General features: G+C 72.3%; 56 protein-coding genes and 1 pseudogene. 37 read left to right on the top strand and 20 right to left on the bottom strand.

Annotated features, from left to right (window positions below):
* Nucleotides 1-284 precede the first annotated feature (284 nt).
* Nucleotides 285-725, top strand: coding sequence for a pyridoxamine 5'-phosphate oxidase family protein (locus tag ABZ919_RS13770; protein ID WP_361246819.1), 441 nt, complete (start codon nucleotides 285-287; stop codon nucleotides 723-725).
* A gap of 255 nt (nucleotides 726-980) precedes the next feature.
* Here ABZ919_RS13770 and ABZ919_RS13765 read toward each other — a convergent pair whose 3' ends face one another.
* A complete protein-coding gene (locus ABZ919_RS13765; protein ID WP_361246816.1) occupies nucleotides 981-1,655 on the bottom strand; it encodes a pyridoxamine 5'-phosphate oxidase family protein in 675 nt (224 codons plus the stop codon).
* Nucleotides 1,656-1,676: 21 nt separating this feature from the next.
* A complete protein-coding gene (locus ABZ919_RS13760) occupies nucleotides 1,677-2,747 on the bottom strand; it encodes a zinc-dependent alcohol dehydrogenase family protein (protein WP_361246814.1) in 1,071 nt (356 codons plus the stop codon).
* Nucleotides 2,748-3,080: 333 nt separating this feature from the next.
* On the opposite strand from ABZ919_RS13760, the gene ABZ919_RS13755 reads away from it, so the two are divergent.
* Nucleotides 3,081-3,497, top strand: coding sequence for an STAS domain-containing protein (locus ABZ919_RS13755; protein ID WP_361246811.1), 417 nt, complete (start codon nucleotides 3,081-3,083; stop codon nucleotides 3,495-3,497).
* Nucleotides 3,494-4,066 (top strand): hypothetical protein, encoded by a 573-nt coding sequence (locus ABZ919_RS13750; RefSeq protein WP_361246810.1) that lies wholly within the window; start codon nucleotides 3,494-3,496, stop codon nucleotides 4,064-4,066. The genes ABZ919_RS13755 and ABZ919_RS13750 overlap by 4 nt, the downstream gene beginning before the upstream one ends.
* A gap of 20 nt (nucleotides 4,067-4,086) precedes the next feature.
* Here ABZ919_RS13750 and ABZ919_RS13745 read toward each other — a convergent pair whose 3' ends face one another.
* Together ABZ919_RS13745 and ABZ919_RS13740 are read right to left on the bottom strand one after the other, a co-directional pair.
* On the bottom strand, nucleotides 4,087-4,986 hold the full coding sequence (locus tag ABZ919_RS13745) for a universal stress protein (RefSeq protein ID WP_361246807.1): 900 nt from the start codon (nucleotides 4,984-4,986) through the stop codon (nucleotides 4,087-4,089).
* A gap of 44 nt (nucleotides 4,987-5,030) precedes the next feature.
* Nucleotides 5,031-5,936, bottom strand: coding sequence for a universal stress protein (locus tag ABZ919_RS13740; protein ID WP_361246804.1), 906 nt, complete (start codon nucleotides 5,934-5,936; stop codon nucleotides 5,031-5,033).
* A gap of 184 nt (nucleotides 5,937-6,120) precedes the next feature.
* Here ABZ919_RS13740 and ABZ919_RS13735 point away from each other — a divergent pair, with 184 nt between their 5' ends.
* The 4 genes from ABZ919_RS13735 to ABZ919_RS13720 all read left to right on the top strand — a co-directional run bounded on the left by ABZ919_RS13735 (nucleotide 6,121) and on the right by ABZ919_RS13720 (nucleotide 8,688).
* Nucleotides 6,121-6,795, top strand: a complete 675-nt coding sequence (locus tag ABZ919_RS13735; RefSeq protein WP_361246802.1) for a CBS domain-containing protein — start codon at nucleotides 6,121-6,123, stop codon at nucleotides 6,793-6,795.
* Nucleotides 6,796-6,875: 80 nt separating this feature from the next.
* Nucleotides 6,876-7,586 carry a response regulator transcription factor gene (locus tag ABZ919_RS13730; protein ID WP_361246799.1) on the top strand — a complete coding sequence of 237 codons (711 nt, stop codon included), beginning with the start codon at nucleotides 6,876-6,878 and terminating at the stop codon, nucleotides 7,584-7,586.
* A gap of 162 nt (nucleotides 7,587-7,748) precedes the next feature.
* The gene (locus ABZ919_RS13725; RefSeq protein ID WP_361246796.1) at nucleotides 7,749-8,108 is read left to right on the top strand and encodes a DUF1918 domain-containing protein; all 360 of its coding nucleotides are present in this window, start codon (nucleotides 7,749-7,751) and stop codon (nucleotides 8,106-8,108) included.
* Nucleotides 8,092-8,688 (top strand): universal stress protein, encoded by a 597-nt coding sequence (locus tag ABZ919_RS13720; protein ID WP_361246793.1) that lies wholly within the window; start codon nucleotides 8,092-8,094, stop codon nucleotides 8,686-8,688. Before ABZ919_RS13725 ends, ABZ919_RS13720 begins: the two co-directional genes overlap by 17 nt.
* Nucleotides 8,689-8,822: 134 nt before the next feature.
* Here ABZ919_RS13720 and ABZ919_RS13715 read toward each other — a convergent pair whose 3' ends face one another.
* Nucleotides 8,823-9,266, bottom strand: a complete 444-nt coding sequence (locus ABZ919_RS13715) for a universal stress protein (protein WP_361246791.1) — start codon at nucleotides 9,264-9,266, stop codon at nucleotides 8,823-8,825.
* A gap of 218 nt (nucleotides 9,267-9,484) precedes the next feature.
* Between ABZ919_RS13715 and ABZ919_RS13710 the strand changes: the two genes are divergently transcribed.
* From ABZ919_RS13710 to ABZ919_RS13700, 3 genes are all read left to right on the top strand, one after another.
* Nucleotides 9,485-9,673, top strand: coding sequence for a hypothetical protein (locus ABZ919_RS13710; RefSeq protein WP_361246788.1), 189 nt, complete (start codon nucleotides 9,485-9,487; stop codon nucleotides 9,671-9,673).
* A gap of 215 nt (nucleotides 9,674-9,888) precedes the next feature.
* Complete coding sequence (locus ABZ919_RS13705; RefSeq protein ID WP_361246786.1) at nucleotides 9,889-10,182, top strand: hypothetical protein; 294 nt, start codon at nucleotides 9,889-9,891, stop codon at nucleotides 10,180-10,182.
* A gap of 137 nt (nucleotides 10,183-10,319) precedes the next feature.
* Nucleotides 10,320-10,772, top strand: coding sequence for an OsmC family protein (locus ABZ919_RS13700; protein ID WP_361246783.1), 453 nt, complete (start codon nucleotides 10,320-10,322; stop codon nucleotides 10,770-10,772).
* An 18-nt stretch (nucleotides 10,773-10,790) separates the two neighbouring features.
* On the opposite strand, the gene ABZ919_RS13695 is transcribed toward ABZ919_RS13700, so the two are convergent.
* Entirely contained in the window at nucleotides 10,791-11,369 is a 579-nt protein-coding gene (locus tag ABZ919_RS13695; RefSeq protein WP_361246780.1) for a rhodanese-like domain-containing protein, read from the bottom strand.
* 95 nt (nucleotides 11,370-11,464) lie between these two features.
* On the opposite strand from ABZ919_RS13695, the gene ABZ919_RS13690 reads away from it, so the two are divergent.
* Nucleotides 11,465-11,752, top strand: a complete 288-nt coding sequence (locus ABZ919_RS13690; RefSeq protein WP_361246777.1) for a metal-sensitive transcriptional regulator — start codon at nucleotides 11,465-11,467, stop codon at nucleotides 11,750-11,752.
* Between the two features lie 36 nt (nucleotides 11,753-11,788).
* Here the strand turns inward: ABZ919_RS13690 and ABZ919_RS13685 are convergent, their stop codons facing one another.
* The 4 genes from ABZ919_RS13685 to ABZ919_RS13670 form a co-directional block, all read right to left on the bottom strand.
* Nucleotides 11,789-12,535, bottom strand: a complete 747-nt coding sequence (locus ABZ919_RS13685) for a sulfite exporter TauE/SafE family protein (RefSeq protein ID WP_361246774.1) — start codon at nucleotides 12,533-12,535, stop codon at nucleotides 11,789-11,791.
* Nucleotides 12,532-12,906, bottom strand: a complete 375-nt coding sequence (locus tag ABZ919_RS13680) for a rhodanese-like domain-containing protein (protein WP_361246772.1) — start codon at nucleotides 12,904-12,906, stop codon at nucleotides 12,532-12,534. The genes ABZ919_RS13685 and ABZ919_RS13680 overlap by 4 nt, the downstream gene beginning before the upstream one ends.
* Nucleotides 12,907-12,973: 67 nt before the next feature.
* Nucleotides 12,974-14,338 (bottom strand): MBL fold metallo-hydrolase, encoded by a 1,365-nt coding sequence (locus ABZ919_RS13675; RefSeq protein WP_361246769.1) that lies wholly within the window; start codon nucleotides 14,336-14,338, stop codon nucleotides 12,974-12,976.
* A gap of 236 nt (nucleotides 14,339-14,574) precedes the next feature.
* A complete protein-coding gene (locus ABZ919_RS13670) occupies nucleotides 14,575-15,522 on the bottom strand; it encodes an EamA family transporter (RefSeq protein WP_361246766.1) in 948 nt (315 codons plus the stop codon).
* Between the two features lie 21 nt (nucleotides 15,523-15,543).
* Here ABZ919_RS13670 and ABZ919_RS13665 point away from each other — a divergent pair, with 21 nt between their 5' ends.
* The 7 genes from ABZ919_RS13665 (at nucleotide 15,544) to ABZ919_RS13635 (ending at nucleotide 22,617) form a co-directional block, all read left to right on the top strand.
* Nucleotides 15,544-17,151 carry a PLP-dependent aminotransferase family protein gene (locus tag ABZ919_RS13665; protein ID WP_361246763.1) on the top strand — a complete coding sequence of 536 codons (1,608 nt, stop codon included), beginning with the start codon at nucleotides 15,544-15,546 and terminating at the stop codon, nucleotides 17,149-17,151.
* A gap of 174 nt (nucleotides 17,152-17,325) precedes the next feature.
* Nucleotides 17,326-17,685 (top strand): STAS domain-containing protein, encoded by a 360-nt coding sequence (locus tag ABZ919_RS13660; RefSeq protein WP_361246760.1) that lies wholly within the window; start codon nucleotides 17,326-17,328, stop codon nucleotides 17,683-17,685.
* Between the two features lie 115 nt (nucleotides 17,686-17,800).
* Nucleotides 17,801-18,640, top strand: a complete 840-nt coding sequence (locus ABZ919_RS13655) for an RNA polymerase sigma factor SigF (RefSeq protein WP_361247110.1) — start codon at nucleotides 17,801-17,803, stop codon at nucleotides 18,638-18,640.
* 117 nt (nucleotides 18,641-18,757) lie between these two features.
* The gene (locus ABZ919_RS13650) at nucleotides 18,758-19,255 is read left to right on the top strand and encodes an ATP-binding protein (RefSeq protein ID WP_361246757.1); all 498 of its coding nucleotides are present in this window, start codon (nucleotides 18,758-18,760) and stop codon (nucleotides 19,253-19,255) included.
* Nucleotides 19,256-19,469: 214 nt separating this feature from the next.
* Nucleotides 19,470-21,140: a PP2C family protein-serine/threonine phosphatase gene (locus ABZ919_RS13645; protein ID WP_361247107.1), complete on the top strand. Its 1,671-nt coding sequence runs from the start codon at nucleotides 19,470-19,472 to the stop codon at nucleotides 21,138-21,140.
* Nucleotides 21,137-22,225 (top strand): B12-binding domain-containing protein, encoded by a 1,089-nt coding sequence (locus ABZ919_RS13640; protein ID WP_361246754.1) that lies wholly within the window; start codon nucleotides 21,137-21,139, stop codon nucleotides 22,223-22,225. Before ABZ919_RS13645 ends, ABZ919_RS13640 begins: the two co-directional genes overlap by 4 nt.
* On the top strand, nucleotides 22,222-22,617 hold the full coding sequence (locus ABZ919_RS13635; protein ID WP_361246752.1) for an STAS domain-containing protein: 396 nt from the start codon (nucleotides 22,222-22,224) through the stop codon (nucleotides 22,615-22,617). The genes ABZ919_RS13640 and ABZ919_RS13635 overlap by 4 nt, the downstream gene beginning before the upstream one ends.
* Before the next feature lie 441 nt (nucleotides 22,618-23,058).
* On the opposite strand, the gene ABZ919_RS13630 is transcribed toward ABZ919_RS13635, so the two are convergent.
* Nucleotides 23,059-23,544 (bottom strand): MarR family transcriptional regulator, encoded by a 486-nt coding sequence (locus ABZ919_RS13630; protein WP_361246749.1) that lies wholly within the window; start codon nucleotides 23,542-23,544, stop codon nucleotides 23,059-23,061.
* A 148-nt stretch (nucleotides 23,545-23,692) separates the two neighbouring features.
* Between ABZ919_RS13630 and ABZ919_RS13625 the strand changes: the two genes are divergently transcribed.
* On the top strand, nucleotides 23,693-24,871 hold the full coding sequence (locus ABZ919_RS13625) for a PP2C family protein-serine/threonine phosphatase (RefSeq protein ID WP_361246746.1): 1,179 nt from the start codon (nucleotides 23,693-23,695) through the stop codon (nucleotides 24,869-24,871).
* Nucleotides 24,872-25,038: 167 nt separating this feature from the next.
* Here the strand turns inward: ABZ919_RS13625 and ABZ919_RS13620 are convergent, their stop codons facing one another.
* Entirely contained in the window at nucleotides 25,039-25,551 is a 513-nt protein-coding gene (locus tag ABZ919_RS13620) for a MarR family winged helix-turn-helix transcriptional regulator (RefSeq protein ID WP_361246743.1), read from the bottom strand.
* 200 nt (nucleotides 25,552-25,751) lie between these two features.
* On the bottom strand, nucleotides 25,752-26,198 hold the full coding sequence (locus ABZ919_RS13615) for an SsgA family sporulation/cell division regulator (RefSeq protein ID WP_361246741.1): 447 nt from the start codon (nucleotides 26,196-26,198) through the stop codon (nucleotides 25,752-25,754).
* A 561-nt stretch (nucleotides 26,199-26,759) separates the two neighbouring features.
* On the opposite strand from ABZ919_RS13615, the gene ABZ919_RS13610 reads away from it, so the two are divergent.
* Nucleotides 26,760-27,248, top strand: a complete 489-nt coding sequence (locus ABZ919_RS13610) for an MSMEG_6728 family protein (protein WP_361246738.1) — start codon at nucleotides 26,760-26,762, stop codon at nucleotides 27,246-27,248.
* 38 nt (nucleotides 27,249-27,286) lie between these two features.
* A pseudogene (locus ABZ919_RS13605) lies at nucleotides 27,287-27,449 on the top strand (DUF2236 domain-containing protein); the annotation flags it as partial.
* Nucleotides 27,450-27,522: 73 nt separating this feature from the next.
* Here the strand turns inward: ABZ919_RS13605 and ABZ919_RS13600 are convergent.
* On the bottom strand, nucleotides 27,523-28,608 hold the full coding sequence (locus ABZ919_RS13600; protein ID WP_361246735.1) for a MerR family transcriptional regulator: 1,086 nt from the start codon (nucleotides 28,606-28,608) through the stop codon (nucleotides 27,523-27,525).
* A 264-nt stretch (nucleotides 28,609-28,872) separates the two neighbouring features.
* Between ABZ919_RS13600 and ABZ919_RS13595 the strand changes: the two genes are divergently transcribed.
* The 4 genes from ABZ919_RS13595 to ABZ919_RS13580 all read left to right on the top strand — a co-directional run bounded on the left by ABZ919_RS13595 (nucleotide 28,873) and on the right by ABZ919_RS13580 (nucleotide 33,595).
* Nucleotides 28,873-29,475: a sigma-70 family RNA polymerase sigma factor gene (locus ABZ919_RS13595; RefSeq protein ID WP_361246732.1), complete on the top strand. Its 603-nt coding sequence runs from the start codon at nucleotides 28,873-28,875 to the stop codon at nucleotides 29,473-29,475.
* Between the two features lie 314 nt (nucleotides 29,476-29,789).
* The gene (locus ABZ919_RS13590) at nucleotides 29,790-31,406 is read left to right on the top strand and encodes an SDR family oxidoreductase (protein WP_361246729.1); all 1,617 of its coding nucleotides are present in this window, start codon (nucleotides 29,790-29,792) and stop codon (nucleotides 31,404-31,406) included.
* Between the two features lie 4 nt (nucleotides 31,407-31,410).
* Nucleotides 31,411-32,787, top strand: a complete 1,377-nt coding sequence (locus ABZ919_RS13585; protein ID WP_361246726.1) for a deoxyribodipyrimidine photo-lyase — start codon at nucleotides 31,411-31,413, stop codon at nucleotides 32,785-32,787.
* Nucleotides 32,788-33,118: 331 nt separating this feature from the next.
* Nucleotides 33,119-33,595, top strand: coding sequence for an ATP-binding protein (locus ABZ919_RS13580; RefSeq protein WP_361246723.1), 477 nt, complete (start codon nucleotides 33,119-33,121; stop codon nucleotides 33,593-33,595).
* A 7-nt stretch (nucleotides 33,596-33,602) separates the two neighbouring features.
* Here ABZ919_RS13580 and ABZ919_RS13575 read toward each other — a convergent pair whose 3' ends face one another.
* A complete protein-coding gene (locus ABZ919_RS13575) occupies nucleotides 33,603-35,054 on the bottom strand; it encodes a PHB depolymerase family esterase (protein ID WP_361246720.1) in 1,452 nt (483 codons plus the stop codon).
* Nucleotides 35,055-35,608: 554 nt separating this feature from the next.
* Here ABZ919_RS13575 and ABZ919_RS13570 point away from each other — a divergent pair.
* The 5 genes from ABZ919_RS13570 to ABZ919_RS13550 all read left to right on the top strand — a co-directional run bounded on the left by ABZ919_RS13570 (nucleotide 35,609) and on the right by ABZ919_RS13550 (nucleotide 42,933).
* On the top strand, nucleotides 35,609-36,913 hold the full coding sequence (locus ABZ919_RS13570; protein WP_361246717.1) for an extracellular solute-binding protein: 1,305 nt from the start codon (nucleotides 35,609-35,611) through the stop codon (nucleotides 36,911-36,913).
* A 7-nt stretch (nucleotides 36,914-36,920) separates the two neighbouring features.
* On the top strand, nucleotides 36,921-37,877 hold the full coding sequence (locus tag ABZ919_RS13565) for a sugar ABC transporter permease (RefSeq protein WP_361246714.1): 957 nt from the start codon (nucleotides 36,921-36,923) through the stop codon (nucleotides 37,875-37,877).
* A complete protein-coding gene (locus ABZ919_RS13560) occupies nucleotides 37,874-38,692 on the top strand; it encodes a carbohydrate ABC transporter permease (RefSeq protein WP_361246712.1) in 819 nt (272 codons plus the stop codon). The genes ABZ919_RS13565 and ABZ919_RS13560 overlap by 4 nt, the downstream gene beginning before the upstream one ends.
* 6 nt (nucleotides 38,693-38,698) lie before the next feature.
* On the top strand, nucleotides 38,699-41,140 hold the full coding sequence (locus ABZ919_RS13555; protein ID WP_361246709.1) for a glycoside hydrolase family 3 N-terminal domain-containing protein: 2,442 nt from the start codon (nucleotides 38,699-38,701) through the stop codon (nucleotides 41,138-41,140).
* A gap of 233 nt (nucleotides 41,141-41,373) precedes the next feature.
* A complete protein-coding gene (locus tag ABZ919_RS13550; protein WP_361246706.1) occupies nucleotides 41,374-42,933 on the top strand; it encodes an alpha/beta hydrolase in 1,560 nt (519 codons plus the stop codon).
* A gap of 108 nt (nucleotides 42,934-43,041) precedes the next feature.
* Here the strand turns inward: ABZ919_RS13550 and ABZ919_RS13545 are convergent, their stop codons facing one another.
* Nucleotides 43,042-43,257 carry a hypothetical protein gene (locus tag ABZ919_RS13545; RefSeq protein ID WP_361246703.1) on the bottom strand — a complete coding sequence of 72 codons (216 nt, stop codon included), beginning with the start codon at nucleotides 43,255-43,257 and terminating at the stop codon, nucleotides 43,042-43,044.
* Between the two features lie 339 nt (nucleotides 43,258-43,596).
* On the opposite strand from ABZ919_RS13545, the gene ABZ919_RS13540 reads away from it, so the two are divergent.
* Both ABZ919_RS13540 and ABZ919_RS13535 read left to right on the top strand, forming a co-directional pair.
* Complete coding sequence (locus ABZ919_RS13540) at nucleotides 43,597-44,445, top strand: lipocalin-like domain-containing protein (protein WP_361246700.1); 849 nt, start codon at nucleotides 43,597-43,599, stop codon at nucleotides 44,443-44,445.
* Nucleotides 44,446-44,543: 98 nt separating this feature from the next.
* Nucleotides 44,544-45,539, top strand: coding sequence for an asparaginase (locus tag ABZ919_RS13535; protein ID WP_361246697.1), 996 nt, complete (start codon nucleotides 44,544-44,546; stop codon nucleotides 45,537-45,539).
* A gap of 75 nt (nucleotides 45,540-45,614) precedes the next feature.
* On the opposite strand, the gene ABZ919_RS13530 is transcribed toward ABZ919_RS13535, so the two are convergent.
* On the bottom strand, nucleotides 45,615-45,980 hold the full coding sequence (locus ABZ919_RS13530; protein WP_361246694.1) for a hypothetical protein: 366 nt from the start codon (nucleotides 45,978-45,980) through the stop codon (nucleotides 45,615-45,617).
* A 146-nt stretch (nucleotides 45,981-46,126) separates the two neighbouring features.
* Between ABZ919_RS13530 and ABZ919_RS13525 the strand changes: the two genes are divergently transcribed.
* Nucleotides 46,127-47,347 carry a transposase gene (locus ABZ919_RS13525; protein WP_361246692.1) on the top strand — a complete coding sequence of 407 codons (1,221 nt, stop codon included), beginning with the start codon at nucleotides 46,127-46,129 and terminating at the stop codon, nucleotides 47,345-47,347.
* A gap of 15 nt (nucleotides 47,348-47,362) precedes the next feature.
* Here the strand turns inward: ABZ919_RS13525 and ABZ919_RS13520 are convergent, their stop codons facing one another.
* Entirely contained in the window at nucleotides 47,363-48,178 is an 816-nt protein-coding gene (locus ABZ919_RS13520; RefSeq protein ID WP_361246689.1) for a DUF2993 domain-containing protein, read from the bottom strand.
* 452 nt (nucleotides 48,179-48,630) lie between these two features.
* Between ABZ919_RS13520 and ABZ919_RS13515 the strand changes: the two genes are divergently transcribed.
* The gene (locus ABZ919_RS13515; RefSeq protein WP_361246686.1) at nucleotides 48,631-49,779 is read left to right on the top strand and encodes a glutamate--cysteine ligase; all 1,149 of its coding nucleotides are present in this window, start codon (nucleotides 48,631-48,633) and stop codon (nucleotides 49,777-49,779) included.
* Between the two features lie 169 nt (nucleotides 49,780-49,948).
* Nucleotides 49,949-50,149: a hypothetical protein gene (locus tag ABZ919_RS13510; RefSeq protein ID WP_361246683.1), complete on the top strand. Its 201-nt coding sequence runs from the start codon at nucleotides 49,949-49,951 to the stop codon at nucleotides 50,147-50,149.
* Between the two features lie 149 nt (nucleotides 50,150-50,298).
* On the opposite strand, the gene ABZ919_RS13505 is transcribed toward ABZ919_RS13510, so the two are convergent.
* Nucleotides 50,299-50,883: a TerD family protein gene (locus ABZ919_RS13505; protein WP_361246681.1), complete on the bottom strand. Its 585-nt coding sequence runs from the start codon at nucleotides 50,881-50,883 to the stop codon at nucleotides 50,299-50,301.
* Nucleotides 50,884-51,473: 590 nt separating this feature from the next.
* Between ABZ919_RS13505 and ABZ919_RS13500 the strand changes: the two genes are divergently transcribed.
* Nucleotides 51,474-52,373 (top strand): NADP-dependent oxidoreductase, encoded by a 900-nt coding sequence (locus tag ABZ919_RS13500; RefSeq protein ID WP_361246678.1) that lies wholly within the window; start codon nucleotides 51,474-51,476, stop codon nucleotides 52,371-52,373.
* A 500-nt stretch (nucleotides 52,374-52,873) separates the two neighbouring features.
* Here ABZ919_RS13500 and ABZ919_RS13495 read toward each other — a convergent pair whose 3' ends face one another.
* Entirely contained in the window at nucleotides 52,874-53,686 is an 813-nt protein-coding gene (locus ABZ919_RS13495) for an amidohydrolase family protein (protein WP_361246675.1), read from the bottom strand.
* 109 nt (nucleotides 53,687-53,795) lie between these two features.
* On the opposite strand from ABZ919_RS13495, the gene ABZ919_RS13490 reads away from it, so the two are divergent.
* Nucleotides 53,796-53,930 carry a hypothetical protein gene (locus ABZ919_RS13490; RefSeq protein WP_361246672.1) on the top strand — a complete coding sequence of 45 codons (135 nt, stop codon included), beginning with the start codon at nucleotides 53,796-53,798 and terminating at the stop codon, nucleotides 53,928-53,930.
* Nucleotides 53,931-54,435 lie beyond the last annotated feature (505 nt).

Below are 54,435 nucleotides of genomic sequence, written 5' to 3'. Positions count from 1 at the left end.
ATCCCCGCCTTGGGCCGATCGGCCCGTCGGGCGGGACCGAGGGCACCTCCCCGCAGGGCCGCTCCCGGCGCACGCTGGAGCCGTACGCAGACCGGCCGCGCAGTCGAGGAGCGGCGCCATGGTCCTGCCGGTGCCGCCCGGGTTCGGCCTCACCGCCGAGGCCGCCGGCCCTGCTCGACCAGGTCGTGCCCCTGCTGAAGAAGAGGGTCGCAGCAGGTGCACGCCCGAGCGGCATCGGCACCGGTGACAGCAGGTGAGGTCACGCCACTGCGAGGATGTCAGCCATGATCCATGAACACGATTCGATGCACCGCCGCATCGACCTCGACCGGGCCGAGGCACTCCGTCTGCTCGGCAGCGTGTCCCTGGGCAGGCTCGTGTTCACCCGGCAGGCGCTGCCGACCGTCCGCCCCGTCCACCACATCCTGGTCGACGGCGACATCGTGATCCGTACCCATGAGGGCGCCGCCCTGACCTCGCAGACCGAGGCCGACGGCACCGGTGTGGTCGTCGCCTACGAGGCCGACGCCATCGACCCCGTCACCCATCTCGGCTGGAGCGTGGTGGTCACCGGCTACGCACGCCCGGTCACCGACCCGGACGAACTGGCGCGCGCCCGTGGGCTGCTGCCTCTCTGGGCGGCACGGCCGGGGACGGGCCGGGCGGAGACGGACCAGGCGATGCGTATCCGTCCCGAGCTGGTCACGGGCGTGCTGCTCACATGACGGGTGGCCGGTGCCCACGCGAGGAGAGCGGACCGAGCGACGTGCGGGACGGCGTGTGGGGCGAAGCGCGGGACGGCGTGCGGGGCGAAGCGCGGGACGGCGTGTGGGGCGAAGTGCGGGACGGCGTGTGGGGCGAAGTGCGGGACGGCGTGCGGGGCGAAGCGCGGGACGGCGTGCGGGGCGAAGCGCGGGACGGCGTGCGGGCACGGACGGGGCGGTGCGCGCCTCGCCCCACGCGCACCGCCCCGTCCGCCGTCAGACCGAGATCCGGCGCCCGGTCACCGCGTGCGGCTCGATGCGCACCCACAGGTCGCGTTCCCCGCCCGTCCAAGGGGCGCTGTACGCCTGCTCGGTGAGCCGTCGCTGCTCCCGCGGGTCTGTCACCGTCCGCGCATCGCCGCGGATCAGAACGCTCCAGCCCTGGCTGAAGGCGTCGTCGATGCGATCCACCTCGAAGGCCGCCTGCCGGCCGGCCGCCAGGGACGGTGTCGCCCCGAGGACCGTACGGAAGACGATCGCGCCGTCGACGACGCTGTAGTTGACGGGCACGATCACCGGCCCGGTCGCGGTGGGCACCGCGAGCCGCCCCACGCCGTGCGAGCCCAGCAGGGCCCGGCACTCGGCGGGCGTCAACTCGGTGAAACTCGGCTCGGGTGCGGCACGTCCGAAGCCCGGCGGCCGGCCGGCGGTGGCGCCGGTCAGCTCGGCCACCGTCGTCTCCAGTGCCTCGGCCAGCCTGATCAGGCGACCGGTGCCCGGAGCGGCGGCGGGGTTCTCCTCCAGGTACCGGAGGTAGTCGGCCGCCATGTCGGCGCGTGCGGCCACCTCGCGTCTGCTCAGGCCGAGCTGGGCTCGCCGGGCGGCCAGGCGGCGGCCCAGATCGCCCGGCGGCGCCTCGGCCGCCACGCCCGCTCTCGGCTGTTCGGTCATGGTCGTCACACTCCTTCCCGGTCAGGCCGCGGGTACGGCGACCTCCGCGTGCTGCTCCCCACCGAGTACCACCTTGAGGGCGCCGGTCGCGGCGGCCCGCGAGAAGACGTCGTACGCCTCCTCCATGTGATCCAGCGGGAAGGTGTGCGTCACCAGTTGCCCGGTCGGCAGCCGGCCGGCCGCGGCCATCCGCAGCAGGGTGGGCGTGGAGTAGGTGTCCACCAGGCCGGTCGTGATCGTCAGGTTCTTGATCCACAGGTCTTCGAGGTGCAGCGTGGCCGGCTTGCCGTGCACACCGATGTTGGCCACGCGCCCACCGGGGCGGACCATCCCGGTGCACAGCTCGAAACTCTCCGGCAGGCCGACCGCCTCCATGACCACGTCCGCGCCCAGCCCGTCGGTCAGATCGGCGACCAGCTGGCCGGGAGCCTCACGGACGTCGGCCACGGCATCGGCGCCCAGCCGCCGGGCGGCCTCCAGCCGGGCCGGAGCCAAGTCGACCGAGATGATCCGTTCCGGGGCGAACAGGCGTGCCGTGGCGATTGCCGCGAGTCCGATGGGACCGGCGCCCACGATGGCGACGGTGTCGCCGGGGCGTACGTGCCCGTTGAGGACACCCACCTCGTAGGAGGTGGGGAAGATGTCCGCCAGCAGGACGGCGTCCGCGGCGGGGACCGCGCTCGGCAGCGCATGCACGGACAGGTCGGCGTAGGGGACCCGGACGTACTCGGCCTGCGTGCCGTCGATGAGGTGACCGAGGATCCAGCCCCCGCCGCCCCGGCACTGGCCGTACGAGCCGTCCCGGCAGTACCGGCACCGGCCGCAGGCGGTGATGCAGGAGATCAGCACCCGGTCTCCGGGACACACGGTGCGCACGTCGCCGCCCACCTCGACGATCTCACCGACCGCCTCGTGCCCGAGCACCGTGCCGGAGCGGACCTCGGGGACGTCGCCCTTGAGGATGTGCAGGTCCGTGCCGCAGATGGTCACGGAGCCGACCTGCACGATGGCGTCGGTGGGTTCCTTGACGGCGGGGTCCGGGACGTCCTGCCAGGACGCCTGTCCGGGACCGTGGAAGACGAAGCCCTTCATGGCAGCTCCTTGTCCCTCTTCGTCGATGTCCCTCTTCGTGGGTCCGCCGCGTGAGCGTGGCTCCGGCACCACGCCGGAGCCGCCCCGCAGGTTCAGCTTCGCCAGCGGGGGAGGGGTGGCGCTTGGGCCGTCCGGCCCTCGCGGACGGCCCGAGCGGTGCCCGTTGCGGTCCGTGTCCGCCACCGGACCGAGCGGTGCCCCGTACGGACCGGCAGCCAGGGCGGGTCGACCCGCGTACGGACCGGCAGCAGGTCCGGTCGACCCCCATACGGACCGGCAGCCAGGGCCGATCGACCCTTCCGCCCCGTGCCGCACGCGCGGTTGGCTCGTGCCATGTCCGAGAACGACACGGCCCGGGTGGCGGAGGACCACACCGCACGGGACGTCGTCCCGGCCCACCGCGTGGCCGGCGGAGCAACCGTCCTGTCCCTGCACGGTGAGATCGATGTGCTGACCGCCTCCGCGCTCGCGCAACGGCTCGACGCGTTCACCGCATCCGCCGGCCCCGACCTGGTGCTCGACCTGAGGCCGGTCACGCTGAGGCCGGTCACGTTCATCGACTGCGCCGGACTCGGGGTGCTGTGCCGGGCGCGCAACCGGACGCTGTCCCGGCGGGGCCGGCTGCGGCTGGTCGCCGAGAGCGCGGGCTTCCGGCGGATCCTGCGGGCCACGGGGCTGGGGGACGTCTTCGAGCTGCACACACGTCCCCCTCAGCCTCCGCCGGCGTCCCGGGAAGGCGCCGTGCCATGAGCGGGCCGTCACAGCTGTGGCGCAGGCGGAGCAGCCCGCTGCGGCGACGCGAGGACATCGTGGAGGCCTGGCTGGTCCTGGCCGTCTGGATCGCGATGGTGGTCGGCGGCGCCGTCGCAGGCGTGATGACGGCGCGTGCCGCCGGCGAGGCGTTCGCGCAGCAGCGCGCCCATCGGCACGCCGTCCGCGCCGTGCTCGTCGCCGACCCACGCCGCGGTGGCGGGGCGGACTGGGCGGTGGGCGGCCAGGTCTGGGCGGCGGTGCGCTGGACGGCACCGGACGGCACCCGCCGCACCGGTGACACGCTGGTCCGCAGCGATCTGAAGGCCGGTGCCCGGGTGGTGGTCTGGCAGGACGACCACGGCAGGCTCACCCCCGCCAAGCCCGCCGACCCCGTCGAGAGCGAGATGGAGGCCGGTCTCTTCGGCGCCGCTGCCTTCGTGGCCGTCGCCTTGCCGGTGTACGGGGCAGGAGCGCTGGGGCGGGTGTGGCTGGACCGGCGGCGCATCGCCGCCTGGGACCGGGAGTGGAACCTGGTGGAGCCACGCTGGACGCACCGGACGGGCTGAACGGGCTGACGCGGTCGGCATCAGGCTCCGGCGTCAGGCTGAGGGACGTACGCGGGTTCCGGTACGACGGCCACCGGACAGGCGGCGTGGTGCAGCACGCCGTGGGCGACGCGGCCGAGCTGGAGGCCGAAGTGAACGTGCCGGCGCCGTGCGCCGACGACGAGGAGGCCGGCCTGGCGGGAGGCGGCCAGCAAGGCGTCGCGGGTGTGGCCCTCGACGGTGCGGCGGTCCGCCTTCAGGCCGGCGGGTGCGTCCCGCAGTGCCTCCTCCAGAAGTTCGGCGGCCTGTCGCTGCTCGGCATGTGCCGCATCACCGGCGAACGGCGAGTGTCCGGAGGGCGCGTGCGCGGTACGCCGCCAGGCCCGTACGGCTTCCAGCGGCACCCCCCGCAGTGACGCCTCCTCGACGGCGAACCGTACGGCGGCCGAGCCTGCCGGCTTCTCGCCGACGCCCAGGACGATCCGCCCCCGGACGCCGGCACGGGCCCGGTCGTCGGGGGCGTCGCGGAGCACGATCACCGGGCAGTGCGCGTGCCCGGCGACCGCCAGGCTGACCGAACCCAGCAGTGCCTCCGCCATGCCGCTGCGGCCACGGCAGCCCAGAACCACGGCGAGGGCTGTGGCGCTCTCCCGCACGAGCCCGTCCTCCGGCTCGTCGGGCAGCACGTCCGTGGTGACCTTCACGTCCGGTCGGCGGAGCCGGGCGCGCTCCTCCGCGGTCCCGACGACGTCCCGGGCCATCACCTCCTCCAGGGGCCTGCCGAGTTCCTGTGCGGCCAGGGCGCCTTCGTACCGCTCCCAGAGGGACGCGTACACGAGCCGGAGCGGGGCCCCCCGCAGCTCGGCCTCGTCGGCCGCCCAGTCGACGGCCCGCAGGCTCTGCTCGGAGCCGTCCACGCCCACGACGATCGGAAGGTTCATGGTGCTCACCGCTCCCTCGGGGGATCAGTCGTGCGGATGGCGGATCAGTCGTGCGGCACCACCGCGACCGGGGCCACCACGTGGTGCAGCACGGCGTGCGCCACATGGCCGAGGCGGGCGCCGAGGGGGCTGGTGCGGACGCGTCGGCCCACCACGACCAGGGAGGCCTCACGGGAGGCGTCGACCAGGAGCTGCGCCGCGCTGCCGCGCCGGCTCGCCTCGATCACTTCCACGTCGGGGAACTTCTGCCGCCAGGAGTGCAGCACCTCGGCCAGAGCCCTGGCCTGCTTGCGGACGAGGTCGTCGTAGAGCTCGGCGTCGCCGTAGAAGCGGTAGAAGGAGGTGGGCGGCTCGCTCCAGCCGTGTACGACGCGCAGGGACGCACCGCGGCGCTCGGCGGCGTCGAAGGCGAAGCCGAGGAGCGTCTCGTCGGGGGTGCCGATGTCGAGGCCGAGGACGACGGGCCGGAACGGGGTCGCTGCGGACGGCACGCCCGCCGGGTCCGTCCTGTGCTCGTCCGCGGCCTGCTCTCCGGCCCGGACCAGCACCACGGGACGTTCGGCGTGGGCGAGGACGGACATGCCGACCGAGCCGAGCATGAACCCGGCGACTCCGCTGAGTCCGCGCGAGCCCAGCACCATCAGCTCGGCGGCGTCGGCCGCCTCGATCAGGGCGTAGGCCGGGTCGCCGGTGAACCGATCGGTGACGACCTCGACACCGGGATGGCGCAGCCGCAGCCCCTCCGCGGCCTCGCGGGCAACCTCCTCGGTCCAGTGCTGCCGGCTGTCGCCACCGGGCGGCGGAGCCTGGGCCGCGGGGTCGGGCACCGGCTCCCAGACGTGGACGATCATCAGCGGCAGACCGCGCAGCGCTGCTTCGCGCGCCGCCCATTCGGCGGCCGCCCGGCTCTCCGGCGATCCGTCGAGACCCACCGTGACAGTCCCGTTCATCGTCTCCACCTCCCGGCACGAGGAAGCCGCTCCCCAGGCTCCCGCTTCCAGAGTGGTGACGCCGCTCGCGCGGGGTCAGGGGCCGCACGTCCCCACCCGGGGGCCTGGTGGCCCCTGGCCGGGTGTTCCGCACCGGCACATGCTGAGAGCGGACCGGCCTGTGCGGACCTGACGGAGGTTCACCATGTACGGCATGCCGCACATCGTCAGCGATGTCATGACCCACACGGTCGCCGCCGTCGGGAGGCGTGCTCCCTTCAAGGAGATCGTTGAGCTGATGCAGGACTGGCAGGTCAGCGCCCTGCCCGTGATCGAGGGCGAGGGCCGGGTGGTCGGCGTGGTCTCCGAGGCCGACCTGCTGCCGAAGGAGGAGCTGCGGGACGGCCCGGAAGCCGGCTACCTGCAGTTGCGTCAGGCGGTCGACGTGGCGAAGGCCGGCGGCCTCACCGCTGGGGACCTCATGTCGTCCCCCGCCGTCACGGTCCGGGCGAACGCCACTCTCGCCGAGGCCGCCCGGGCCATGGCCCAGGCCGGGGTCAAGCGACTGCCGGTGGTGGACGGGACCGGCCTCCTGGAAGGCGTCGTCAGCCGTGCCGACCTGCTGAAGGTCTTTCTGCGCGTGGACGACGACATCGCCGAGGAGGTCAGGCGCGAGATCGTCTCGTACCTCTTGCCGCGTCCTGACTCGGCGATCCAGGTGGAGGTGCACGACGGTGTCGTGACGCTCACCGGCCGGATCCGCGACACCGCCCTGGTCCCGGTGGCCGCACGCCTGGTGCGGGCCGTGGAGGGCGTGGTGGACGTGCGGTTCGACCTCGCGCACGACGACCATGGAGTCAGTGGGGCCGGTCGGCCCTAGTCCGTACGGCGCCCACGGACGGATGATGCAGCGTCACGGACAGCCCGCGGTCCGTCCTTCCCGGGGAACGAGAGGTCGTCATGGCCGAAGCACGCACCTTCACGGAGTTCACGGAGCAGAATCCGATCCGGGTGTTCCTGCTGGACGACCACGAGGTCGTACGCCGCGGCCTGGCCGATCTGCTCGACGCCGAACCGGACATCTCCGTGATCGGTGACGCGGACACCGCAGAGCACGCGCTGACCCGCGGGCCCGCGCTGCGCCCGCACGTCGCGGTGCTCGACGTACGGCTCCCGGACGGCGACGGCATCTCGGTCTGCCGGGAGCTGCGCAGCCGGATGCCGGAGCTGGCGTGTCTGATGCTGACCTCGTTCGACGACGAGGACGCGCTGCTGGACGCCATCATGGCCGGGGCCTCCGGCTATGTGCTGAAGCAGATCAAGGGTTCCGACCTCGTCTCCGCGGTCCGCACCGTCGCCTCGGGGCAGTCGATGCTCGACCCCGCGACCACGGCCCGGCTCATGCGCTCCCTGCGGACCGACCCGGCGCAGGCCCCCTCGGTGCCGCCCGAACTGGCGAGCCTGTCGCCGCGCGAGCGGGACATCCTCGGCCTCATCGGGGACGGTCTCACCAACCGCGAGATCGGCAAGCGGCTGTACCTGTCGGAGAAGACCGTCAAGAACCACATCTCGCGGATGCTGGCGAAACTGGGTGTCCAGCGCCGGGTCCAGGCGGCGGTCCTCGCGTCCCACCTGGAACCGCAGAGCGCGAGGGACCACTCGGACCACTGAAAGCAGAGGAGCCCTGTGGAGCCCGGGCGGTCCGAGGCCGGGCGGTCCGAGGCCGGGCGGTCCGAGCCCGGGACCACGGCCCCTGGCACCCTGCGGGGACCACCACGTGCAATGGGATCGCGGCGGCACGGTCCGCGCCACCGCGTCGAGGAGGCGGGGACGATGACCACGTCCGCACCGGCACAGCGAGAGGGCCGGGCCGCGACGGCGACGGCCGGCCCCGCTGAGAACGGTGCCCTCGGACGCGCCCGCGTCGGCGGCGGGACCGGCGTACCTGGCACCGCGGCCGGTGTCGCGACCCGGGACGGCGAGGCCGCCGGGGTGCACCGCCGCGACGGCGGCCCGCCCCCCGACGTGCGCCGGTCCGGCGACGGACGCGTCAGGCTCCACGCCCCGTACCCACCGGCCCGGCCGCCCGTGTCCGGCGTCGGGCGCACTGGCCGGAACCGGCGCGCCGCGGCCGACACGCTGCCGTCTTCCGTCGGCCCCGAGGCGGGAGGCGACCATGTCCGAACCGAGTGACCACCGGCCGATCGTGGTCGGTGTGGACAGCGACCCCACCCGGCCGGCGGCACTGGCCCGGGCCGCCGACGAGGCGGCCCGCCGCCGGGCGCCACTGTGCCCGGTCCGTGCCGAGGGAACGCCGACCCGGGGCTACCGGGGGAGCGAGGTCCCGCCGTCCTGGGAGGGGTGGAACGAGGAGCTGCACCGGAGCGGCAAGCAGCTGCTCGCGCAGGCCGTGGACTTCGTCGCTGCCCGGCATCCCGAGGTCGAGCTGGACGCCGTACTCGCCGAGGGCGACCCCGTGTGGGTGCTGGGCGAGGAGAGCCGCAGCGCCGCGGCCGTCGTGCTGGGCCCGCAGCACCTGAGCCGGGCCCAGGAGGTGTTCGGCTCCGCTTCGGTCGCCCTGCCGCTCATGGCCCGGGCGCACTGCCCGGTGGTGATCGTCCCGGAAACCGAGCAGGTCACCCAGGAGCCCGCGTTCTTTGTCGTCGGCGTCGACGGCAGCGAGAACTCGGTCGCCGCTGTGGACCTGGCGTTCGAGGATCGAACGCGCCGCGGCGGCGGACCTCCTGATCGTCGGGGTGGCGCGGCGCCGTAGTCAGGGAGGACTCGAACTGGGGCGCGTGGCGCACACGGTGCCACTTCGGCCACGGGCCGGGCCCGGGCGGCATCCGGCGGTCCGGCAGCCTCGCCGTGTTCGCCGGGACTCGGATCCCTGCTCGCCGGTGCGGATCACCGCTTCGGCGAACGGACGATCACCACCGGGCAGCTCGCGTGCTGCGACACATGGTGGCTGACCGAGCCGAGCAGGGCGGCGGCGAACCCGCCCCTGCCCCGGCTGCCCACGACCACGACCTCGGCTCCCTCGGCGGCCCGCAGCAGCACGTCCGCGGGGTTGCCCTGCACCACATGGGTGCGGACGGAGCCGGCGGCCTCCGCGCCGAGCACGTCGGTCAGTTCCTTCCGCATCTTCTGCCGGGCCTCCTCCTCGTCGACGTCCATGTCCACCGCGGGTCCCGACCATCCGTACAGCCCCGGCAGCTCCCACACCGCGACCGCGTCCACGGCGCCGCCGACCAGGCCCGCGTACCGCACCGCCCAGCGCAGGGCCTCGTACGACGACGGCGACCCGTCGACGCCGACGACCACCCGGGGTCCGGAGGCATCCCTGTCCATGTGTTCCACCTCTCCTGCCGCACTCCCACCCCGTCGACCGGGCTCTGTCGTCTCCACGCTGCACGCGGTGCCGCGTTCTCGCCAGGGCAACGCGTCCGAGGTGACGGTGCCGTGCGGTCCCGAGGCGATCCTCCGCGAAAAGGACGACGATGTGAGGAGGGGGTGCTCGTGCAGGCGAATGCGGGTGACGTACCGCGCTTCGTGTCGCGGGAGGAGCCATGAGCAAGCAGACCCATGTCCGTCCGCGTGCCGGGGTGGTGGGGTGTGGTTCCCGGCTGCCGGCGCGCAGGACGGCGCGAACCACCCTCGGACGCAAGGCCCCTTCGGGGAAGGGCGACTGGCTGCTGCTGCCCGGCGGCGCGTGGCGGCACGTCGAGACGATACGGGTGCGCAGTCTGTTCGGCTGAGAGCGCCGCGAGAGCCGAAAGCCCCGTGCGGTGGTGCCGGCGGTGCCGCGGCCGAAGTGGGCCGTTCCGACCCGGCCTGTGCGACCGGGGACCGGCGGCAAGCCGGGAACAACTCCCGCGCACGCAGCGCTGTGATGTGTGCACCATCCGGTACCGGGGCCGCAGGAGCGGCCACCGCCGGGGACGGTGGCGAACGGCGGAGGAGTGTGAGACCCATGGCGACGGTGAGCGACGCCCGGGTTGGCAGGATCGACGAGAGCCGTGCCGGGGAGAGCCGCATCGTGACGACGTGCGGGCGCAGGATCGCCGTACGGTGCCTGCGCCTCGGACACCCGGACCGGCCCGTCCGCCGGATCGCCCTGGAGGTGGGGGAGGACCGGGGCGGCGAACCGGGAGTCTGGGCGGCACTGAGCCCGGACGAGGCGCGGGGTCTGGCCCTGCTGCTCCTCCAGCAGGCCGGTACGGCCGAACGGCCTGCCGCCGGCCTGCCGCAGCACGGCATGGACTGACGCCGGAGTCGGCCACGGGCTGTCGGAGGGGAGGGCCGAACGGCCCTCGGGCCACCCTGTCGGCCCCTCGATCCCGGGCGGCCCGCGCAGTCGACTGGGCACCGGGGTCCGTCGTCACCGAGGGAAGGAAACCGGTCATGACCGGCATGGCGTCCCACGACACGAGCGCAATCCGGCCGCCCGCCACCGGCATGCACCGACTCGACGTCACGCACTCCGGCGGCGACACCTACGCCGTCGAGGTCCGCGGCCACCGCATCCGGGTCGACCAGCCCCTCGAGGCGGGCGGCACGGACACCGCACCGACACCGACCGAGCTCTTCGCGGCCTCGCTGGCCGCCTGCGTCGCCTTCTACGCCGGCCGCTACCTGCACCGGCACGCCCTGCCCCGCTCCGGGCTGCGCGTGCGGGCCGAGTTCGTGATGGCCACCGACCACCCGGCCCGTGTCGCCGCCGTACGGGTCGTGGTCGTCCCGCCGCCGGAACTCCCCGAGCGGCGCCGCGCCGCCCTGCTGTCCGTCGCCTCGCACTGCGCCGTCCAGCACACTCTCGAGCAGCCGCCGGAGGTCGACATCCGGCTGGCGTCGTGAGCGGAACCGTCGCCCTGCTCAGCCGCTGCGCAGTGCGGCGAGCGTCGCGTCGAGGTCCGCGGCGCGGGGACGGTTGTGGGGCAGCCTGCCCAGGACAACGGCCATGCCGCAGGTGTCCGTGAGCGCCGAGGCGACGAGGCCGCCCGCGATGCCGGCCGAGAGGATCTGGAAGGCCGGGTGCACCAGCAGACCGAGGAGCAGGCCCAGCAGCACGACGGCGCCCGCGGTGAACCGCACCTGCCGTTCCATGCTCCAGCGGGCCCGGGTGCCGTAGGCGGGGGGCCGGTGCAGCTCGTGCCCTTCGGCGGCCCAGGCGCTGGTGCCGCCGGTGAGGGTGGCCGTCGGGATGCCCTCCTCGGCCAGCAGCCGGCACGCCCTCTCCGAACGGGCGCCGGAGGCACACACCAGGAGGACGTCGCCGCGTCCGGCCGCGTGCCGGATCTCGGGCAGCGCGCGCCGGATCCGGTCCAGGGGGACGTTGAGGGCGCCGGGCAGATGGCCGGAGGCGTATTCGCCGGGGCTGCGTACGTCGACGACGGTGAGGTCGTGGAGCCGGGCACGGGCCTGGCCGGTGCCGAGGGCGAGGGGAGTGGTCATGGCAGATCTGATCCCTTGTGGTCCTTGGTGGTCGCCGCCGTCCCGAACCGGGACGTACAGTACCCCTAGGGGTATTTTTTCTTCGAGGAGTGGTCGTGGAACTGGAGCTCGAGGGCGCGTCCCTGAAGGCCGTGCTGAACCGGCTGCGGCGTGCGCAGGGCCAGATCGCCGGAGTGATCCGGATGATCGAGGAGGGGCGGGACTGCGAGGACGTGATCACCCAGCTGGCCGCCGCCTCCCGGGCACTCGACCGAGCCGGTTTCGCGATCATCGCCACCGGCCTGCAGCAGTGCGTGGCCGACTTCGGACCGGGCCGGAAGAACGGTGAGGACCCGGAGGCGATGCGCGCGCGGCTGGAGAAGCTCTTCCTGTCCCTGGCGTAGGGGAGTGCCGGCGCCAGGGATGCCGTCGCGCGGTCATCACACCACCGCGTCCACCAGCATGAAGCCGGCCACCGTCAGCAGGACCAGGGCGAACACGCGCTGCAGGGTGTGCCCGGAGAACTTCGCCGACAGGCGTTTGCCGTCCCAGGCGCCCAGGATCGCGGTCCCGGCGAACGGTCCTATCACGGTCCATTCCACGCCGTCGGCCGTGCCCGCGCGCATCGCCAGGGCGGCCAGCGAGTTGACGGTGATGACGAGCAGGCTGGTGCCCACGGCCGCCCGCATCCGCAGGCCGAGAACACCGACCAGTGCGGGCACGGCCAGGAAGCCGCCTCCCACGCCGAGCACGCCGGTGACCGCGCCCAGCCCCGCACCGGCGGCCGCCGCCCTGCCCGGCCGTACCCGGGTGGTGCCTTCCGCGGCGGAGCGGCGCCGGAGCATGCGGACCGCTGCGGCGGCCGCGACCAGGGCGAACGCCACGGTCAGCACGGTCGTCGGCAGGCGCCCGGCGAGCGCGCCGCCCAGCATCGCCGGGCCGATCCCGGCCGCCGCGAACAGCAGCCCCGTACGCCAGCGGACGTGTCCGTCGCGGGCGTGCGCGCTCAGTGCGGTGGCGGAGGTGACGGTGACGATGATCAGACTTGCCGTGGTGGCCGCGACGGGGGTGAAGCCGAGCAGGTAGATCAGGGCGGGCACGGTCAGCACACTGCCGCCGCCGCCCAGGGCGCCGAGCGCCACGCCGATGACGGCCCCGGCGACCAGTGCGAGGACCACGGCGCTCACCCGACGGCCCCGTTCACGGCCGGCAGTTCCGCCGCGCTGCACCCCCGCATGTCGCCGATGGCGCCGGCGGCCTCGACGCCCTTGGCCCGCGGCGGTTCGACGCCCTGCAGGCAGCGGCGGCCGCGACGGCGGATCACGGCGGCGGTTCGCCCCTGCGTCCCGGTGGGAAGCCCGGCGCCGACGGCGGGCACCCTGAGGGGCAGGCGTACGGCGCCGGGTACGTGGCCGGCCCTCCATGCGTCGGGCTCGCGCATGGCGAGCGGCACCGAGGTGCCGCTGGGACCGCCCGCCGGCCCTTGGCCCGTGCGGGCGTCGGCCACCCGCGCGGCTGGCCGTGCCGGGGCGCCCCGCCCGCGTCCGAAGAGGCTCATCGTGGTTCTCGTTCCTGCTCGACTGCTCGTTCGTCTTCTCGGTCGCGGTGACCCGCGGCGGCCGCGGTCAGGGGGTGCGGACGGTCAGCCCGGCCCTCTCGGCCGAGTCGAAGCCGTCGTCGACCGCCACCACGTCACGGCCCGCGGCGTCCAGCAGGGACGCGGCGACGGCGGCGCGCACACCGCCGGCGCAGTGCACCCACACCTGACCGTCGGGGACCTCCTGGAGACGGCGGTGCAGGGCGTGCAGGGGGATGTGGACCGACCCCTCCACGTAGCCCGACGCGCGTTCGGAGTTCCGGCGGACGTCCAGGACGACGACGCCGTCCTGGGGGCGCTCCGCGAGGCCGGCGAACGTGGCCCGCGGGAAGGACGCGAGAGCCTCGCCCTCCCGCGTCCAGTGCGACGGTTCACCGGTGGCCGCGGCGGCCGGGCGGTCGATGCCGACGCGGACCAGTTCGCGCTGGGCGGCGGCGAGCTGGGCTGGGGACTCGGCGAGCAGGGTCACCGGCTTGCCCCACGGGACGAGCCAGGCCAGATGGGTGGCCAGCTGCCCTTCGGCCTCGAAGTTGAAGGAGCCGGCCACATGCCCTTCGGCGAAGGCGACCCGGTTGCGCAGGTCGACCACCCACTCACCGGCGGCGAGCCGGCCGGCGATCTCGTCGGCGTCCGCGCGGGCGGGGGTGGTCAGGTCGACCGGCGCGGGCCCCGCGGCGTTGGCCGGGCCCATGTGGGTGTAGTACGCGGGTACGTCGTCCAGGCCGGCGAGCAGTTCGGCGACGAATCCGTCCACATCCCTGGTGAGGGCCGTGTTGGACGCCTTCTCCTCGCCGATCGTCGTGGAGGTGCCCTCCGCCCGGCCGGCGGAGCAGAGGCTGCCGAAGCCGTGCGTGGGCAGCACGCTCGCGTCGTCCGGCAGTTCGGCGGCCAGGCGCCGGGCGGAGGCGTGCTGGGCCCTGGCGAGGTCCTCCGTCAGTCGTGGTTCGACCAGGTCGGGCCGGCCGACCGTGCCGATGAGCAGGGAACCGCCGGTGAACACGGCGACGGCCGTCCCGTTCTCCTCCAGCGCATACGCGGTGTGGTGCGGGGTGTGCCCGGGCGTGGCGATGGCGCGCAGCACCAGTGAGGCGGCCGCGTCGATCTCGTGCCGGTCGCCGTCGTGCACCGGAACGCGCCGGTACGAGACCCGGGCCCCGGCGGGGACGAGGTAGGCGGCGCCGGTGATCCGGGCCAGCTCCGGTCCGCCCGTGACGTAGTCGTTGTGGAGGTGCGTCTCGACGACGTGGGATATCCGCACCCCGCGCCGCACCGCCGTGGCGATCACCCGGTCGATGTCACGGGGCGGATCGACCACCACGGCCGTCCGCTCGCCGCCGGCCAGATAGCTGCGGTTGCCGAGACCGGCCACCTCGATCGTGTCGACGAAGAACACGAGTACTCCCTTCCGGTGAAAAGTACCCCCCGGGGTATATCTCGACGGTAGCACGAGTACCCCCGGGGGTATTTTCGGAAGGCGCGGGCGGTGCAGCCGCGGCGTGAGGGGGCGGCCGTCCGCGACCGGACGGCCAGGAAGACCGGCGCGGCAGGGACGACCTCGGACGGAGAGGGCTGCCGGATCCCACTGTCGGCCACCGTCGTCGGGACGTCGGCCCCCAGGGCCGCGGGCGTCTACCTGTTGCGCACCGAGGGGGATCGGGGGCCGCCCGTGGTCGAGGGGGCCGTACCCGCGACGTGCCCGGCAGGGACCTCGCGCGGGCGCAGACCAGCGACCAGGCCGAGGATCAGCACGGCGATGCCCAGCCAGACCGACGGCCTCGGCGCGCCGCTGCCCGCGAAGCAGCCGACGACCGCCGCGGCGAGCGGAGCGATGCCGGTGAGCAGCCCGGCGCGCCCGGCCCCGACGGCCCGCACCGTCGAGTACCACAGCACGAAGGCGACCGCCGTCACCATCAACGCCAGGTAGCCGACGGCGGCCCACTGGGCGCCGGTCAACTCCCGCACCGCCGACGGCCCTTCCCATGTCACGCCGAGGACGGCCAGCAGCGCACCGGCCAGCCACATCGCGTGCACGGACACTCCCCATGGCGAGTGCCGCCCCAGCACCGGCACCGCGCACAGCGTGAACGCGGCCTCGCAGGCCAGGGCCAGTGCCGCCCATGCCACCCCGACGGCGTCGGTACGGCCCGTTCCCTCCACCAGCACCGCGCCCGCCATGACGACCGGAGCCGCCAGCAGGACCTGCCGGCTCGGCCTGCGCCGCTCCAGCGCCGGGCCCACCACCCCGAGAACCACCGGTACGCAAGCGACCGCGACGGCGATCACGGCGGGCTCCGCATGGTCCACGCCCCGCACCACGGCCACGTTGAACAGCACCAGGCCGGTGACCGCGATCCCGGCCAGCCACAGCCACTCCCGGCCACGGGGCCACACCAGGCGGGCCCCGGCGAGGCGGGCCATGACCAGGAGGATCACGGTCGCGGCGGCGTACCGCACCGCCTGGGTGGTGAACAGGGGGGCGTCGACGAGCGTGCGCGAGACGGTGACGCTGCTGCCGACCAGCGCCATCCCGGCCATCCCCGGGACGAGCCGCGCGAACGAAGCGGAAGGTGTGTCCATACCACCCACGCTGCCTCCACAATGGACGTCATGGAAAGGTCCACAGAGGCATCGATGCAGGGGTCCAAAACTCATCGCCCAGCGTCGGCGTCGGTGCCGTCGGCAGCGGACGCGCCGGCGGGCGGCACGCCGGCCTCCGGCGCGGCCGTCGGCTCGGACTTCCTCCAGCTGGACGTCGGCGAGGCGCCGCCCGGCGGACGTACCGCCTGGCTCGCCGACCGGCTGCGGTCGGCCATCGCCGACGGCCGGCTGCCCGTCGGCACGCGACTGCCCGCCAGTCGCGTGCTCGCCGAGGAACTGCGTGTCACCCGGGGCGTGGTCACCGAGGCCTACCGGCGGCTCGCCGAGTCCGGCCAGATCGCCGGGCGCGGCCGGCGCGGCACGGTGGTCGTGGCGGCTCCTGCCCCGCCGTGCGAACGCGACGGCGACGCGGCCGGAGCGGGAGCGGGACCCGGGCCCAGAACCGGGATCTTCGGCTCGGACGACCGCGAGGGCGTGGTCGACGCCCTGCGCGCCCTGCCCTGCCGCATCGATCTCTCCCCGGGCGTCCCCGACCTCGCCGCCTTTCCCCGTGCCGGCTGGCTGCGCGCCGAACGCACCGTGCTCGCGGGCGTCACCCCGACCGACTTCGGGTACGGCGCCCCCCAAGGCGCTCCGGCCCTGCGCCGGGCCGTGGTCGGCTGGCTGGCCCGCAACCGCGGCATCCGCGCCGACCCGGACGAGGTGGTGGTGGTCGCTGGCGTGGCGCAGGCGCTGGGGCTGCTCGGCCAGATCCTGCGGGCGGAGGGAGTCCACCGCATCGCCGTCGAGGACCCGGGCTCGCTCGGGGCGCGCCAGCAGCTCGAGTACGGAGGCCACGAAGTGGTGCCCGTCCCCGTGGACGCGGGCGGCCTCGACGTCGCGGCGCTGCGAGCCGGCGGCGCCCGGGCGGTGCTGCTGACCCCGGCACACCAGTTCCCCACCGGTGTCGTGCTCGACGGGGAACGCCGCCGGGAACTGCTGAACTGGGCGGCCGAGGGCGGGCTGGTCATCGAGGACGACTACGACGCCGAACACCGCTACGACCGGCCGCCGGTGCCGGCGCTGCGCTCACTGCTGCCCGAAAGGGTCTGCTACGCGGGCAGCGTCTCCAAACTGCTCGCGCCCGCGCTGCGCGTGGGCTGGCTCCTCGTTCCGCCGGACCGGCTCGACGCCCTCGTCGCCGCCAAGCGGTACGCCGACCTCGGGAACGGCGTCCTCACCCAACTCGTCCTCGCCCGCCTGATGGACTCCGGCGGCCTGGAACGGCACTTGCGTCATGTGCGCCGGCGTCACCGCGGGCGCCGGGACGCGATGCTGCGCGCCATCGAGAGGCATCTGCCCGGCGCCCATGTCCACGGGGCGGCCGCCGGCCTGCACCTGATGGTCACCTTCGACGAACCGCCGGGCGACGGCCGGAACGCCGCCCTCCGCGACACCGACCTGGCCGCGGCGGCTCTCGCCCGGGGTGTCAAGGTGCACCCCCTGTCCTGGCACCGCATCAGCCCCGGCCCCCCGGGTCTGGTCCTCGGCTACGCGGCGGGCCCCGCCCACGAGATCGAGGAAGGCGTCACCCTCATCGGCAGCGCCCTGCGCGGCCTTCTTCCATGACGCCGGAACCGCACTCGATGACGCCCCGGATCCCGTACGACCGGAGACCAGGACCGAGGTGTGTGTGTCCGATCCGGCGCCAACTGCTCATCGGGACCTGCCACTTCCCACACATGCTGCGGGTGGCCGGAGGCAGGCTCGCCTTACCCCGCCGGAGAATGACACCATGGCGGAATGAGGTGGCAGTCGGACACGGTCGTGCAGGTCGCGCGGCATCGTCGGGTCTTCGAGGTCATGGTGCGCGGTGAGATCGACTACGACGAGAGCGACCTGCTCAACGCCGCCTGGGACGAGGCCGACGAGTGCGGTCTGCCGGCCACCGTCGTGGATCTCACCGGACTGACCTTCGGCGACAGTCAACTCCTGCGCTCCCTCCTGGACGCGCGCCGGCGCCACCAGGAGAGCGGCCGCGCGTTCGTCCTCCTCGGCCCCCTGCACGAAAGCGTCGTCAGGCTGCTCAGCATCAGCGGCACCCTGGAGCACTTCACCCTCACCGATTCCCGTGACGCCGCGATGGGCGCCGGCGGCGGGTGACGGCCCGCTGCATGTATGCGATGAGTACGCGGGGGTAAGCGGGCGTAGTCGGCAGGCGGTCGGCCTGGACGCCGTACCCGTTCGAGAGGGGATCACGTTGACGGCAGTGGGCAGGGTGAAGGCGGACCCGGGTACGGCAGCCGGCGCGGCGCAGTTGCCCGTGGTCACGGACCCGTCCGCCGTGGCTCCACGGGACGCCCGTGAGCTGTCGAGGGTCTTCTTCGACCAGCTGGCGAAGCTCGAGGAGGGCACGCCCGAGTACCAGTACGCCCGGAACACGCTGATCGAGATGAACATGTCGCTCGTCCGCTTCGCGGCGGCACGGTTCCGCAGCCGTGGGCCGGAGGAGATGGAGGACATCGTCCAGGTCGGCATGATCGGCCTGATCAAGGCGATCGACCGGTTCGAGCTCACGCGCGAGGTCGAGTTCACCTCCTTCGCCGTGCCGTACATCACCGGCGAGATAAAGCGGTTCTTCCGCGACACGTCCTGGGCCGTGCACGTCCCGCGGCGCCTGCAGGAGGCCCGGGTGCAACTGGCGCGGGCGACCGAGGAACTGCGCAGCCGGCTGGGGCGTACGCCCACCGTCAAGGAGCTGTCGGAGCTGATGTGCCTGTCCGAGGACGAGGTGGTTGAGGCCCGGCTGGCGGCCAACGGCTACAACTCGGCCTCGCTGGACGCCGCGCTCGGCGGCGGCGAGGACGGCGAGAGCGCGCTGCAGGACTTCATCGGGAGCGAGGACGCGGCGCTGGAGCTGGTGGAGGACTTCCATGCGCTCGCGCCGATGATCGCCGGACTGGCCGAACGCGACCGGTTGATCCTGCACCTCCGCTTCGTGGACGAACTCACCCAGGCCCAGATCGGCGAACGCCTGGGAGTCTCCCAGATGCATGTCTCCCGGCTGCTCTCCCGCACGCTCAAGCGGCTCAGGGAAGGGCTGCTGACGAACCGGTGACGTGCCTCGACACGGGTGGGCGACATGGAGCGTCGAATGGCGGGTATGCGTGGCCGGGTGAACGTAGCGAAGTCGGCTTCCACGGCGTCTGCCGGCCGCGCCGAAGCCTCATGGTCCGTGGCGCCCGCGCCGATACGGGACTCCGTGGTGTTCGACGGGAACGCCGGCTGCATCGCCGGGGCCCGGCACCGGGCTGCGGCGTTCCTCGGCCGGGCGCAGACCGAACACGGCGTCGCGGTCTCGGCCCGGGCGCTCGACCTCACCCAGCTCGTCGTCAGTGAACTGGTCACCAACGCCTGCAAGTACGCCGGGGGACCGGTCCTGATGGACCTTCACGTCCTCGGTGGCCTGGTGGAGGTTTCGGTGTGGGACGCCGACCCGGTGCTGCCGGCGGCACGGGCCGCCGAACCCGGCCGGGTCGGGCAGCACGGCCTGGAGATCGTGCTCGCCGTCGCCGAGGCCTTCGAGGCGCGGCGCGAGCCCGTGGGCAAGAGGATCACCGTCCGTCTGGCCCTCACGGACCACGAGGTCCTGGACACCCGTCCGTACGGGCGGTGGCCGCGGGCACAGGGACCTGATTCGCACTCAGGGGCGAACACTCGTCGTGCCGGGTGAGGGAAGGGGCCCGGCCGCCGTCCCGCGGCAGGCGGTTGCCCGCCCGTTTTCTCCACGCGTACGGCCGATTCCCTCCCGGTTCCCCCACCCTCGACTCGCCACGGGCGTGGCGAAGCGGCTTGCGCCTGGCAGCGGAATGCGGAACTGTTGCCGTAAGGCATCTATTTCCGAGGGCAGGAAGGTGGTGCGGTGCGCACGATGCGTGCCTCTGCTTGTGTGCGCTTTTCGCGGCTCCTCTGCAGGCCCGCGCGACGCCGCCGCCAGTGTCGGTGCGACGTGGGGTGAGGCTCCCTGCCCCGTACTGGTCGTCGACCGGCGCGGCGGTCTCGTGCAGCTCAACCGGGCCGCCCGGTCGCTGCTGCCGGAGGCCACGGGCGGCGACCGGTTCGACGACGTCGTCCCGCTCTGGCTCTCCGACGCCCATCGGCACGTCGTCGCCGAGTCGGGATCGCCGCGGGGTCCCCTGACCGGTGCCATCGACGGACGTGTCTTCGAGGCGCATCCCGCTCCGTCCGCCGAGGGCGACGTGGTGTGGTGGCTCATGGACGACACCGACCGCCACCGGGCCGAACGGGCCCTGCACGCGGTCCAGGAGCGGTCCAGCGTCCTCGCGGAGGCGTCGAGCAGGCTCCTGTCCACCCTGAACGTGCCGCGCTGCATGGAGGCGGTCGCCGGCATGGCCGCCGAGCATCTGGCGGAAGCGGCCGTACTCGTCGCTCCGCCGCAGGGGCGGCGCCACACCCTGACCTACGCGAGGGGCGGCGGATCCGTCACCCAGGTGACCCGGAAGATCGATCCGTACGGTGTTCCCGGTCTCCGGGAGGCACTGCAGGGCTTCCCGCCCGTTCCCGCGCGCTGGATCAACCCCGACGACATGCCGGACTGGCTGCTCGCCGACGGCTTCCGGGGGACGGTCGGATCCGTCATCGTCACCCCGCTGCCCGGCCACGGCGTACCGGCGGGGGCGCTGATCCTGCTGCGTTCCAGCGCGGAGAGGTCCTTCTCCGAAGGGGAGGAGGTGTTCGCCCGGCTGTTCGCCGCACGGGCGGGCGCCGCCCTGTCCGCGGCCCGGCTGTACACCGAACAGGCCGCCATCACCGCCACGTTGATGCGTGAGCTGCTCCCGCCGACGCTGCAGCGGGTGCACGGCGTGGAGTACGCGGCCGGATACCGGCCGGCCAAGGACCACGAGCGAGTAGGCGGCGACTTCTACGACTTCCACCCGGGTGCCGACCCCGGCCAGGAAACCCTCGTCGTGCTCGGCGACGTCGCGGGCAAGGGCCTGGACGCGGCCGTGCTGACCGGCAAGATCCGCAACACCCTGCACGCGCTGCTGCCCCTCGCTGCCGACCACCAGCAGGTCCTGACGCTTCTCAACGGAGCCCTGCTGACGTCACATCACGCCCGGTTCGCCACACTCGTGCTGGCGTCGGTGTGCCGTCGAGGCGGCCGGGTGCAGGCGCGGCTGACCAGCGCCGGGCACCTTGCGCCGCTCATCGTCCGCAACAACGGCGAGGTGGAGCAGGTCCCCACCCGAGGCACTCTGGTCGGCGCACTGCCGGCGGTGAGCGCTCGGACGGTCGAGACCACGCTCGCGCCGGGGGAGACGTGCCTGCTGTACACGGACGGGATCACCGAGGCGCGCGGCGGACCGCTGGGTGACGACTTCTTCGGGGAGGCCCGGCTCCGACGAGCCCTCGCCGAGTGCGCGGGCATGCCGGCGGAAGCCGTGGTGGAACGTGTCCAGATGCTCGCGGCGCAGTGGCTCGGAGCCGGCCGTCACGACGACATGGCCGTCCTCGCCATCAGTGCCCCCAAGACCGGCCGCCCCCTGTCGGTCGTCAACGGCGACGCCCGGCACGCGCATCTCAGGAGGAGCAGGTGATCGACCCCGCCGAGGCCGCCCCGTCCCGCGAGCGGCTGTGGGAGGCCGTCGCGGCCGGCGACGAGTACCGCGCCGTGGACATCGTCCAGAAGGCGCTGGCCGACGGGCTCGACGAGGAGACGCTGCTGCTGGACGTGATCGCCCCAGTACAGGAGAAGGTCGGTACCGAATGGGCGGCCGACCGCCTCACCGTCGCGCAGGAGCACGCCGCCACCGCCATCAACGAACGGGTGGTCGCCGCTCTGGCGCACCGGCCACGGGCGGACGGACCCGGCCGCTCGTTGCGGGGCCGCGTCACGGTCGGTTGTGTGGACGGCGAATGGCACGCGTTCCCGGCCCGCCTGGTGGCGGAGATCCTGCGGCTGCGCGGCTGGCAGGTGGACTATCTGGGCGCCCAGACACCCACGCCGCACCTCATCGCCCATCTGCACCTAACCGATCCGCAGGCCGTACTGCTGTCGGGTTCGCTCCCGACCCATCTGCCGACCGCCCACACGGCCATCACCGCCTGCCAGGCCGTCGGCGTCCCGGTGATGGCCGGAGGGCGCGCCTTCGGCCATGACGGGAGACACGCCCGGGCGCTGGGGGCCGACCGATGGGCTGCCGACGCCCGCGGCGCGGCGGACGTGCTCGAGCGCGGCCTCCCGCGGCCCGCCCCTGCGGCGGTCCGGCAGGTGGTCGACGACCTTCCGCACCTGGCCGATCAGGAGTACACGATGGTCGTCGACTCCCGCGGCCGGCTGGTGAAACAGACGCTCAGCGACCTCGAGGACCGCTTCCCCGCACTGCGCGCCTACACCGATGGGCAGCGGGAACGGACGGCGGAGGACGTCGCCCACATCGTCGACTTCCTGGCCACCGCCCTGTACGTCGACGACGGCGAGGTGTTCACCACGTTCGTCACCTGGACCGCCGACATCCTGCAGGCCCGAGGAGTGCCCACGGGTTCGCTGGCGGCCGGACTGGACGCCCTGGCCGTGCAGTTGCGCGACTTTCCCCGCACGCTGAGCCTGCTGCACGAGGGGAGCCGTGCGGTACGCAGCCGCCTCACCGATGTCGCCACCGGACCGGACACCCGCGGATGACCGAGCACAGGCCCGTGGAATTCGATGTGGAGATCACCGGAGAGCCGTCCAGATGGACCGTGCACATCGCCGGTGAGCTGGACTACGACACCAGTGACGACCTGGTGGACACAGTCGTCCGCCACCTCCGGCGCCACCCCGAGCCCGGCCGTATCCGGCTGGACTTCCGCAGCCTGACCTGGATCGATTCCTCGGGTCTGTCCGCTCTGCTGATGATCCACCGGCGCACCAGCGCCCTCGGCGCCGACCTGTGCCTGGACAACCGGCCCGATTTCCTGGATCAGCGGCTCCGGCTCACCGACATCCTCGGGTACCTGACCCGCCCGGCGGCGGCCGCCGACGCCCGCGGAACCGAAACGGAGGGCGACGCCACCACGGCCGGTGCCACCTGAGCAGAGCTCGCCGATGCGGGGCCGGCCACGTACGGCCCCGTCGCCGCGAGGAGCGCGCCGCGCGGCTGACCCGGCCGAGGCGGTATCGGCCGGCCCCTCCTGCCCGACAGCGGCCGCTGCCACCAGCCGCCGCGAGGGGCGGCGCGTCGCCCCGCGAGAACCCGGGTGACGCGCTCGGTCGAGAGCCGTGCCACGACCCGCGCAAATCGGCCGCTGCTCGGGGTAGACGGAGTGGTGCGGGGGCGGCGGTACACCCTCGGAGGAGCGCAGCGCCGGACCTGCGCGGGGTCCTACTGTTGCCGTTTGACAACTATAGCCAGGAGGCAACAAAGTAGCCATGTCACAGGTACACGCGGGAGGAAGCCGGATGCTCCGGTCAGCGGAGGCCGCTCCGTGTGCAGCCGGCCGTCCATCGGCGGCGGTCGTGGTGAACCGGGTGGTTCAGGCGGACTTGCTGCCGGACCCGTGCGCGTCGTCGTGTATCTGCGCCGCCGCCGCGGCGCAGAACGCTTCCAGCCCCTCAGCGAGGGCGTTCCGCTTCGCCGCCGGCATCAGATCGAGGACCGCCTTCAGTTCCGCCTCCCGGCGCGCCCGCAGCTCGGCCAGGAAGGCGCGGCCCCGGCCGCTCAGGCGCAGCCGCACCTCGCGCCGGTCCTCGGGGCTGTTCTCGCGCTCCACGAAGCCGGCGGCCTGCAGCCGGTCGAACAGCCGGCTGGTCGCCGGCGGGGTGGAGGCGAGGGACTCGGCGAGCGTGCGCATGTTGATGCCGTCGTGGTGCTCGAGGATATGGAGCAGCCGCAGCTGGGACGCGGAGGCCGGCGCGGTCGAGGCCCGGCCCCAGAGCACTTCCAGCAGCTCCGCGGCCGTGGAGGTCACGCGTGCGATCTCGTCGGGCTCCGGGCGGCGGTGGAAGGCAGTCACGGTCACACTCTCGCAGGCACTGGGGTGCCCGCCAGCGTACTAGGTACCGGTGCCGCCGGCAGATGTCCGGAGCGACCGGCGCTCGGCCGGAGAAGCAGTTCACCTCGTGAATGAGGCTCACACGTTGTCCGGACAGATTGGTTCATTTCTGATCGTGAAGAGATTCGTCGCCGCTGAACGCGCACTGCGGTCAGCGGCTCCCGAGGAGTTGCTCGACGCCGTCCGCCGCGTCCTGCAGGAGCAGTACGGAGCGGAGACCGTCGAGTTGTTGATGGCCGACTACGGCCTGACCGTGCTCCGGCCGGTGTCCGTGCCGCCGCACGATCCGCGGCCGGAGTCGGTGTCGGCGTACAACAGTCCCGCGGGCCGTGCGTTCGGCTCGCAGCAGTGCCACAGCGAGCACGCGCGCGACGGCCGTGTGCGTCTGCATCTGCCGGTCACCGTACGGGGCGACCGGATCGGCGTGCTCTCCATGACGTTGCCCGACGGCGAGAACGCCCGTCGTGACCAGGACGAGCTCTCCGAGATCGCCGAGGTGCTGGGACGCGAGCTGCTCGTGGCAGAGCGCCACACCGACCTGTATCTGCAGGCGCGACGCAAGGACCGGCTGACCCTCGCCGCCGAGATGCAGTGGCAGCTTCTGCCCGGCCGCTCGTGCTCCCGGCCCGAGTACGACCTGGCAGCTCAACTGCAGCCCGCCTACGGCATCTTCGGTGACAACTACGACTGGTCGGCCACCGCCGACCACCTGATGCTCTACGTCACCAACGGCATGGGCGAGGGCATAGAGGCCTCCCTGCTCACCAATCTCGCCATCAACGCCCTGCGCAACGCCCGCAGGGCCGGCATCTCCCTCCCCGACCAGGCCGCCCTCGCGGACCAGGCCGTCTACGCCCACTACCGCGGCCGTTGCTATCTGTCCGTCCTGCTGTTCGACTTCGACCTGGTCACCGGGCGCGTGAGCGTGGTGGACGCCGGCTCACCCCACCTGCTGCGCCTGCGGGGCGGCACCGTGGAGCGCATCGCCTTCGACGCCCAGCTGCCGCTCGGCATGTTCGAGGAGACCGACTACGTGGCCCAGGAGTTCCAGGTCGAGCCCGGTGACCGGCTGGTCTTCGTCAGCGACGGCGTGCACGCGGTGGCCTCGCCGAAGGGGGAGTCGTACGGCGAGGCCGCTCTCGCCCGGGCGATCCAGTCCACCCGGCTGCTGCCCGCGGCCGAAGTGCCGCCCTCCATCCTGCGCGAGCTGACCGGCCATCGGGACGGGGCCGCGCCGGACGACGACGCGCTCGTGGTCTGTCTGGACTGGCGCGGGAGGCCGGCCGCACTCTGATCACCACGGCCCGGCACGCCGTCGCCGGTGGGCCGGGCCTCGGCACGGTCGAGCACAGGCTCGGCGAGCGACGGCCCGGTCCGCAGCCGCCGAGCCGACCGGGCGTTTCGGCTGCGGGAACCGTCCTGCTGCGGGCGTCCGTGGCCTGCTGCGGGCGTTCGTGGCCTTCAGCGCTCGCGCGTCCCGAAACCGTCGTCGTACCCGGAGCCGTGCCTCCGGGCCCGCAGAAAGGCACTCATGCCGCGGACGAGTGCCGTGCGCTCGGCGGCCTGCATCGTCGCCAGGGTCGCGGCGAGGGCCTCGGCCCGGTGCGAGGCCACCTCGGTGAGCACCCGCCGGCCGTGACGGGTGAGGCTCAGCCGCACTTCGCGCCGCCGATGAGGATGCAGCGCACGCTCCACCAGACCGGCCGCCTCCAGGCGGTCGCACAGCCGGCTGGCCGTCGGCAGGCCGATGTCCATGCCCTGGGCGAGCGCGGTGAGATTCAGCCCGGGCGCGGCCTCCACGAGCCGCAGCCCGCGTAACTGATGGGGTGAGAGCGGCATGCTCGCTTCCTGCGCGGCAGCCCACCACAGGGCCGACAGCACGTCCACGGCATCGGCGATCTGCCGGGCGGTGGCCTCCGGTCCGTCACCTCCTGCGAATGCCGGGCCGTCTCCCGTGTCACCGGCGCGAGTCACGACACATCACTTTCCGGAACCCCTGGACCAGTCGGGTACCAACCTCATCCCATGGCTGTACCCACCCGATCACCGGGCAAGCGGTGCCCGGCCGAACCACCTCGGTCCGGACGGTGCCCGGGGCGGCGAATCCCGGGCGGCACCCTGCCGGATCCAGCGCACCGGGCCGGCACACCGGGGCGGTGCACCGGGGCGGCCGTTCACTCGTGACGCAGGAGCTCTTCGACGACGTCGTCCCAGCGCAGACGGTCGCCCTCCGTGCCGGCGGGCACGACCGAGAACGTCTCCGTCAGCCATTCCCCGAACGCGGCGGCCGGCACGCACAGCACGGCCGTGCCTTCCCTTCCGCGCAGCAGGATCCTGACCGTCGGGGCACCGTCGCGGCGCCGGCTCGGCCAGACGCGCACATTGCCGCTGCCGACCGGTGCGCGCAGACCGGCGCACAGCAGGTCCCGGGAGAACACCCACGGCGCCACCTCGTCGGGGCAGCCGGTGAAGTCCATCCGCACGGCGAGCGGGTCGGCCGGGTCGTAGGTGAAGCGCACCTCGACCGGCAGCGCTTCCGTGGCGCTGACGACCAGGTGGACGGTCTCGTCGAGATGCAGTCGCCGCGTGTGCGAACACGGCCGTTCGCCGGTCGGGTGCATGATGCCTCCCAGGTGGGTGCGGAGTCGGCCGTGTCGTACCGGCGAGGACGCGCGGTGCGGGTGCGCGCCGGCACCCCCACCACCTGCCCGTCGGCGACGCCGTACCGCACCCCGCGATCGGAAAGGGACGAGGCGGTGCCGCGGCCTGATCGGGGGGTCGGCCGCGGCATCACCCGCTGCCCGGAGCATGCGGACGGAGCAGACGCCGGGACAGAACGGCGGATGCCCCGGGAAGACCCCCCTACACGCACCCGGACGAGTGATCATCGCCGCACACGGTCCGGATCCTGGTCGGCCGACCCCGGCTGGCGCACATCGCCGGGGCGTCACATGCGCCGGCGGCGAAAGCGGTGCGAAGCCGATGCGCCGGCCACGCCACGCCGGCGGTGCATCCGATCACCCGCTGAGTCCGGAAGACAACACGCGGAGGAAGGCAGCACCGACGATGGGCCGGGAGAAGGCCTCAGTACGGGGTCGCAGCGCGAAGTCAGGAAAGAGCGCGGTCCGCAGCCATCGGCTGTGCAGGGAGCGAGCCGGCGACACACCTGTGAGGGAGCACTCATGCAGACGTTTCTACCGGTTTGCGACTTCCGGCGTTCCGCCCTGCTTCTGGACCGCCGACGGCTGGGCAAGCAGCGGGTCGAGGCGCTTCAGGTCCTCCGTGGTCTGACGGTTCCGGGGTACGGCTGGCGCAGGCACCCGGCGGTGCGCATGTGGAGCGGGTACGAGGAGGCGCTGGTCCGCTACGGCCTGGAGATCTGCCGGGTGTGGCGGGAGAGCGGGCACCAGGACAGCTGTGCCGCCTCGCTGGTCGCCGGGTACGGCGCGTGCCGCCCGGGTGCCGCCGTGCGCGACCAGCCCGCTCTCGCGGCGGCCGGGGAACTGCCGCCGTGGCTCGGTGACGAGGCCTTCCACCGCAGCCACCAGTCCGCACTCGTCCGCAAGGACCACGACGCATACGCGGAGGCGTTCCCCGGTGTCCCGGACGACCTGCCGTATGTGTGGCCGTCCTCCGACAGGGTAGGCGGCGACATGCCGCTGCCTCCCTGAGGCAGGGCCGGCGCCGGGACCGGGCTGAGAGCGGCGCCCGCGCCCGGATCCGCACGACGCAGAAACCGCGCTGGTGCCCGCCCGACCCTGTCCGATCCGCAGGGCACAGGGCGATGGGGGCGGCTGCAGCGCACGAGTGCCCTCCTCGCAGTGACGACGTTCGGCACGGCCTCCGACGCCCTGCCCCGCCCCCGAAGCATTACTGCGCGGCCCGCGCGCCGTGACTGGGCCACACGGCGGCACTGCCGATCGGCGAAGGGCACCGTCCACCGGTTCAGCGGGTCCGCCCACCCGGCCCGACGGTGCCGTCCCGCGCGTACAGACCGCCGAGCAGTCCCACCGCGTCCCTGAGCCCCGTGCAGCGTGGAAAACCGCTGACGGCCCGCCTGTCCCAGCCCGGGCCGGCGGGCAGCACCACGGGGCGCCTTCGAGCGCCCGCGGCTCCCCACTCCAGGCCGTCGATGTGCCGGGCGAGAGGCAGCGACGCGGTGGACCTGGCCTGGGCCCAGAGCACCACGGCGGCCGGACCGGTGCGCCGCACGCAGGCCAGAAGCGCCTCCACCGGCACGGCCGCGCCGAGCATCCGGGTCGGCACGCCCCGCTCGTCCAACGCGGCGCGGAGGGCTTCCAGGGCCAGTGAGTGCTGCTCGCCGGGCACGCAGGCCAGCACCACCGGCGGAGCCCCGGGCGCGGGGCGGGCACACGGCAGCAGCAGTGGCACACTGCGCACGGCCGTGGAGATGTGCCAGGACAGCAGGTGCTCCACCTCGACATAGCGGTCGGCGGAGGACTCCCACTTGCGGCCCACCGCTCGCAGGGTAGGCACCATCACCTCCTCCCACGTCGCGATCAGGCCGTGCGCCCGGATCGCCGCCAGGAGCCGGGACTCCAGCTCGGGAGCGTCCAGCCGCACCGCGGCCCGCGCCAGGCCCCGGGCTTCCCGTCGTACGTCGCCCAGTGGCAGCCCGCTGCCGGCGCCCCCGCGGGGGGACCCGAGCGCGGGCCCGGGCGGCACGGCCTCGCCGGGGTCGAGGGACGGGGAGGCTCCGGCGGGCGGTCCGGGAGAGACGGGGGACCGGGACGAGTCCGCAGGCGACCGCCCCGCGGTGGGCGCGGTCGTCCCGCGGGCCACCCGGGCCGCCTCCGCCGGGGGTGCGCCCGCGGCCGTCAGGCGGCACATCCGTTCCACCCTCGCCACGTCCGCGGGGCTCCACCGGCGATGACGCCCCCGCGAGCGCGCCGCCGGCCCCAGTCCGTAACGGCGGTCCCAGGAACGCAGCGTCGTCGGGGCCACTCCCAGACGCCGGGCGACAGCCCCCGTGGTCAGGCCCGGGACCTCCTGCGTGCTGTCTTCGGCCATGGTTTCCCGAGCCCCTTCGTCCCGCCGCGGCGAGTTCACCACGCGCGTGGTAACCGTCCCTGCCAGGCCGCCGCGACACTCCACAACATTCCGTTTCCAGCCTATCCGACGCGATACCGACGCAAGTTGTCTCCTCGCCCTTCCCCATCACACGCTGGAGGACGCCGGGCAGGGGCTCCGGCACGGTGGACCTGCGTCGGCCACCGTTCCACGCGCACGGTGCCGACACGGCAGTGCGCCTCGGGGCAACGAGGAGGCGACGCCATGAACCGGGTACCGGTCTTGCCGGGCGAGCGGACCGTCACCGAGCCGCAGCCGCAGCCGCAGCCGGCCCCGGCGGACGGCGGCGGACTCCGGGAGGACGCCGACTGGACGGCCATCCACGGCCGGTGGAACGGACTTGTCTACGGCCTGGCGCGGCAGGCACTCGGCGACCCGCGCGAGGCGGAGGACGTCACCCAGCAGGTGTTCACCGCTGCCTGGCGGGGACGGCACGGTTACGCCCCTGCGCGGGGAGCGTTCCCCGCGTGGCTGGTCGGGATCACCCGGCGCAAGGTCGCGGACGCGCTGGCCGCACGCACGCGTCGCGCCGAACTGGCGACCACCGTCGCCGCGCTGCTGCCGCTCCGGAAACCCGCCGACGCGCACGACCCGGAGTCGGTGCTCGACCGGCTCGTCGTGGGCCGTGCCCTGGACGGGCTCAGCGAGCCGCAGCGCCGCGTCCTGCGGCTCGCTTTCTACCAGGACATGACGCAGACCCAGATCGCCCGCGCCACCGGCTGGCCTCTCGGCACGGTCAAGAGCCACACCCGGCGCGGCCTGGACCGGCTGCGGCGGAGCCTGGCGGGGGAGACGTCCGCCGACTGACGCGCGCTTTCGATGCCGCACGGATCACCTGGGTGGAGCGGAGCGGGAGCCGGGCCCCGCCGCAGCCGGGCGAGACCAGCACCGTCCACCGCCTTCGACCGCACCGGGACGGGACCGGGCCGGATGCCCGGCCGCCCATGGCGTCGGCGCGGCCGCCGCGAGCCCCCGGTGGCCGCCCGGCGCCACGGACGAGACCGCCCGTCACCCGTCCGGACCCCCGCCCAGGTGCATCCGGTCGCTCTGCCCGCACGGTAGAGACGGATGACAGGCGCCGCGACAGCGGCAGGCGAGCAACGTGGGCGGCGAAAGGAACCATGAGCGACGACGGCACCACACCGGCCCCCCACTCCGCCGGCGGCGGCCGGACATGTCTGGTGACCGGGGCGACCGGATACATCGGCGGCCGGCTGGTGCCGGAACTGCTGGACGCGGGCCACCGGGTGCGCTGCCTGGTCCGCACGCCGCACAAGCTGCGCGACCAGCCCTGGGCCGGCCGCGTGGGGATCGTTCAGGGCGATGTGACGGACGCCGACTCGGTGGCGCGGGCGATGCGTGGCGTGGACGTGGCGTACTACCTCGTGCACGCCCTCGGCACCGGACGCGGTTTCGAGGACACCGACCGCGAGGCGGCTCGCGTCTTCGGCGAGCAGGCCCGACGGGCCGCCGTCGGACGCATCGTCTACCTGGGCGGGCTGACCCCGCAAGCGGTGCCCGAGCGGGAGCTTTCGCCGCACCTGCGCTCCCGCGCCGAGGTCGGCCGCGTCCTGCTGGCCTCGGGCGTGCCGACCGCCGTGCTGCGCGCCGCCGTCATCATCGGCTCCGGGTCCGCCAGTTTCGAGATGCTGCGCTACCTCACCGAGCGGCTGCCGGTGATGGTCACCCCGCGCTGGGTGCGCACCCGGCTCCAGCCCATCGCCGTACGGGACGTGCTGCGTCTGCTGACCGGCTGCGCACACCTGCCCCCCGAGGTCAACCGCACCTTCGACGTCGGCGGTCCGGACGTGCTGACGTACGTCGACATGATGCGCCGCTACGCCGCCGTGGCCGGCCTGCCCAGGCGGCTGATCGTTCCCGTCCCTGTCCTCACCCCCGGCCTGTCCAGTCACTGGGTGGGCCTGGTGACGCCGGTCCCGGCCTCGATCGCGCGTCCGCTGACGGAATCCCTGCGGCACGAGGTCGTCTGCCGCGAGAACGACATCGAACGGTACGTGCCCAGCCCGCCCGGCCATCCCATCGGTTTCGACCGCGCCGTCGACCTCGCCCTGCAGCGCATCCGTGACGCCCAGGTCACCACCCGCTGGTCGTCGGCCTCCGTACCCGGCGCGCCCAGCGACCCGCTGCCCACCGACCCCGACTGGGCCGGCGGCAGCCTCTACACGGACGTACGCGTGCGCGACGCCGACGTCCCGCCCGGGGCTCTGTGGCAGGTCATCGAGGGCATCGGCGGCGAGAACGGCTGGTACTCCTTCCCGCAGGCCTGGGCGGTACGCGGCCGGCTCGACCGCCTCGTCGGCGGTGTGGGCCTGCGCCGGGGCCGCCGTGACGCCCGGCGCCTGCGGGTCGGTGACTCGGTGGACTTCTGGCGGGTCGAGGAGATCGAACCGGGCCGCCTGCTGCGGCTGCGTGCCGAGATGCGGCTGCCCGGCCTGGCCTGGCTGGAGATGAGGGTGGACGGCGACGGCCACGGGCCCGTCCGGTACCGGCAGCGGGCCCTGTTCCACCCGCACGGCCTGCTCGGCCATCTGTACTGGTGGGGCATCTCCCCCTGTCACGCGGTCGTCTTCGGCGGCATGGCCCGCAACATCGTCCGCGCCGCCGAGCGCTTGGCATCGTCCTGGGACGAGCCCGGGACGAGCGCATCCAGCGGGCTCGCCGTGGCCGAAGACAGAGGTGCCCGTACCAGTTTCCGACGCCCCCCTGGAAGAAGCTGACCCCATGCACGTCTCGGTCGTCCTGTTCACCGCCGATCTGCGCCTGCACGACCATCCGCCGCTGCATGCCGCCCTGGACGCGGCCGACGCCGTCGTCCCGCTGTTCGTACGGGACCGTGCCGTCGACGCGGCCGGGTTCACGGCACCCAACCGCCGCACCTTCCTGGACGGTTGCCTGGCGGACCTGGACGCCTCACTGCGGGCGCGGGGCGGGCGGCTCGTGGTGCGCTCCGGCGACGTCGTGGAGGAGGTGTGCCGGCTGGTGACCGAGGCGGACGCCGACGAGGTGCACATGTCGGCCGGGCACAGCGGGTTCGCCGCGCGCCGGGAGGAACGGCTGCGTTCCGCCCTGGAACAGGCAGGACGCCGGCTGTTCGTGCACGACGCGGTCACCGTGGCCGTGCCGCCCGGCACGGCGACCCCCGCGGCCTCCGACCACTTCGCCGTCTTCACGCCGTACTACCGGCAGTGGGCACAGGTACCGCTGCGGCAGGTCGTCGGCGCCCCGCGCCGGGTGCCCGTCCCCGACGAGACCGGCGGCGAGAGGATGCCTGCTCGCGCCGGGGTCGCGGGACCGTCCCCGGCGCTGCCGCCCGGCGGCGAGAGCGCGGCCCGCGAACAGGTCACCGCCTACTGGCGCCGCGGCCTGGACGCCTACGACACCACCCGCGACGACCTGGCCGCCGACGCCACCTCCCGGTTCTCCGCCCACCTGCACTTCGGCACCCTGTCGCCGGTGGAGCTCGTGCACCGGGCCCGCCGGCACGGTGGGGCCGGCGCCGAGGCGTTCGTACGCCAGCTCGCCTGGCGCGACTTCCACCGGCAGGTGCTCGCCGCACGGCCGCACGCCGCGCACAGCGACTACCGCACCAAGCGTGACCGCTGGCGCACGGAGCGCACCGCAGGCCCCGACATCGACGCCTGGCGCGAGGGGCGCACCGGCTATCCGGTCGTCGACGCGGCGATGCGGCAGCTGCTCCACGAGGGCTGGATGCACAACCGCGCCCGGCTCCTCACCGCGAGCTTCCTGACCAAGACGCTCTACGTCGACTGGCGGATCGGGGCCGACCACTTCCTGCAGTGGCTGGTCGACGGCGACCTGGCCAACAACCAGCTCAACTGGCAGTGGATGGCGGGCACCGGCACCGACACGCGGCCCAACCGGGTCCTCAACCCGGTCACCCAGGGCAAGAAATACGACCCGGAGGGCACCTACGTCCGTCGCTGGGTCCCCGAACTCGCCGGAGTGGAGACCCCGCGCGTGCACGAGCCGTGGAAGCTGCCCGGCCCGGACCGCGCCGCCCTCGACTACCCCGGCCCCCTCGTCGAACTCGCCGACGGACTCGACCGCTTCCGGCGCGCCCGCGGCAAGCGGACATGAGCCGGCCCGCTCCGCTGTCCGGGTGCACGGCCGCGATCGGCACGATCCGTTGCCTGGTGCGGTGACCGGAAAGGTCTGCCGGAAAGCTCGCGGCGTCCGGTGCTGGGGGCACCTCCCACGCCCTTCAGGCAGTGGGGGAGCATCGCAAGGCGGAGCATCGCCCGCGTACGGGATGTACCCGGGTGAGGCGACAACGCGGCGAGGCGCCGGGCCGGGCGTCGCGAGCCGGTGAACCTTTCCGGCCGCGGCACTAGCCTTCCCGACCATGGGTATCCGCACCATGCACCACCATCACCACAAGCCCGTTTTCGCGACTTGTAAGGCATGAGGAATGGCCATCCCGCTTGGGCAGAAGGCGGCGGATGACCGGAGAACGGAAGGGGCCGGACCGCTGCGGTTCGGCGTGGCCTTCGCCGGCGGAGCCGCCCGCGCGAAGGAGGGCCGTCAGGCGCTGCAGGCCTTGCTGGCCCGCGCCGCGTGCGCTGGTCGCCCGTCCCCCTCCGCACCTGTGGTCCTGGACGCCGAGCTCGTGATCAGTGAACTGCTGACGAACGCCATACGGCACGCCCCAGGCCCCTGCGGGCTGATCCTGGAGCTGTCCCCTGGCGAACTCGCGATCACGGTGTGGGACACCTCCCGCGAGGAACCCGTGGTCAGAGCGAGGGACGAGCGGCGTGTCGGCGGCCACGGCCTTCATCTGGTGTGCGCCTTCAGCGACCGGGTCGTCACCACGCCGCACCCCGCCGGAAAGCAGGTCACGGCCCGCATGCCCCTGGCCCGCGGCCGCACGGTCGCCCCCGGGACGTGAACCGGGATCAGCACGGGCCGTCGACGACGACGTAGGAGCCGGTGGAGGTCTCCCTCAGCGTGTGGGTGACGTACGTGTTGTACAGGCCCATGTCCTGGTTGGAGCCGTTGGCATGGACCTCGCCCAGCGTCTGGTGGGCGCGGCCGGCCGCGACCTGGTGATAGTTGTCGTCGGTGAAGCAAGTGGCGGCCTCCGTGGTGGCGTTCACGGCAGCGGCCCGGTCGCCGATGGTGCCGGTGGAGTCGACCGCGGCGACGGTGTAGCGGTAGGTGGTGCCGGTGTCGAGTCCGGTGTCGGTGTATGCGGTGCCGGTGACGGGGGAGGTGTTGACGAGGGTGCCGTCGCGGTAGATGTCGTAGGAGGCCGCCCCGGGGACCGCGTTCCAGCTCAGTGACACGCTGGTGTCGGTGCTCCCGGTCACGGTCAGCCCGGTCGGGGCGGCGGGTCCGGTCCGGTCCAGGCCGAAGAACTGGGCGGTGTAGTAGCTGGAGCAGATGGAGTCCAGGTAGTACGTGCCGGTCGTGCCGCACTGGTCGGTGCCGGAGCCCGGATCGACCGCCAGGCCGTGCGCCATGCCCGAGACGGAGAAGGTCACCACCGCCGCCTGGCCATCGGCGTCGTCGTAGAAGTTCTCCGTGGTGCCGCCGGTCAGCGACCGGGTCCTGGACGGAGTCTGGCCGGTGCCCCAGACATCGGTCCAGCCGTCCCTGTTGTAGGTCAGTTCGGCGGGGTTGACGGTGGTGTCCGAACTGCCCTGCCAGACCGCGACTCTCGGCCAGGGGCCGCCGTAGCCGGGATCGGAGTTGCGGATCAGGTCGCCCCACTGCCGGGGCGTCCGGGTGGTCGTGCCGGAGGTGCAGCTGGCGTTCGTGATGCCGCTGGTCGAGCACTGGGCCGCCGGTCCGGAGTCGATCGAGCCACCCGCGAAGACGTCCGGGTAGTCGGCGAGCATGTCGGCGGTCATCCCGGCACCGGCGGACAGGCCGGTGATGTAGATCCGGCTCGGGTCGACGTGGTAGTTGGCCTCGGCGTACTGGACCATCTGGTAGATGGACAGTGCCTCGCCCTTGCCCCGGTCGTCGTCGCCGGGCGTGCCCCAGTCGAAGCAGTTTATGAGGGGACTGGTCTGCGACGGTTGCTCGGGGAGGACGAGGGCGAACTTGTACAGGTCCGCGTACTTGGGCCAACCGGAGTGGCCGTAGTAGTCGTTGGCGCTCTGGGTGCAGCCGTGCAGGGCGACGACGAGCGGGGCGTTGCCCGGCAGGTTGGCGGGCACGAAGCTGTACATGTTCAGACTGCCCGGGTTGGAGCCGAAATCGCTCACCTGGGTCAGGCCCGCGGCGGCAGCGGGCCCGGCGGCGGCCACACCGCCGGCCGGCAGGAGTGCACTTGCGGCCAGGGCACTCGCGATTCGGACGACGAATGTCCTGACGGACCGTTTGTGGGGGAATCGCACCATCGCTGTTCTCCTGAACGAGTGGGGAGATACGCGGGGTTGGCGTGCCACCCGTGTCGCCGGTGCGGGACAGGACATCCCGGCACGCGGAGGTGGTCGCAACCGCTGGGCGTAGCGTGCGACTCGCCGAACCCGGCCGACATGGGGACGTGATCCATAGTTCACGCCGACGTCATGGGGTGCTTGCCCATTGGCGCTGTCACTCGCCCCTGCGGGGTCGGCGGCGGTCTTTGCAGGGGCCGGCGGTAGCCGTGACCTCCAGCTGTGTTCGATCTCGGCTTGTTTCGCGCGGGGGACTTCCGAACGACCGATTCCGAACGACCGCTCACCCCTTTCGAAACTGTCGGGAGCGAAACCTCCGGCTCCCCCTGGTCACGGCTGCCGACGTCACTGCCCATCCCGCCCCGTCTTCTGGGCGCATGGCGGCAGCAGCACAGACCTTGACGAGCGGTAACGGTTTGGCCGTACGCATGCACGACCATTGACCGCCTCTTCCCTCTGCCCCTACTGTCCAGCCGCAGAATTCGGCAATGCCATCGAAAGTTTCGGAAGGCTGGATGACCATGCGTACACGGATGTCCCGGGTGCTCGTCTGCACCACGACGCTCGCCCTCGCGGCGGGTCTCGCGGCCTGCGGCGACGGCAACGGCGGAGGTTCCCCGAACGACGGCAGGATCCATGTGCTGGTGTATGGCGACGCCAGCAACAAGGTCGAGAAGCAGATCATCGATACCTTCAACAAGACCTCGGACGTCAAAGCCGTCCTCGACACCATCCCCGGCGCCGACTACCAGCAGAAACTACAGACGATCATCAACACGCCGAAGGCGCCCGACATCTTCTTCAACTGGGGCGGCGGCAGCATCCAGCCGTTCGTCCAGGCCGGACTGCTGATGCCGCTGGACGACTTCATCAAGAAGGACCCCGGGCTGAAGGACAAGTTCCTCCCCGCCGTCTTCAACAGCGCGGTCGTCGACGGCAAGGCGTACGGCGTCCCGATGCGCGGAACACAGCCCGTGCTGCTGTTCGACAACAAGACCGTGCTCGGCAAGGCGGGTGTGCAGCCGCCGCAGACCTGGGACCAGTTGCTCGACGCGGTGAAGAAGCTGAAGGCCGAGGGCGTCACTCCGATCGCCCTCGGCGGTGGCGACCAGTGGCCGACGCTGATGTGGTTCGAGTACGTCTACGACCGGGTCGCCGGGCCGGAGCTGTTCCAGAAGGCTCTCGACGGGGACAAGGACGCGTGGGCGAGCCCGGACAGCAGGAAGGCGCTCGGCACGCTCAAGCAGCTGGTCGACGCCGGAGCCTTCGGCAAGAACTACGACTCGGTGAAGTACACCAACGGTGCCTCGCCGGCGCTGGTGGCCTCCGGCAAGGCCGGATTCGAGCTGATGGGCTCCTGGTACTACGCCCAGCAGCAGCAGGACGCGAAGGACTTCGCCGCCAAGGGCCTGGGCTACAGCACGTTCCCGACCATCCCCGGCGGACAGGGCGACACCTCCGACGTGGTCGGCAACACCAACAACTTCTACTCCGTGCTGAAGAGGACCCAGCACCCCGACGCCGTCGCGAACTTCCTGAAGCTCATGTACTCCGACGAGTTCGTCAAGGCCCAGCTCGGCATCGGCAACCTGCCGACGACCACCAACACCCCGCAGTTCCTCGGCGAGTCGGCCAGCCCGGCGTACTCGCGCTTCCAGTACGACCTCGTCGCCAAGGCCAAGTCCTTCCAGCTGTCGTGGGACCAGGCCTACCCGCCGGCCGCCATCACACCCATCCACCAAGCCGTCCAGCAGTTCTTCGACGGCCGGCTCGACGCGGACGGCTTCATCGAGGCCATGCAGGCCCTTCCGTCCAAGTGAACCGCTCATGACCACCCACCTCACGAGCGCTCCGCCCGCCGCCACGGTCACCAGGAGGGGCCGGCGACGGCCGGACGACGCTTACGCCGCCCGTGGCACGCGCCCCAGCTTCCTCTGGGCGCTGCCCGCCACCGTCTTCTTCGCCCTCTTCGCCATCGCCCCGCTCGTCGTGGTGGCGGCGCTGTCCTTCATGAGCTGGAACGGCCTGGGATCACCGCAGTTCGTCGGCACGGACAACTGGAACCGCATCCTCGACGACCCGGTGATGATCAAGAGCATCTGGCTCACCCTGCTGCTCACCGCCCTGGGCGTGGGCCTGCAGACACCGCTGAGCATCGTGCTCGGCGTGTGGGCAGCCGGGCACCAGCGCAACCGGGCCGTGCTGTCGGCGATCTACTTCGTCCCGCTGCTGCTGTCCTCCACCGCCGTGTCGGTGCTCTGGCGGGCGCTGCTCGATCCGAACTTCGGCATCCCCGCGCGGATGACCTGGCTGTTCGGGGACGGCAACCTGTTCGGCGAACAGGCCCCGGCCATCGGAGTGCTCGCCTTCGTCAGCACCTGGCAGTTCACCCCGTTCCACACCCTCATCTACCAGGGTGCCGCCCGCGCCGTCCCGCAGGTGCTCTACCAGGCTGCCGAGATCGACGGCGCGGGACGATACCGCCAGTTCTTCCACATCACCCTGCCGCAGCTGCGCAACGCGGTCGTCACCTCGACGATCCTGATGGTCGTCGGAGGGCTCACCACCTTCGAGACGGTGCTCATCCTCACCCAGGGCGGACCGGGCAGCGACACCACGATCAGCGCCTATTACATGTACCAGAAGGCCTTCCAGAGCTTCGACTTCGGCGCCGGATCGGCCATCGCCCTCTGTCTGGTCGTCGCGGCCACGATCATCTCGCTGGTCGTCGTCCGTGTCTCCGGCTACGACAAGATGCGCGGCTCCATGGAAGGAGTCTCGTGAGGCGACGCCCCAACCACCTGGCCGGAGCCGGTTCGGTCACCTGGCTGGTCCTGGTGGGCCTGCCGCTGTACGTCATGCTGGCGGCGACCCTGCGCACCCGGCAGGACTACGCGAGGAACGGACCGCTGTCCTTTCCCCACGACTTCACGCTGCACAACTACACCGGCGCCTTCGACTCGGGCTTCGGCCGGTACTTCCTGAACACCGTCATCGTGACCGTCTGCGTCGTCGGCGTGGTGCTGCTGCTCGTACCGCCGCTGGCCTACGCGATCGTCCGCAGCCGCAGCCGGATCACCTCGCAGGTCTTCCGGCTGTTCCTGCTGGGCCTCGCCATCCCCGCCCAGGCCGTCATCGTCCCGATGTTCTACCTGATCAGCGAAGCCGGCCTGTACGACAACCTCCTCGGCGTCATCCTGCCCACCGCCGCTTTCTGCCTGCCGATGTCGGCGCTCATCCTCAGCGGCGCCATGCGGGACATCTCCCCGGAGCTGTTCGAGGCCATGACGGTCGACGGGGCGAGCCCGCTGCGAATGTTCTTCCAGCTCGTCGTCCCGCTCTCACGCGGCGGCCTGTCCACGATCGTGGTGTTCTCCGCGCTCCAGGCCTGGAACGGCTTCCTGTTCCCGCTCGTCCTGACCCAGTCCGACTCGACCAAGGTGATCACCCTAGGTCTGTACAACTTCCAGACCGAACACGGCATCGACATCCCCGGCCTGCTGGGAGCCGTGACGCTGTCCGTGGTGCCCGTCCTGCTCGTCTACCTGTTCGCCCGCAGAGCCCTCGTCCGGGGCCTCATGGGCGTCGGAGGAAAGTGACCCGAAGTGGCCGTAGAGACCACCCCCGAACCCCCTCTCTGGAACGACCCCACCCAGGACATCGCCGTCCGCGTGACCGCGCTGATCGACGCGATGACCCTGGAGGAGAAGATCGCCCAACTGTACGGCGTCTGGGTCGGCGCCTCCGACGAGGGCGGTGAAGTCGCCCCCCACCAGCACGACATGGAGGAGACGGTCGACCTCGACGCGCTCCTGCCGTCCGGCGTGGGGCAGCTGACCCGCCCCTTCGGCACGGCACCCGTCGACCCCGCCCTCGGCGCGCTCTCCCTGTCGCGCACCCAGATGCGGATCGCGGCGGCGAACCGCTTCGGCATCCCCGCGCTGGCGCACGAGGAGTGCCTGGCCGGGTTCGCCACCTGGGGTGCCACCGCCTACCCCGTGCCGCTGTCCTGGGGTGCCACCTTCGACCCCGGCCTGATCCGCCGGATGGCGGCCGCCATCGGCCGCGACATGCGGTCCGTCGGCGTCCACCAGGGTCTCGCGCCCGTCCTGGACGTGGTGCGCGACGCGCGCTGGGGCCGCGTCGAGGAGACCATCGGAGAGGACCCCTGCCTCGTCGGCACCATCGGCACCGCCTACGTCCAGGGTCTGCAGTCCAGCGGCGTCGTCGCCACCCTCAAGCACTTCGCCGGCTACTCCGCGTCCCGCGCCGGCCGCAACCTCGCCCCCGTCGGCATGGGCCCGCGCGAACGGGCGGACGTCGTGCTGCCCCCCTTCGAGATGGCCGTGCGCGAGGGCCGGGCGGGCTCCGTCATGCACGCCTACACCGACACCGACGGGATGCCCTCGGCCGCCGACGAGGACCTCCTCACCGGGCTGCTGCGCGACACCTGGGGCTTCGACGGCACGGTGGTCGCCGACTACTTCGGCATCGCCTTCCTCAAGACGCTCCACGGCATCGCCGGGGACTGGGCCCAGGCCGCGGGCACGGCCCTGCGCGCCGGTGTCGACGTGGAACTTCCCACCGTCAAGACGTTCGGCACGCCCCTGGCCGAAGCGGTCACGGCGGGCCGGGTACCGGAGTCGCTCGTCGACCGCGCCGTGCGCCGGGTGCTCACCCAGAAGGTCCGCCTCGGCCTCCTCGACCCGGACTGGAGCCCGGTCCCGGCCGCCCTCGACGGAGCCGGCCGGGACGACCCGGACGCGCTGCGCGGCACGATCGACCTGGACTCGCCCGGGAACAGGGAACTGGCCCGCACCGTCGCCGAGGAAGCGGTCGTCCTGCTGACCAACGACGGCACCCTCCCCCTGGACCGGCCGCGCCGCATCGCCCTGATCGGCCCCAACGGCGCCGAACCCACCGCCGTACTGGGCTGCTACTCCTTCCCCCAGCACGTCGGGGTGCACCACCCGCAGACCCCGCCGGGCATCGGCCTGCCCACCCTGCACGATGCCCTGCGGCGCGCGTTCCCGGACGCGGAGCTCACCGTCGTACGCGGCACCGGCGTCGACGACGGCGACGTCTCCGGCATCCCCGAGGCCGTCCGCACCGCGCGCGGGGCCGACGTCGTCGTCGCGGCGCTGGGGGACCGCGCCGGTCTCTTCGGGCGGGGTACCAGCGGAGAAGGCTGTGACGTCGAGTCGCTGACTCTGCCCGGTGCGCAGCAGCAACTGCTCGACGCCCTGCTGGACACCGGGAGGCCGGTCGTGGCGGTCCTGCTCACCGGCCGGCCGTACGCCCTCGGCCGCGCCGCGCAGGGGGCCGCCGCGATCGTGCAGTCCTTCTTCCCCGGCGCCGAGGGAACCACCGCGATCGCGGGAGTGCTGAGCGGCCGGACCAACCCCTCCGGAAGACTGCCGGTCAGCGTGCCCCGCGGCGCCGGCGCACAGCCCGCCACCTACCTCGGTGCCCGGCTCGCCCAGGCCAGCGACGTCTCCACCGTCGATCCGACCGCGGCCTTCCCGTTCGGACACGGGATGTCCTACACGTCCTTCGACTGGGACGGCCTGACGGTCGACCGGCTGGAGGCGGACACCGGCGGCGAGTTCACCCTCGCCCTCACCGTGCGCAACACAGGGCAGCGGCACGGCACCGAGGTCGTCCAGCTCTACCTGCACGACCCGGTCGCCTCCGTCGTCCAGCCGGTGCAGCGCCTCGTCGGTTACACCCGCATCCCGCTGGCCCCGGGCGAGGCGCGCCGCGTGCGGGTGACCGTGCCGGCCGACCTGGCCTCCTTCACCGGCCGCGACGGACGCCGGGTGGTCGAACCGGGCGAACTCCAGCTGCGACTGGCAGCCTCGAGCGCCGATGTCCGCCTGACGGCGACGGTCACCCTGACCGGCCCGGCACGGCACCTGGACCACACCCGGCGGTTCCACCCGCGCTTCGAGCAGAAGACACAGCAGAAGACACAGCAGAAGACACAGCAGAAGACACAGCAGAAGACACAGGACCGGACCGGACCGGCGACACCGACCGCCACCTGACTCATCCCGCCGCGGCTCGCTCCTCACGGACGGGAGCGGGTCGCGGGCTTCCCGATCGCGGCCCCGGACGGCGATCAGCCCCTTCCGGTTCTCCTCCCTACGTCTCTTTCCGTGTACGCCGCGAGTCGTAGCAAGATCGCTCCGCAGGGGGATTCGTCCGCTGCCCGGACGCGAAATGGTCGGACCGTCCTGGAAGTTGACGGAAAGGAACGGCCATCGTGCGGATGGGACGCATGGCGCCCTTACTCGTCGCAGGGGTCACGGCAACGCTGATCCCCGCCCTCGCCCCGGCGCAGGCATCCGCGGCGGAAACGCTGCAGAGATTCGAGAACCAGAAGCCCGCGTGGCACAGATGCGACACATCACAACCGGCCGCGTTCCAGTGCGCGACCATCGAGGTCCCGCTCGACTACGGCCGCCCCGGCGCGAAAACGGTCGAGCTGGCCATATCCCGCCTCAGGACCAGTGTCCCCGGCAAGCGGCACGGCGCGATCCTCTTCAACCCCGGCGGTCCGGGCGGCGAGGGTCTGGACATGCCGGTCATGATGAAGGACGCGCTGCCCGAAAAGGTCCGCGAGCAGTACGACCTCATAGGCTTCGACCCACGCGGCGTGGGCCGCAGCAGTCCGCTCGGTTGCGGTCTCACGGCAACCGAGCAGAACTTCGAACGCCCTTACAAGAGCGAGACGTTCGGCCGCGACGTCAAGTGGGCCCGAACCGTCGCCGACAAGTGCCGGGCCAGGAACGGCGATCGGCTGCCGTACTTCACCACCCGCAACACCGCCCGCGACATGGACGTCATCCGCGCCGTCCTGGGCGAGAAGAAGATCTCCTACCTGGGCTACTCCTACGGCACCTACCTGGGCGCCGTGTACACGCAGATGTTCCCGCAGCGGACCGACCGCTTCGTCCTGGACAGCGCGGTCGACCCGGCACGGGTGTGGCGCGGCATGATCCAGGTCTGGGCGGAGGGCACCGAGCCGGCGTTCACCCGCTGGACGAAGTGGACCGCGCAGCACGACCGCACCTACCGACTCGGCGACACCCCGGCCAAGGTGAAGAAGACCTTCTGGGATCTGATCGCGCGGGCCGACCGCACGCCCATCGACGCCAACGGCGAGAAGCTGACCGGGGACGACATCCGTGCCACCCTGCGCGCCCGGTTCTTCACCCCCGCATACGCGGCCGAGGCCGTCGTCAGCCTCAAGAAGGCCGCCGACGGCCATGGGACCGCCCACCTCTCCCCGGTGCCGGGCGACCAACGGCCTCCGCGCCGCGCCGCGACCGGGCAGCCGCCGTCCGACAACGGCACCGCCGTCTTCTGGAGCGTGGTCTGCGGCGACACCGCGGCGTGGCCGCGCGACCCGCAGCAGTACCGGCGTGACGCGATCCGTGACAAAGCCGCATACCCCCTTTACGGCGACTTCGCCTCGAACATCACGCCCTGCGCCTTCTGGAACAAGCCGGCCGAGTCCGTCACGGCAGTGGACAACAAGGTCGGCGTTCTCACCGTCCAGAACCAGTGGGACCCCCAGACGCCCCTGGTCAGCGGCCTCGGCATGCACCGTGCCCTGAAGGGCTCGCGCATGGTCTACGTCGAGGGCGGCGAGGGCCACGGCGTCTACTCCGAGGACCAACGGGCCTGCGCCAACCTCGCCGTCAACGCCTACCTGAGCACCGGAAGGCTTCCGGCCCACGACATCACGTGCAAGCCGTCCCGCCGCCGGAACGACGGCGTGAACCCGGGGATCGTCCCGGCACCGCAGCCCACACCGCAGGCACCGCGCTTCTGACGGTGCCGAGGCGGTGACGGGAGGCTTCGCGGCTCTCCAGTCAGGCGCCCGCCCCGGCGTCCTGCCGGTACCGCATGTGCGGCGCACGGACGTGCCGGACGGTGGTCTCTAGTGGGATCCGCGTTCCATGACGCGGCGGGCGGCCTCAGCCTCCGCCGCCGGCGGGGACAGCTCGTCGAGCGTGTCGAGCTCGTCGTCCGCTTCCAGTTCCCGCTCCCAGGCCGCCGCGAGCGATTCCTGCTCCGCACGCGGCTTGGCGCCGACCGCCTCGCGGTGATCAGGGTCCAGGGCCGCGAGGAATCGTTCGACCGGATCTGCCGGCATACCGTGCTCCTTGTCGCATGGACGGGTGCCACTCTTGTCCAGCATGGCCGAGCGGACCCGCGCTGTCCGTCCGACACTGCCCGGCAACACTCCGATGGCCCCCTGGCCCCCTGGCCCGCTGCCACTGCCCCGCATCAGGGGTAGTGGCAGCGGGCTGGGGCGGCCCCGGGGCGGGCGGGCGCCGGTCAGTCACCTCCTTGAACGCATGCCTCGACCGGCAGCGGCCGAGCCCGGTGGGCCGGAACGGGTTCGCTGACGCGCCGACCGGCCGATCGGGCAGCGGTTCTACTCTTGATCAACAGCGCGGCCGTCAACTGCCGCCCGGTGACAGGAGATTCGATGACCACACCCCGCCCCACCCTGATCGACGCCGCCGGCGGACTCCCCGCGACCTCCGTCGGCGAGGCGGACTCGTGGTGGTTCGGCGCCAGGCTGCACCATGAGGAGAAGGTCTTCTGGGTGAAGATCCATGCGATGGAGATGAACGGCGCCTGTACGAGCACGGTCGCACTGCTCCAGGAACCCGACGGCCGTACCAGCGACAAGCACACCGTCGAGGGCGTGGACGGCGTGACTCTGTCCGCGGACGCACTCGACGTCCGGACGTCGCTCCTGACCGTCCAGGGGGACCTGGACGAGCTGGAGATATCCGGTGCCACGGACGCCGCGTCCATCCGGCTCACCCTTCGACGCGATGACGATCCCGTGCTCCACAGCGGCGGCGCCGGAGTGTTCCCCTTCTTCGGCGGGAGGACGGGGCAGTACGCGCTGTCCGGTCTGACCACCTCGGGAACCATCACGGTCGACGGGGTCACACACGAGGTCGGCGGACGTACGTGGTTCGACCGCCAATGGGTTTCCGGCGCCACCGAAGCCCCGCGTTTCACCTGGCTCGGACTCGACGTCGGTGCGGGCCGCCGGCTGAGTGTCTGGGACACCGCGGGCGACGGCAGTGCCTGGCTCACCGAACTCAGGGCCGACGGCGCGCACTTGATCACCGATGCCCGCCGAACCGACCGCAACGGTCAGTGGGCCCTGACCGTACCGGCCCTGGACGCATCCCTGGACATCACCCATCGCGCACTGTTCAGTGCTCCGGGCGTCTACACCGGCGCATGTCAGGTGACCGGCACTCTCGCCGGGGAGGAGATCACCGGGCACGGGTTCACGGATGTCATCGGCTACTGAGCTTCCCCGTCCTGGTTGTGAGTACTCATCTGCCGGTATGCGGAACGACCTGTAGGTTGGGAGCGCCCGGCGGGCCTTTGCCGGGCGGGACACGGGGCGTGGGTGAGGGGTGCGCGTTGGGCGTCGTGCTGTTGGCACTCGGAGGAACGATATCGGTGCCGGGAGGCGCGCGGGGAGCGCGGCTGAGCGGTGCAGAGATCACAGCGGCGGTACCCGGCCTGACGGATCTGAGGGTCCCCCTGGAGGTACGGGACGTCCAGGCCGTGCCCAGCGGAAGTCTCACGTTCGCGCAGGTGCTCGACGTCGTCGACGTCGCCTCGCGGGCCGTGGCGGAGGGCGCGGACGGCGTCGTCGTCACACAGGGCACCGACACCCTGGAGGAGACGGCCTTCCTGGCCGACCTGGTGTGGCCGCACGAGGCGCCGTTCGTGCTGACCGGCGCGATGCGGCAGCCCGCCATGGCGGGAGCGGACGGGCCGGCGAACGTGCTCGCCGCGGTGCGCGTGGCCGCGGCGCGGGAGGCGCGCGGGGCGGGTGCGCTGGTGGTCCTCGGCGACGAGGTGCACGCGGCGCGATGGGTGCGCAAGACGCACAGTACGAGCCCGGCGGCCTTCTCCTCGCCGGACACCGGTCCGCTCGGGCACGTCGTGGAGGGCCGGGTACGGCTGCTGCTGGCCGCGCCGCGACACGAGCCGCTGGCCGCCGGGTGCGACCGGGAGCGGCTGGAGGCGTCCCGTGTCGCCCTGCACGTGGTCACCCTGGACGACGACGGCGCGCAGCTCCAGGGGCTCGAGGCCACGCACGCGGGACTGGTCGTCGCCGGTTTCGGCGTCGGCCACGTGCCGGACGTGCTCGTGCCCCGGCTCGGCACACTGGCCGAGCACATGCCGGTCGTGCTGACGTCGCGTACCGGGAGCGGTTCGGTGCTCCGCCACACGTACAAGGCGCCCGGTTCCGAGACGGACCTGCTCAGGCGCGGGCTGATCGACGGCGGCTTCCTCGACCCGTACAAGTCCCGGGTCCTGCTCCGGCTGCTGCTGGCGTCCGGCGCCGGGCGCGACCACATCGCGAAGGCGTTCGCGGTGAGGGGCTGAGCTCGTCCTTCGGCCGCTTGTTCCGCCTCGGCCGGGAGATCGCACTCCCGGCCGAGGGACACGCACGCCGTCCGGTCAACCGCCCACAAGCAGTCCTGTCCCCGAAACGTCGGTGCGGACGCCGTCCTTGCCCACCGTGACGCGCTGCAGGTGCAGCGCGCCCGACGGCGGTTTCGGGAGCTGGAAGGCGAAGGAGAAGCGGTCGGCGATCTGGGGACGGGTCAGCTTGCTCAGCGTGCTGAGCAACGACGGGTCCAGGTTCAGCCGTTCGAGGAGCTCGGGGTGGTCGATCGCCACGTCCACGAGGTTGATGCCGGTCAGGTCGTGCAGGAAGCGCGGCGCGCCGGTGAGCCGGTGGAGCCGGTCCTCGTCGTGAAGCGCCGCGCGCACCGCGCTGTCGGGGAGGCCGAGTCGGTGCGCGATCGCCGGGAGCGCCAGCATGGCCTTGACCGGAGTTCTTGAGCGCGGGCCCCTTCCTTCAGGGAGGGGTTAGCTCATCCTCGGGGCGAGCCGCGCAGCGGCGGAGTTCGCTGCGTTGTCAGTGGCCGCCGGTACAGTGATCACATCAAGTGGAGGGGGGTGTATCCATGTTGTCGGGCCGCAGGTACCGGCTTGATGTGACGGCCGAACAGGCGCAGATGTGTGAGGAGTTCGGAAGCGTCTGCCGGGCGGTGTGGAACACCGGCCTTCATCAGCGCCGTGAGTACCGGCGGCGCGGTGCGTGGATGAACTACGCGCCGCAGTGCGCCGAGCTGGCCGACGCCAAACGCGATCATCCGTGGTTGAAGGCCGCCCCGTCGCACGCGCTTCAGCAGACCCTGAAGGAACTGGACCGGGCGTGCCGGGAGCATGGCGCGTTCAGGGTGCGGTGGCGGTCCAAAGCCCGTTGGTCGCCCTCGTTCAGGTTCCCTGACTCCAAGCAAATCCAGGTGGAGCGCCTGGGCCGCAAGTGGGGCCGGGTGAAGCTGCCGAAGCTGGGATGGGTCCGCTTCCGGTGGTCGCGCCCGCTGGGCGGCGCGGTCCGCTCGGCCACCGTGTCCCGCAAGGGCGCCCACTGGTTCGTGTCGTTCCTGGTGGACGACCAGGCGGTCACGCCCGAGCGGCATGCGATGCCGGGCACGATCGTCGGGATCGATCGGGGCGTGAAGACGGCCGTGGTCACCTCGGACGGCGACTTCCACGACCGGCAGTTCATTACTGCCGGCGAATCCGCACGCTATCGTCGGCTTCAGCAGCGCCTGGCCCGCTCCCAGCGGGCAAGCGCCAACTGCCGTAAGACAATCACCGCACTGAACGCCATCATGGGCCGGGTCACGGACCGGCGCGGCGACTTCTGCGCGCAAACCGCCTCCCGGATCGTCGCGAAGAACGCCCTCGTCGTGCTGGAAGACCTGCGGATCAGGAACATGTCCGCCTCGGCGTCCGGAACCCTTCAAGACCCCGGCTCCCGCGTAGCCCAGAAACGGGGCTTGAACCGGGCCATCCTCGACAAGGGATGGCACCGTCTCGAACTCGCCCTCACCAACGCGGCCCGGTACACGGGCACAACCGTGGCGAAAGTCCATCCCGCGTACACGTCGCAGAGGTGTTCCGCCTGCGGCTTCGTCTCGGAAGGAAACCGCGAAAGCCAAGCGGTCTTCCGGTGCAAAGCCGCGGGCTGCGGGTACACCGGGCACGCTGACGTCAATGCGGCCATCAACATCAAAAACGCGGGCGGGCCGCCCGTGTCAGCCTGTGGAGACCTCGCCGCCAGGCGGTCTGTGAAGCAGGAACCTGTAAGCCGGGCAACCGGCCGAACCCCCTCATAGGGGAATCCCCCTCGTTCACGAGGGGGAGGACGCCAACTTCTCCGCTTCCCGGGTGAGGCGACGCGCCGAGTCGCGCGTCAGGTGGAGCCCGTCGGCGGCCCCCGTGCCGGGCCGGTACGTCGCGAGGTCGTCGATGTCGAGCCGTATGCCGTCCACGACGGTGGCGAGGCCGCGGTCCCCGTGGCGCCGGATACGGGCGTCGGCCCGTACGCTCAGGTCGCGGCCCGTGAGGTGAAGGGTGCCCTGGGCCCGGACGCGGTCGGGGCCGTGGGCCGTGAACGCCACTTGCGAGGCGCCGAGTTCGCGGTTCATGTCGGCGAAGGACAGCAGGACCTGACCGTGCAGCCGGCGAACGAGTGCGCCGCTGACCGTGGTGGGCCCGTCGCCGTCGATGCGAACGTCGTCCGCGGTGGCGGTGACCTGCGTGAGGGTCACCCGGTGGGCGGGGATGTCGGGGACGGTGACGGACACCGAGTCCAGGCGCCGTGCGGCCAGTTGGGTGAGGAAGGGGAAGCCACCGATGCGCACCTCGGGCGCGGCGGCGAGGTGCAGCCTGCCCTTGAGTCGTTCGGAGGCCGTGTGCTCGGCGTACAGCAGCGCCCAGCGGTCGGCCAGGGTGACGAGGCAGACGAGAGTCAGCGCCCAGACGAGGAACCGTGCGACGGTGGGCAGTCCGGTGGCGCGGTTACGACGTCGGCTGCCACGCCTGTGATGGGGGGGAGCCCAGGGTCCTCGGAGTCGTCGTCCTGCCGCCTCGCCGTGCCGGTCTCGGTGAGGAAGTCGTCCAGCGGATGGTGCACCGCCGAGGCCGGCTCGTCGTACGGACGGCACCTGTGCGGAACCGATTCGGTGGGACCTCCGTCCGACTGGGCAGCATGATGCGTCTGAGTGTGGGGGGTACGCATCACCAGATTTGATCATATGGTCGCACCCAACGCGCAAGCCCTGCCCGAAGTGAGGCGCGAAATCGGTCACTTCACGGTCGACGTATCGGGTGCACCGGCACCACCTGGGGTCTCCCGGTCGCACCTCACCCGCCGCTCCGCACGACTGCCGACACGCGGCACGTGTGGTCCGCGCGCCACGATGCTGGCTTGGCAATCGCTTGCGGTGCCTTCGGTCCAAGGCCCAGCATGACCATTCCCACCCGTTGTTCGGCAGTAAGTGGCCTGTGCGTACCGACGTGTGAGGAGCGATCGCAAGCGGCACAGAGCCCATGACGAGTGGATGCCGGTGTTCCGAGTCTTGTGAAAGGGCTGGACGTGCCAGAGCCACTTGATGCCGTGACCCCTGCCGCCGCCGGAATACCCGGCTTCCGACCTGAGGCGACGGCACCGCCGACGGTCGGCGTGGAGGAGGAGTTCGTCCTGGCCGACCGGCGCAGCAGGTCGGCTGCCTACCGGTCCCTCTCCGTCGTGCGAGCCGCTCACACCCGCCTCGGCGGACCACATGCCACGCCCGAACTCTCGCCGTCCCAGGTGGAGACCGTCAGCGCGGTGTGCCGTACCGGTGCCGAACTGGAGGCGGAAATCCTCCGATTACGCAGCGGCGCGGCGGCCGCCGCGGCCGAGTACGACTGTCTCCTGGTGCCCAGTGGCGTGGCGGTCCTCGGCCGTTCCGGACCACCGCCCGTCCTCGACCAGGCACGTTACCGGGCCCTCGCCCGCGCCTTCGGACCCGTCGTCCACGGGCAGGGCGTGAATTCCTGCCACGTGCACGTCGGTGTGGCGGACAGGGAAGAAGCCGTACAGGCGGTCAACCACCTGCGGGGCTGGATGCCGCTGCTGCTGGCCCTCACCGCCAACTCGCCGTACTGCGACGGGACGGACACCGGTTACGCCAGCTGGCGGTCCATGGTCTGGAGCCGGTGGCCCTCGGCGGGACCTCCCCCCTACCTGCGCGGCTCCGCCCACTACGAATGGATCGTCGACCGGCTCGTGGCCACGGGAGCGGCGATGGATCCGGCCATGCTCTACTGGCACGTCCGGCCCTCGGCGCACCTGCCCACCATCGAGGTCCGCGTCGCGGACGTGATACCCGACGCCGGCGTCACCGCCGCGTACGCGCTGCTCGTCCGCGCCCTCGTCGGACACGCCGTCGAGGCGGTACGCGACGGTGAACGCGCACCCGAGGTCCCCGACCCGCTGCTGAGGGCGGCGTGCTGGCAGGCCGCCCGGCACGGGGCGAGCGGCACCCTGCCCGGCACCCACACCCGCGACTGCGCCCCGCTGGCCGTCAGTCGGCTGATCGAGGACCTGTGGAAACGCATCGAGCCACACCTCAGCCGGCACGGCGACGACCAGCGGGTCAGTGACTGGCTGAGCGAGGTCCAGCTGGCCGGGACGGGCTCGGCCCGGCAGAGGCGTGTCGCGGAACAGGACGAGACTGGTTTGCGAGCCGTGGTGGACGACCTCGCCGTCAAGCTGGAGTAGCCCCGCGCCGGACGTGACGGGCCGACTTCGCGCCGTTCTCATCGATGGGCGCCCGGTGGGTCTACGGTGGTGCTGAGGGCTCTGTTCGGTCGGTGAGCGCAGCCCTGAGTACTTGGTTTCCGAACCCTGCCGCTGCCCTGCTCGCCCGGGGGGTGCCATGAAAGTCGAAATGATCCAAAGGGCCGCCGACGTTCTCTTCGACGTGCCGGACACGATGCACCAAGAGATCATCATGCTCATCGACGCGGTCACCGACGACGCCGAGACACGGGCGCCGGAGCTCGCGGCCGCGTTCGGAGAGTGGTGCTGGCTGGTGTACACGGTCCACGGAGACGTTGTCGAGGTCCTCGACGTCGGCTGCGCCAGGTGACAGGTGAGGCTCGTGGCCACGACGCGACCCCGTCGAGGTGCGGCCCGCATCGAACACGCCCTGTCACGGTGAGACTGCCCGCTCGTGTTTCACAGCCGTGTCCGTCCCGCCTGCTGCTGGGTCACGCGGGACGGACGGCGGCGGGCGTACTACTTGCTGATCGCGAAGCGCATCAGGGCGTGCTCGTCGCCCTGCTTTATCTTCCCGGTCACGTTGATCACTTCGAGTTTCCACACCTCGCCGACGCGCACAGCCTTGGCCACGGCGCAACCGTTGTCCTGAGTGAGCAAGCTCGGCCAGATGTCGGCGACCTGCTGGGAGCTTCCACCGGTGGCGTCGTACACCTTGAAACTGATGTTGCGCGCCTTCTGGAAGGAACTGCCCCGCTTGAAGGCGGCAGCCACGAACACGATCGAGGTGATGTTGGGCGGGATGCGCGCGAACTCGACCGTCACCGTCTCGTCGTCGCCGTCCCCACGGCCGGTCTGGTTGTCCCCGCTGTGCAGCAGCGAGCCGTTCCCCATGGGGTCGAGAGAGTCCAGGCCGGCCAGACGTACCGGGTCCGAGCCTTGCATGGCGATGGCGATCAGGTCCAGGTCGGTGCCGGCCTTGCGGCGGAGCGCGCCCATGATTCCGCCGGTGGCACCCCCGGTGGGGTCCCACGAAACCCCGATCGACAGGTGGGTCACTCCGTCCAGATCGGCCGGGCCGTCTTCCTTGGTGAGCGTGAGCATGCGTGGTTCATCCTCTGGGTGAAGGGACTGCGACAAGGAGAGTGTGCCGGGCGCCTCCATGGCTTCACCCAACGGGGGAGGGGGACTTCGCCGTGCCACGGACCCCGCCGCGCTGCTGGGGCTCCCTGCCGCACCCCACGGCTGCGCCGAACCCGGATCCGCCCGGCCGCGGGGAAGTGGATCCGCCCGGTCGCCCGATCCGGGTCCGGAGCCGCCCGCCGGGGCCCGGATCTGCCGCCGGGCCCCGGCCGGCCACGGTGGCGGGACGTCCGCCGCAGCCGCGGATGCGCCTCGGACGTCCGGCGGCGGGACCACGACGGCGAGGCACCACACCCTGGTCGTCGCCCCGGCCCGACCCAAGGTCCCGGTGCAGGTCCATTCCAGGATTGGCCCAGTTGGTCGCGCTTCAAATGGACCACATCTCCGGGTCACTGACTGCATAGGTTCGACACCAATACGGCTGAGACCACGAGCGACCTGTGTAGGGGCTCCCGAGGCCGACACTGGTGCCTGCTATGGGTTCCCGGCCCGTACCTCTCGGTCGGCCGGACTGAGTGAGAGGACAAAGATCTGCTGTGAAGGCGTGCGGAGTGTCCGGGGCCGAGAAGGAAGTCGCCCTGCTGGAGTTGCCCGAACCGTCATCTCCCGGCCCCGGTCAGATCCTTGTGGCGGTTGAGGCGGCCGGGGTCGGCCCGTGGGACGAACTGCTGAACGGCGCCGGCTGGGACGTGGGGCTGCGCCCCCCGGCGGCGCTCGGAGCGGAGGGCGCGGGCCAGGTGCTGGCCGTCGGGGCGGGTGTCACCGGGTTTGCCGTAGGGGACCGGGTGCTCGCACACGAGGCCCCGCTGCCAGGGGGAAGCGGCTTCTGGGCCGAACGCGTTCTGATCAACGCCGATCACGCGGCAGCCTGCCCACCCGGGTTGGACGCCGTGCACGCGGCGGCGCTGCCGGTCAACGGACTCACCGCGTTGCAGGCCTTGGAGAAGCTGGACCTCAGCCGAGGACAGCGGCTCCTGATCACCCACGGAGGCGGGGCCACCGGAGCCCTGGCCATCCAGCTCGCCGCGGCCAAGGGAATCGAGGTGACCGCGACCGCGTCTGCTGCCGCCGCGGAGCGCCTGCTCGGTCTGGGAGCGATCGAGGTCGTCGACTACCACGACCCGAACTGGTCGGCCGAGGTACGCGGCGGGTTCGACGCCGCTCTCATCATCGCCACCGGCACGGCGGACGCCGCCCTGCCCTTGGTACGGGACGGCGGCCGGCTGTGCTCCCTGACTTCGGACGCGCCTGCGGAGGAACGAGGCATCACGAGTGGGGACCTCTACGTCGAGCCCGACGCCACGCAGCTTGTCCGGCTGGCGGAGCAGGCCGCCGCGGGAACCTTGGAACTCGCACCGGAACCCCTGCCGCTGAGCGAGGGACCGGCTGCGTTCGCCCGGGTGGTCACCGGACGGGCCGGCGGTAAGAAGATCGTGCTCACCCGCACATGACCCGACCGGGCACCGCCCGATGCCGGCGCTGGGCCACGGTGCCCGCCGTGGCGCGATCGAGAAGTCGTCAAGTCCGTGTCTGAAGTCGACCGCCTCCGGGTCGTTCGAGGAATCCTTCGGGAAAGGAGCGTCCCAGGCGTGAGCGGGTGAGGTTGGTCGAGGGCTCGTCGGTGGGCAGGCCGAGGCACTCGTGCGGATCTCGGACGCGGAACACCTTCTCGGGGTGCGGTCCCGCTCCCCAGGGCGTCTCGCCATCGACTCGCCCCTCACGGTAGCGGGCGGACTTCGCCGTCACGGGCGAGGATCTTGGCCTCCACCTCGAACTCGGCGGACGTGGACTGCCGCGGTGGACGAGAGCGGGGCGCGAACCCGTCCACCATGAAAGGGGAGGGTGCCGTGCACGGCGGAATCGCTGCCGAGCACGGTCACGCCGCCACACCATCCGACACCGTCCACGGCGGCGTCCCCACATCGAACCGAACGGCAAGGAGCCCGAGCGCCTAGAGTCCGAAGACCCGGCGCGCGTTCCCGGCCAGGAACAGCTCGGTGGTCTCTGCGTCCAGGTCCAGGTCGCCGAGGTGTTCCAGTGCCTGAACCGGGGTGATCATGGGGTAGTTGGTGCCGAACAAGACCTTCGTGCGGCCCCGGCCGCGCAGGTGGTCCACCAGTTCCCGTGGGTATCGGCGGGCGGTGTAGGCGCTGGTGTCGATGTAGACGTCGGCGTGTTTGTCGGCCACCGCGATCATCTCCGTGGTCCAGGGGTAGCCGATGTGCCCGCAGACGATGGTCAGTTCGGGGAAGTCGAGCGCGACCTGGTCGATGTAGGGGATCGGGCGGCCGGTCTCGGAGGGACGCAGTGGCCCGGTGTGTCCGACCTGGGTGCAGAAGGGGATGCCGAGTTCGACGCAGGCGGCGTACAGCGGGTAGTACAGCCGGTCGGTCGGCGGCAGTTGCCACAGCCAGGGCACGATCCGCAGGGCCGTGAAGCCGAGTTCCTCAACGGCCCGGCGTAGTTCGCGCACGGCCTGGACGGGCCGGGTGAGGTCCACGCCGGCGACCCCGCGCAGCCGTCCGCCGGACTGGGCGACGAACTCGGCCACCTCGTCGTTGCTGATCAGCGGGCCCTGGGGGCCGTACCATGCCGCCGAGAGACCGATCTCCACATCGGCTGCGGCCATGGCGGCCACGGTGGCCCGAACGGGCAGAGGCTCCTCCAGCAGACCCTGCCCCGTCCATCGGCGCAGCGACTCGAACATCTCGTGATTGGAGTGACGGAGCGTGGGGTGCTGCATCCACACATCGATGACCGACACGGACCTGTCGCCCCTTTCCCGGTGCGCCGCCTCAACGGCACCTACAGTGCGCTGAGCGATCGCTCACCGCAACCCTGGTTGCCGTAGGTTGCTGACGGACGGCGGGCCTGTGGCACAGTTGATCGTCTTCGACGCCGTGGTCTTCGACGCCGCGGTCGGCCGGCTCAAGGAGGAGGAGCGCCTCCGCGACGACGCCCGCGTCCACCTCTCGCACGCCGCGAGCCGGAGCGCGTGCGCCGCATAGTCGGCGTCGAACCGGTCCGGCCGGGAGTCATCCGCTCCTGAGCCGGATCCTCCGCAGCCCCGTGTGGAGGGACCCGTGGGCGCCGGTGTGCGCTGGCCCGCCACCGGTCCCTGCCGCGTGCACGGCGGTGATCCCGCTGCGCATGTGTGTAGGTTTGGCCCCCGCTGGTCCGCCGCCCCGGGAGTGGCGGACCGGCCGACGCCTTGGCGGGCGCCGTCGCGGGGTAAACGGAACCTACGCCTCCACCGACCCTGACGGAAGTCCTCCAGCCGTGTGGTCCAGGACACATCGACTTGGTGTCGCGCCCCACGCCGCACGCACCCGAGCCGGCACCGCGCGCGGCGCGACCGCCCTGCCCCTCGACCTGCAGGCGTCGGCCGTCTCGGAGGGCCGGCACGGCGGCCGTGCAGTCGGTGAGGGTGCGATCGGCGACCCACCCCTGGGACTCGGCCTTGGGCGGCCCCGGGCGGCCCCGGGCACGTCCAGGGCGACGGGGCGGGCCAGT

The sequence above is a fragment of the Streptomyces sp. NPDC046759 genome, assembly GCF_040645475.1.
GTDB lineage: Bacteria > Actinomycetota > Actinomycetes > Streptomycetales > Streptomycetaceae > Streptomyces.
The sequence above is the reverse complement of the archived record's forward strand: the minus strand, read 5'-3'. Positions and strand labels throughout refer to the sequence as shown.

What these genes read in the sequence shown, in the direction of transcription:
- ABZ919_RS13770 (WP_361246819.1), top strand. Translation starts at nt 285, where the DNA reads ATGATCCATGAACACGATTCGATGCACCGCCGCATCGACCTCGACCGG.
- ABZ919_RS13765 (WP_361246816.1), bottom strand. Translation starts at nt 1,655, where the DNA reads ATGACCGAACAGCCGAGAGCGGGCGTGGCGGCCGAGGCGCCGCCGGGC.
- ABZ919_RS13760 (WP_361246814.1), bottom strand. Translation starts at nt 2,747, where the DNA reads ATGAAGGGCTTCGTCTTCCACGGTCCCGGACAGGCGTCCTGGCAGGAC.
- ABZ919_RS13755 (WP_361246811.1), top strand. Translation starts at nt 3,081, where the DNA reads ATGTCCGAGAACGACACGGCCCGGGTGGCGGAGGACCACACCGCACGG.
- ABZ919_RS13750 (WP_361246810.1), top strand. Translation starts at nt 3,494, where the DNA reads ATGAGCGGGCCGTCACAGCTGTGGCGCAGGCGGAGCAGCCCGCTGCGG.
- ABZ919_RS13745 (WP_361246807.1), bottom strand. Translation starts at nt 4,986, where the DNA reads ATGAACCTTCCGATCGTCGTGGGCGTGGACGGCTCCGAGCAGAGCCTG.
- ABZ919_RS13740 (WP_361246804.1), bottom strand. Translation starts at nt 5,936, where the DNA reads ATGAACGGGACTGTCACGGTGGGTCTCGACGGATCGCCGGAGAGCCGG.
- ABZ919_RS13735 (WP_361246802.1), top strand. Translation starts at nt 6,121, where the DNA reads ATGTACGGCATGCCGCACATCGTCAGCGATGTCATGACCCACACGGTC.
- ABZ919_RS13730 (WP_361246799.1), top strand. Translation starts at nt 6,876, where the DNA reads ATGGCCGAAGCACGCACCTTCACGGAGTTCACGGAGCAGAATCCGATC.
- ABZ919_RS13725 (WP_361246796.1), top strand. Translation starts at nt 7,749, where the DNA reads ATGACCACGTCCGCACCGGCACAGCGAGAGGGCCGGGCCGCGACGGCG.
- ABZ919_RS13720 (WP_361246793.1), top strand. Translation starts at nt 8,092, where the DNA reads ATGTCCGAACCGAGTGACCACCGGCCGATCGTGGTCGGTGTGGACAGC.
- ABZ919_RS13715 (WP_361246791.1), bottom strand. Translation starts at nt 9,266, where the DNA reads ATGGACAGGGATGCCTCCGGACCCCGGGTGGTCGTCGGCGTCGACGGG.
- ABZ919_RS13710 (WP_361246788.1), top strand. Translation starts at nt 9,485, where the DNA reads ATGAGCAAGCAGACCCATGTCCGTCCGCGTGCCGGGGTGGTGGGGTGT.
- ABZ919_RS13705 (WP_361246786.1), top strand. Translation starts at nt 9,889, where the DNA reads ATGGCGACGGTGAGCGACGCCCGGGTTGGCAGGATCGACGAGAGCCGT.
- ABZ919_RS13700 (WP_361246783.1), top strand. Translation starts at nt 10,320, where the DNA reads ATGACCGGCATGGCGTCCCACGACACGAGCGCAATCCGGCCGCCCGCC.
- ABZ919_RS13695 (WP_361246780.1), bottom strand. Translation starts at nt 11,369, where the DNA reads ATGACCACTCCCCTCGCCCTCGGCACCGGCCAGGCCCGTGCCCGGCTC.
- ABZ919_RS13680 (WP_361246772.1), bottom strand. Translation starts at nt 12,906, where the DNA reads ATGAGCCTCTTCGGACGCGGGCGGGGCGCCCCGGCACGGCCAGCCGCG.
- ABZ919_RS13670 (WP_361246766.1), bottom strand. Translation starts at nt 15,522, where the DNA reads ATGGACACACCTTCCGCTTCGTTCGCGCGGCTCGTCCCGGGGATGGCC.
- ABZ919_RS13665 (WP_361246763.1), top strand. Translation starts at nt 15,544, where the DNA reads ATGGACGTCATGGAAAGGTCCACAGAGGCATCGATGCAGGGGTCCAAA.
- ABZ919_RS13660 (WP_361246760.1), top strand. Translation starts at nt 17,326, where the DNA reads ATGAGGTGGCAGTCGGACACGGTCGTGCAGGTCGCGCGGCATCGTCGG.
- ABZ919_RS13635 (WP_361246752.1), top strand. Translation starts at nt 22,222, where the DNA reads ATGACCGAGCACAGGCCCGTGGAATTCGATGTGGAGATCACCGGAGAG.
- ABZ919_RS13615 (WP_361246741.1), bottom strand. Translation starts at nt 26,198, where the DNA reads ATGCACCCGACCGGCGAACGGCCGTGTTCGCACACGCGGCGACTGCAT.
- ABZ919_RS13610 (WP_361246738.1), top strand. Translation starts at nt 26,760, where the DNA reads ATGCAGACGTTTCTACCGGTTTGCGACTTCCGGCGTTCCGCCCTGCTT.
- ABZ919_RS13600 (WP_361246735.1), bottom strand. Translation starts at nt 28,608, where the DNA reads ATGGCCGAAGACAGCACGCAGGAGGTCCCGGGCCTGACCACGGGGGCT.
- ABZ919_RS13595 (WP_361246732.1), top strand. Translation starts at nt 28,873, where the DNA reads ATGAACCGGGTACCGGTCTTGCCGGGCGAGCGGACCGTCACCGAGCCG.
- ABZ919_RS13590 (WP_361246729.1), top strand. Translation starts at nt 29,790, where the DNA reads ATGAGCGACGACGGCACCACACCGGCCCCCCACTCCGCCGGCGGCGGC.
- ABZ919_RS13585 (WP_361246726.1), top strand. Translation starts at nt 31,411, where the DNA reads ATGCACGTCTCGGTCGTCCTGTTCACCGCCGATCTGCGCCTGCACGAC.
- ABZ919_RS13580 (WP_361246723.1), top strand. Translation starts at nt 33,119, where the DNA reads ATGGCCATCCCGCTTGGGCAGAAGGCGGCGGATGACCGGAGAACGGAA.
- ABZ919_RS13575 (WP_361246720.1), bottom strand. Translation starts at nt 35,054, where the DNA reads ATGGTGCGATTCCCCCACAAACGGTCCGTCAGGACATTCGTCGTCCGA.
- ABZ919_RS13570 (WP_361246717.1), top strand. Translation starts at nt 35,609, where the DNA reads ATGACCATGCGTACACGGATGTCCCGGGTGCTCGTCTGCACCACGACG.
- ABZ919_RS13565 (WP_361246714.1), top strand. Translation starts at nt 36,921, where the DNA reads ATGACCACCCACCTCACGAGCGCTCCGCCCGCCGCCACGGTCACCAGG.
- ABZ919_RS13550 (WP_361246706.1), top strand. Translation starts at nt 41,374, where the DNA reads ATGGCGCCCTTACTCGTCGCAGGGGTCACGGCAACGCTGATCCCCGCC.
- ABZ919_RS13545 (WP_361246703.1), bottom strand. Translation starts at nt 43,257, where the DNA reads ATGCCGGCAGATCCGGTCGAACGATTCCTCGCGGCCCTGGACCCTGAT.
- ABZ919_RS13540 (WP_361246700.1), top strand. Translation starts at nt 43,597, where the DNA reads ATGACCACACCCCGCCCCACCCTGATCGACGCCGCCGGCGGACTCCCC.
- ABZ919_RS13530 (WP_361246694.1), bottom strand. Translation starts at nt 45,980, where the DNA reads ATGCTGGCGCTCCCGGCGATCGCGCACCGACTCGGCCTCCCCGACAGC.
- ABZ919_RS13525 (WP_361246692.1), top strand. Translation starts at nt 46,127, where the DNA reads ATGTTGTCGGGCCGCAGGTACCGGCTTGATGTGACGGCCGAACAGGCG.
- ABZ919_RS13510 (WP_361246683.1), top strand. Translation starts at nt 49,949, where the DNA reads ATGATCCAAAGGGCCGCCGACGTTCTCTTCGACGTGCCGGACACGATG.
- ABZ919_RS13505 (WP_361246681.1), bottom strand. Translation starts at nt 50,883, where the DNA reads ATGCTCACGCTCACCAAGGAAGACGGCCCGGCCGATCTGGACGGAGTG.